This is a genomic window from Aquibacillus salsiterrae (assembly GCF_028416595.1).
Lineage (GTDB): Bacteria > Bacillota > Bacilli > Bacillales > Amphibacillaceae > Aquibacillus_A > Aquibacillus_A salsiterrae.
On the sequence record NZ_JAMQKC010000025.1, the window covers coordinates 1 to 43,637 of the forward strand.

Genomic DNA, 43,637 nt, shown 5'->3' on the forward strand with positions numbered 1-43,637 from the left:
TACAAAAAATTAGGGGTAAAGGATCCGTTGAAAAGAGAATACAGAATTGTCGGAAAAAGGTTGTAGTGACCAAATGAAAAATAGAAATCCCGGTGTGATGGGATTTCTAAGCATTTTTGCCGAAACTTGGGCTAGGTGTCAGGCACCAAAAACGGACAACTGTCCACGATTAGTGCCTGACACCCTAGGTATAATGTACCTGATTAAGAGTTATAACCACTTTTTCAAAAACGCTTTTACTTCATGTCTCATCTCTGCTGTCTCAAAATGACCAATATTATATCGTTTTAACTTCCAAGCATTAGCTGCACCTTCTTTTTGGTAAACATTACTTAAGTGTTGATCAATCTTATCAAGACCCTTTGCCGGGGTCAATCTATCATAATTTCCAGCAAGGCCTAGATGTGGACGAGGTGAAATAAGTTCATTAATCTCAGAAGTAGAAAAGTGTTTCAGGAGACCTGGAACAAAATAGTAGATACCATGGCCGTCAAGTCCCCTACTCTCAATCAAACTATCATAATCACACAAACCACATAAATCAATGCACATCTTTATACGGGGATCTAAAGCTGCAACCCACCACGACATGGTACTACCCATTGACATTCCGAGCGTACCGATGCGAGATGAATCAACATCATCTCGAGAATCTAAATAATCAATCGCTCGAAGACTATCATAAACCATCTTTCCCCAGAGAACCTGACCTTTCCAAATCATCTCTTTAAATAATTCACTTTCTGTTCTGCCTCTTCTACTACCAAATCCCCATGCATCAATTGCTAACACAGCATATCCCATATCAGTTAACTCTTCCGCATAGGAAGGGGCTTGCAAATACGTATTTCCCTTAATCAACTCATCTTTGCCTAGTTCATAATACCCACCATGTGAATGGTTGAAAAGTATAGTCGGATAAGGACCTTGCCCATGCAAAGGACGGATAAAATATGCAGGAACATTATCTTCGCCATTTAAATCTAGGGTCCACCTTTCTATTATAAAATGATTGTATTTCTCCTCTATCAACTTTTTAGCTAATATCGGTTGAGATTTTGGTGGCAGGTCGCCAAGTAATTGATATAACTCCTCACGTCTCTGTTCCTTCATTACTTTCAGCTCCCTAGTTAAATTCGAAAGGTTAGTATTTAAGTATGTTATTAAAAACGGTACCTGGTACTATTGATGGACTGTTGTCCATGTGTAGTACCAGGTACCATAAATCCAATTAGAGTAACGCTCTAATTGTTCCTTCTTTCGCGCAAAACTTCCGATTGTTCCCTAAAAGAACCGTCCCCGCGCTTCAGCTAGTTCGTAAATCCAACCACTTGATTTCTTCGTCTGTTAAAGTGATGTCGGCTGCTTTTCTACAAGATATCATTTCGTTATGGTTTTGCGGACCGATGATTGCACCGGTTGGGAAGGATTGATTTAATACATACGCTAGACTGATTTGAATGGTTTCAACGCCTTTTTCCTTAGCGAGCTGCTCTGCTCTACGATAGCGCTCCCAGTTTTCGTCATTGTAAAATACTCGAACTAGATCCTCATTAGATCGATCTTCAGGAGTAAAACGCCCCGTAAAGAAACCACGAGCTTGGGATGACCACGAGAATAGGGGCATTTTATTTCTCTCATGCCAAGCAAGAATCGAATCATCTACGGAAACACAGCCAGCCCAGTACGGTTCTTGTGCTTTTGCTAAGCTAAGGTTCGGGCTGTTGAAGGAAAAACCTACTAAACCATTCTTCTCGGCATAATCATTGGCTTCTTGTAATCTTTCTATGGACCAATTCGAACCTCCAAATGCACCAATACGCCCAGCTTCTACATGAGCATTTAGAATTTCTAATATTTCACCCACTGGGACATCAGGATCATCTCTGTGAAGTGCATACAATTCTACGTAATTAGTACGAAGTCGCTCAAGGCTAATGGAAAGCTCTCTATCAATTGCCTTTTTATTTATTTGTGGACCCTCATGATTTGGATGACCACCTTTTGTTAAAATGATAACATCATCACGGCGCTTATTTTCTTCCATCCAAATTCCGATGGCTTCTTCACTTTTCCCCCCAGAATAAACATACGCAGTATCTATCGTGTTTCCACCAATTTCTATATAGTTGTTTAATACCTCTGTTACTTTTTCCATAATATCGGGTTTGAAATAGTCAGAACCCATGACAAGATTTGAAATAGATTTTTCAATAGTATTAACCCTTATCTTTTGCATTAAGTTCACTCCATTTACTTTAAAATTAGTCTTTCCTTCTTTTCTGCAGCATCGAGTGTACCCTTTACAGCTCTCATATTATTTATAATGTCGTCATAAGAAAACTTAGTTGGTTTCCCATCAAGTACACTTTCTGCAAAACTATCTGCTTGTAAAGCGTACGGATTAATATTTTTACCCTTAACAACTTCTGTTTTTCCACCTTTAATAATTTCATAGGTTTCATCACCAAGAAAAGCGTTTTGAAGCACTATTCTTCCATCAGAGCCTAGAATTTCAAGCTTGTTTCGGAATTCCGCCCACATCGCACAGTCAAAGGTTAATGCAACGCCATTTGGGAACTCCATTAAACCAGAAGCCATCATATCGACATCACCATGCTCAGGAGAGAAAAATGCATGGGTTGTGACTGCTGTTGGCTCTTCACCTAGAATTAATCTAGCAGCACTAATCGGATAACAGCCTACATCGTAAATGGATCCACCTCCCCACTCCTTTGTATAGCGAATATTACTGTAATCGCTCGCATTATTGAAAGTGAAAACGCCATGAAGACCGCGTACTTCGCCGATTTCACCATTTTTAATTTTTTGTTTAATATCCTCATACCTTTGTTGATGACGGTACATGAAAGCTTCTGCTAATACCACACCTGCTTTCTCGCACGCTTCTACAATTTCTCTCGCCTCTGCCTCATCAAGTGCGATAGGCTTCTCACATAATACATGTTTTCCTGCCTCAGCAGCTCTGATTGCCCATACTTTATGTAAATGATTTGGAAGTGGAATGTAAACGGCATCAATTTCATTGTCGTTTAATAAATCTTCATAGCTACCATATATTTTTGGAATACCTAACTCCTCTGCAAACTTTTGGGCATTCTCCAACGATCGACTAGCAACCGCTACAACTTCATTACGCTTAGACTCTTGAATTCCCGGGATAACAGAACGCTTTCCAATATTCGCGGTACTGATGATACCCCAGCGCACCTTCTTTTCAATCATATTAATTCCTCCTTCTATATAAGCATGTAACCCAACTTTGTTAAGTTATTTAATAAAGTATCATATATATCTTATCAAAATTTTCGGATATTTATATCCTTTTATGAAAAAAAATGTACTTTATTTTTAGCCTTAGTTCGACTGCAATAAAAATAAAGAAAAATAAATGCTAATGTACTCCGCCATTCCCTTTTCATATTATTTTATTAGATATTATGGTTAGCCCCAAAAACAGGTGATTCTAAAAATATCAAAAAAGTATAATAGAGAGGTACCTGGTACTATTCACAGACAATTGTCCACAGATAGTACCAGGTACCTTAAACCAGCATTGTGGGCCAACGTCCATCCACTTTATATTTGAGATTTTACTCTATGTATTGATCCACTTTCTTACTCGTTCCCGCGTCAGTCCATTGTCTAAGATTTCCATTATTACTCTTGGCAAGCTATCGATACTAATCACCTCTTGCATTTTCGTATTTCACTAGCAATTAAAGCTATTGTTTAAACGTGAGTGAAAGAATTTTAGTTTGCATGAATAAAATATATGTTCATGAAAGAACGATTGTTCCCACAATTAATGAAAGGTGGCATACTAGAACAGTAACTACATGGCAGGTAGGAGGTGGTACAGACGACATCGAAGTACTAAGCCTAGTAGCGTAACACAATGCACTATATAGCTTGACTTTATTAGCTACTCTAACACTTATTGTCACTATTGTCGTTTACTTAAACAAAAAGAAGTAACCGCCCCAAAGATCACTGATGACGGTTACTTCTTTTGATAAACAATTAAAATTGGTTAACTGCTCTTGAGAGGAGGAAGCTACAACAAAGGTGCACAACTTCATTACTTAGCCCTTATCCCTTATCCCTTTATCGATCCAATCATGGCACCCTTAGCAAAATGCTTTTGTAAAAATGGATAGACAATTAAAATTGGTACTGTCGCAATAATGATAGAGGCCATTCGTATTGTAAATGGCGAAACGTTCATTTGTGCCGTCACCGCAGTTCCCGATCCACCCCTTATCGCCATACTTGTATTCTCAATCAGGTTCCTGAGATAAGCTTGTAATTGCCACATATCTTTGTCGTTAATATACAAAATGGTAGAAAAAAAATCGTTCCAATAAAACACGGCAATAAACAAGCCAATTGTCGCTAAAACAGGCTTTGATAGTGGAAGTACAATTCTGAAGAAAATCGTCAAATCATTTGCACCATCTATTTTTGCTGCTTCTTCCAATTCGTTCGGGATGCCACGGAAAAAGCTCATCATGACGAAGACATTAAAGGCATTTATTGCATTTGGTAAAATAAGCGCCCATAACGAATTCATCATGCCTAACTCTTTAATTAACAAATAGTTAGGCACTAATCCCCCATTAAAGAGCATCGTAAATAAAACGATGAAAGCAAAAAATACACCACCACGTAACCGGCTCTTTGAAAGTGCATAGGCAGTTGTTGCAGTAAAAAATGTCCCTATTGCAGTTCCAGCTATTGTTGTTATCAATGTCGTACCAAGACTCGAGAGGAAGGCACTGTTTTGAAGAATCGCGGTGTAGGCATCGACAGAAAAACCGACTGGAATCAGGAATAAACCTCCTCCAACTGCAAGTTTTGAATCACTTAACGAGCCCATCAAAATATACCAAAACGGATACAGCATCAAGATCAACAATAAAACCATAAAGACGTAGTTACAATAGTTGAAAATTTTCTCCCCTTTTGAAAGTCCTACCATAGCCATTCCCCTCCTACCATAATCCTTCGTTTCCTGATTTTTTCACAATTTTGTTCGCTGTGTAGATTAAAACTAATGCAATAACAGATTTAAAGACACCCGCAGCAGTTGCCAAACTATAGTTTGCTTCCTGGATTCCTCGTCGATAAACGTACGTATCAATTATATCGGCAACATCATATACAAGTGGATTATAAAGCAGATAAACCTGCAAAAAACCAGCTTCAAGGATGTTACCTAAACTTAAAATAAGCATAATCAAAATAACTGGACGAATTGCCGGAAGTGTAATATGCCACATTTGTTGGAGTTTATTTGCTCCATCAATCCGTGCTGCTTCATACATATCGGGATTGACTCCAGTCATTGCTGCTAAATAAATGATTGTCCCCCATCCCATTTCCTTGTAAACCTCTGTCGAAACTAAGATTGAACGAAAATACTCTTTGCTCGTTAAAAAATCGATTGGTGTTCCATCAAATGCTTTAATGATAAAATTAACAACACCATCAACCGGATTCAAAAATGCTGTAATAATCCCCGCAAACACAACCCAGGAAAGAAAGTGTGGCAAATAAAGAACTGATTGAGTAAAACGTTTAAAGGCCATGTTTCTTAGCTCATTTAATAGAAGTGCAATAATGATTGGGGCTGGGAATCCAAATAACAGCTTTAAAAAGCTAATTATAAAAGTATTCATGAATATTTGCATGAAATCTGGAGTTCTAAACAATCGTTGAAATTGTTCAAATCCAACCCACGGACTTTCCATGACACCCATTAAAATGTTGTAATCTTTAAATGCGATGACGACTCCGTACATTGGCAAGTATTTGAAAACAAGTAAATATAGTAATCCAGGTAATAATAAGAGATATAAATATTTGTCCCGAACGACATCTTTCATAAAGATAGAGGTTTTGCTCATTTTTGTCTTTGGTTGCAGAGAAGCATGTAATGTGAGTTTTTGCCTTCTTTGTTCCATTGGTTTCACTCCAATCACGACTAGTTTTCTAAGAATCATCGTAAAACATAATTTAGACGATAACTTCAAGGGCTTCTTCTGACAATTAATAATTTGAACCAAGCAGCTCTAGGCGACGAATTTCTGCTGACCAAAGCAGACTTTCCAAAAATAGGGTTAGATCGACAAGCATGTGATTGTGTTGCATAGCTTATTATTTAGTGAATTCCGAAAAAACATCTTACTTTCTCTTGTCGTAAAATGTTGTAAGTTCCCCTGGTTAGAGGGGAACTTATCTAATTAACATGGCGCATTCACTTATTTATATGGCTCAATATTTTCGTCGTACCACGCATTAAATTCTTCCCATTGATTTTTTTGTTCAGAATAAAGCTTGTTTGTTTCTTCATCTATTTTATCGCCACCTAAAGCCCCATATTGATCAACAAAGTCATCGTAAGCCGTAATTGGAAGATTACCAGAAATGATTCCCCAGAAAGTTTCATCTCGCAACGTATTGATGTCAGTCGCATACTCCGTCCACATTGGACGGTTTAAAGATTTGACAAAGAAAATTTTCTCCCTCATTGGCCGAGAAGATTTATCCCTAGCAGCAAATAGTTCATTGACCTCTGGTGTATTTTCTAAATTGGCTTCATCTTTACGTTGTACATACCAATTGTAATTTCCAAGACCTAACTTATTTCTTTCATCAACTGATAATTTACTGTCATAAACACCATTTTCGTCAATAGTGTAAAGTTCGCCTTCTTGTCCAAATGTAATTAATCGATACGTTTCTGGAGATGCCATGCGGTCAATTACATCGACAACTGTTTCTGGTTCTTCGGCAGCACCAGTAACAGATAAGAAGCTCCAACCAATCGCATCTGATGGAACGTCAGAGGAGAAGCCACTTGGACCTTTAATTGGATCAATTGCAATGTATTCACCATCTGGATTCTTTTCTTTAAATGCAAGGTTATACGTTGACTCTGGGTTAAAGAACGCTACCCAACGGTAAATTGAGCCAATTTTACCATTTGCCATAATATCATCTACATCTTGCTGTTCTGTATTTGTAAGAACACGCGGATCGATGACGCCTTCTTTATATAAGCCTTGTAATAGTTCTAAAACCTCACGAGTTTCCGGCATTAAAGAACCGTACTTTATTGTACCGTCATCTTGAATCATAAACTGCTCAACATCCACTCCATAAGCGTAGAAGAACGGAGCAAAGGCACGGTATAGATTTTCACCAGAGATTCCGTACGTGTCATCTTTTCCATTTCCGTCTGGATCATCAAATGTAAAGGCACGAAGTACATCCACATATTCATCAATTGTCGTTGGTACGTCCAAGCCAAGGTTATCTAACCAATCTTTCCGAATCATCGTTGTCATTGTTCCTGGCTCTGATACGTCTCCTGGAATTCGATAGATTTTCCCACTTGGATCCCAAGAGTAAAATAAGTTTTCGCGATTATAGTAATTTATAATGTTTTGCCCTTTACTCTGTAAATATGGTGTTAAATCTTGTAACACACCGGCATCAACCCATTGTTTGTATTCTTTGTTCATATCCCAGAACCAAAGAACGTCAGGCATCGAGCTTTTATCGCTCATCATTAAATTAATTTTCGTTTTAGCATCAGACCAACTTGGTAAAAATATATCCTCAACGGTAACATCTCGATCAAGGTGATCAGTTAAATCTTTTGCCAACGCTTCATTCACCCAAGCATCCGGCGTTTTTGGTCCCCCCATTAGAGTTAGGCTAACGTTAAGAGGACCTGTTCCTGCTTCTCCAGTAGCATTATTTCCTTTTTCCCCCGACGACTCTCCCCCAGACTCATTAGAACAAGCTACAGAAAAAACTAACATGAAGACGGTAACAATAAGTAATCCTAGACTCTTTTTCAATTCGTTCTCCCCTTCCGTAATGTATGCGCTTACATAATCGGCGGATATAACCTTTTTTAAGCATTTAATTCTATTTTCACACGGTAAAGATGGTATGGTATTCTATTTCACCTCCTAATCCTCCTTTCATAAAAATAACAAGATAACAATTTTATCATTCGTTATTTTTGTTATTATTATCTGTTATCTTTAATAAAATAATAACACCAAAGCCAATTATTGTAAACGCTTTATTTTATTTTTCCTTTCCTCAAATCTGCCCTAGAATCTAAATAATTCCAAAAATTGATACTTGATTCCCCTTTACAACTAAGGAGACGTACCTGACCTTTTTGGGATTGAAATGAACTAACATAGTCTTTTATTCACAAAAAGCAATAAACTTGAATGATGACTAGGTTAAATCTTTACTCAGTTATTTTTGTTTTCATGTTATTAGGAAAACCGACAGATTTCCTAATTATCATTTCACTAGAAATCAGCACTTTTTCTGGTGGAAAATCAAGATTATTGACCCTCCATAATAACATGTGTACTGTTCGTCTGCCTATCGATTCTTTTAACACTTGAACAGTTGTTAATGGAGGGTTTATTTTAGATTTGTAATCGATGTTATCAAAGCCCGTCACCGAAAAGTCCTTTGGCACGCCAAAACCACTCGCAATCAGAAGTTCCATGATTTTAGTTGCTATTTCATCGTTGGCACAAACAAAAGCAGTCGGCAACTCGCGATGCAACTCAGGTTCCAAAAAAAATGATCGGAATTGATCTTCAACTGGATTTGTGTAATCCATGTCAAGCAAATACTTTCTTTCAACATCAGTAAATAAATGATGGGCTTCTAAAGCACTCCTAAAGCCTAGCCACCGGTCATGAAAACTACGAGAATAACCATTGTCTCCAATGAAACAAAGTTTCTTATGACCTAATCCAATTAGGTGGTTGGTTAATTTGTAAACACCATCAAAGTTATCCATAAAAATGGCATCCGCTTTAATTATTGGATCTTCATGGTCTACCATAACAAATGGCACACTGTGTTCACTAAGCTTTAGAAGCATATCAGTAGAGACAAGTCCAACCGTGATAATCCCAAGCAGAGAATCAGTCTTTACGTGGTCTGATAAATTGTTTTGGCTAGATATTACCATTGCACCAATATCTAACTCCTCAAGAGAGTCGACAATCCCATTGAAAATTTTACTCCAATATGAAGAATGTTCATTCTGGTACCGATGGTTAGGCATGACAACTAGGACAAAACCATCATTAAATATGCTGTTGTTAGGTTTGTTTAAAACCTGTAATGGGGTTGTTTCTTTAAAATAACCTAGTTGCTTGGCCACCTGTAATATTTTCTGCCTAGTACTATCTTTTACACCTGGTTGGTTGTTTAACGTTTTTGAAACTACGTACTTTGAATATCCTGCAACTTCTGAAATCATTTGCATGGTAACCCTTGACATCGGTCCACTTCCCTCCAATACTTTTTGTTATTTTTGTTATTTTTTCGTTATTATGATTATAGCTATTTTTCAGATATACAACAAGAAAAAATAATATTTGGATCCAGTTTTGCTCCTGATACCTCCTATGATTCAGTTCTGTCTTTATTCAAAAACGGTACCTAAAAACGGTACCGTTTTCCTCATACTATTAGCCTAAACATACAAAAGACGAAAGAGATCTGAAAAAATAACCTGCCTTTAAATTGGCAAGTTAAATTAATTCAATTCTATTCAATTAGTTCCTTATTCTATCACAATGCTGTTATATCTACAAAGCACCAACTACTGAGTGAGGTACATATGGTTCTTCAAGGTAAGCTATTTCTTCAGGTGTTAGTCTAACAGATAGTGCATTGACTGAAGTTTCTAGATGGGATATTTTCGTAGCACCGACAATCGGAGCCGTCACGGGTTGGTTTTGTAGTAACCAAGCAAGTGCAATTTGTGCGCGAGTAACTCCGTGTTTTTCTGCAATCTCTTCAACTCGTTCCACTATCGCTCGGTCGGTATCAGCATTAGCATCATATTTTGTTTTTTGGACTTAGTCAGTTTCGGAACGGCGAGTTGTTTCAGACCAATCTCGAGTTAATCTCCCTGATGCGAGTGGACTATATGGAATCACACCAATTTTCTCCTCTTTACAAAGAGGTAGCATTTCCCTTTCTTCCTCACGATAAATAAGGTTTAAATGATTCTGCATGGAGACAAATTTCGTCCAGCCATTTTTCTCGGCAACATGTAACGCTTTTTGAAATTGCCAAGCATACATCGCAGATGCACCGATATATCTTTCCTTGCCAGCCTTTACAACATCATGCAATGCTTCCATTGTTTCTTCTATTGGTGTATTGTAATCCCAACGGTGGATCTGATAAAGATCTACATAATCTGTCCCGAGCCTTTTAAGGCTTTTATCAATTTCACTCATAATTGCTTTTCGAGAAAGACCAGAACCATTAGGCTTATCATTACCGAAATGAACCTTGGTTGCTAGTACAATCTCGTCTCGATTTGCATAATCCTTTAATGCTTTACCAACTACTTCCTCACTCGCTCCATGTGAATAAATATTTGCGGTATCAAAAAAGTTGATACCTAACCAAGGCTTCTTTAATTATAGGACGACTATTCTCCTCATTAAGTACCCATTTATGAATCCAACGCTCCGGATTACCAAAGCCCATACATCCAAGACAAATTCGCGAGACATCCATACCAGTATTTCCAAGTTTTACATATTCCATTGATTATTCCTCGCTTTCTATTATTTCTTTTTGTGAATTGAGAGTAGTACCATCTAAATCAAGTGCAACAAGTTTCATTGTGTTCTATCATAGTTGTACCGAAGTCTTAAAGGTGTTCGACAAATTCTATCAAATACAAAAATGTAATCAGTGATAGCAGGTATGAGCTGATTTTGTTTCTGTTACTAATAATTATGCAATAAATTCGATCGACAACGGTATCACATTCGTATCAAATCATTGCCTAATCCTATCAGAAGTACTTACGTAATGTGCGAACATGTATTATAATGAGCCTATTGTAGGTATAAAAAATAAGAGGTGAAACTTATGGAGGAACAGCTATATAATCAACAGCACGCGCTTGCTAAACTGATCAAGTGTTATACTGTGCAAAACAAAATGCATGAAACTGATATTCCATCTTTATTTTTCTACAATGAACCCAATACTACAGAACCAAGCTACCGAGTTTTCAAACCCTCTCTTTGTGTAATTATTCAAGGTGAAAAGGAATATACGCTGGCCCAAGAGAAATTTAGCTACAGTCCTGGTGATTACTTCGTTGCATCCGTGGATTTACCAATTACCGGACAAGTGATAAAAGCAGCCCCTGATGCACCATATTTGTCTCTTAAACTTGAATTTAGTCCTAGTGAAATATTAGAGGTTTTAAGTGATGCTGACATTAAAGTTGGGGCGAGAAAAAATGTGAAACGTGCTATTTCTGTTAACAAACTGGAGGCCTCATTGTTTGATGCGGTAGTAAGGCTAGCGAATTTACTAGACAACCCTAAAGATATTCCTGTACTTTCACCTTTATTTAAAAAGGAGATTCTCTATAGAGTGCTAAAAGGTCCACATGGGGATGCCCTTAAACAAATGGCTATAAAAGGTAACAATGCTTATCTCATTAGAGGCGTTATCGAACATATTATTCAGTACTATGATAGGTCTTTTAAAATGGCGGAACTTGCGGAAAGAGCAAATATGAGTGTTGCTTCCTTTCATAGGCACTTCAAGGAGATAACATCAATGAGTCCACTTCAATTCCAAAAACAATTAAGACTCCAGGAAGCTAGGCGCATGTTGATGTCCGAATCAACAGATGCTGCTGATGTAGCGTTTCGAGTAGGTTATGAAAGTCCATCGCAATTCAGTCGTGAATATTCTCGAATGTTTGGTTCTCCTCCTAGAGTTGATATAAAACAAATGAAAGAGAACTTCGCTAAAATGGACAAAGTGGATGAGCAATATTCATGAAGCTGAAAGCCTCTGTTAATACGGTGGAAAGAGAGGCTTTTGGGTTGGTGTGGCTTGGTTGTCTGCGGGGATTAATAAATAAGAAATACGAAAGAAATGTGGCCATAGAAAGTTCAAATCAACAAAAAACAAGGGCATATCTTCCCGTGTGGACATTTGTCCACGAGGAGGTTGAGTAGAAAGGAACCTCTCCTTATGGATTGTGTTTCTCCCCCTCTCAGAACTTATCCCGACTTCTGTATTTTACCTATAGACCATCTGATAAAAAACCTTCCTGTGACGTAAAAAATTGATAGTCAACATAAATACTATCTTCTTAACTTATAGATTTTGAGATAGACGAACCATATCCCTGCACTGAATACCGTTTTCAAAAATTTCTTCAGGATAGTGCCTAACAAAAAAATCTATATCAACACCAACCATTCTAAATCCACATTTTTGATAAAGAGCCAGTTGCCCTATGCTTGAATTACCAGTTCCAATTTCAATTGTTTTGTAACCTTTAAAAACGGTACCTGGTACTCTTCGTGGACAGTTGTCCATTTGAAGTACCAGGTACCGTTTTCCTAGTGAAGCCACAACAAAAAACAATATTATCTTAGATAATATTTCAACACTCACTGCCTAAACCCTCCACCTTTCTCATAAGTAATAGGCCAATATTATAATAATCAATATTTTCTAGTAGATTTTTCTCGAAATGTACAATAACACCTTCTTTCAAACAACCAACTTTCTTGTTAAAATAGTCTACTAAGGCAAAACTATTTTCAATTCACTATTAATTTTTCATAATTTAACAAAACAAAGATCTTGATCTTTTTGTCTGAATAAGTTATAATGAGAGAAAGAAAGGCGAAAGGATGTTCGCAAAATGGAAAGAAATAACACTCTCCGTGTCATGGAATTATTTGCTGGTGTTGGTGGTTTCCGTGTTGGCTTGGAAAAAGCTAACCCCTCTTTTTTTGAAGTTGTTTGGGCGAATCAGTGGGAGCCTTCAAGGAAAGCACAGGATGCATTTGAATGTTATGCTAGGAATTTTACTGATGGTGAACACGTGAATGAAGATATTGCAGAGATTCCTGATGAAGTGTTTCAGCAAGTTGCCCCCCAGCTTGTCGTGGGCGGATTTCCTTGCCAGGACTACAGTGTGGCACGGTCCCTGTCTGGCGAAAAAGGAATTCAAGGCAAGAAAGGCGTTCTTTTTTGGCAAATTGAAAGAGTTATTAATAGAACACACCCTAAATATGTTCTACTTGAGAACGTCGATCGATTATTGAAATCTCCTTCTAAACAAAGAGGTCGTGATTTTGCTGTTATGTTAGCAACGTTCAACAACCTAGGTTATACCGTGGAATGGCGCGTAATTAATGCAGCTGAGTACGGATTTTCTCAGCGAAGACGACGTGTGTTTATTTTCGCTTACAAAAATGGCATTGCTTTTGAAGAAGAGCAACTAAATCATGATTTGAAAGATATTGTTTTTAAGGAAGGCTTCTTCGCAAAACCATTTCCAGTCTTAGAAGAACCTTATAAAAATAGAGAAGACTACGAACAAATTGAAGTTGATCGGGTTGAGATTTCGGACAACTTTTCATTCGGATTCCACAATGCTGGCATCATGCGCAATGGAAAGATTTATACGTCACATGTACAACCTGTTGAAGTCAAACCTAAGCCACTTAGCAAAATTTTATTAGACGACATAGAAGTCGATGAGAAATTCTATCTTACTAAAGCGATGGAAGAAAAGTTCGAATATTTACGAGGCGCCAAAAAGATTGAGCGTACTTCTGCCACTGGTCACAAGTATTTCTTCTCAGAAGGCGGCATGTCTCCTACCGATAACTTGGACAAGCCCGGCAGAACAATGCTTACGAGTGAAGGCTCAGTAAACCGTAGTACACATATTGTCGAAGTCAATGGCCGAAAGAGATTTCTCACTCCTATCGAATGTGAGAGACTAAACGGATTCCCCGATAACTGGACGGCAGGGATGACAGACCGTATGCGGTATTTCTGTATGGGTAATGCACTTGTTGTTGGATTGATTGAAATCATGGGAAGACGAATTGAAGAAATTGATGCCTTGAATACTTCTTCAAGTGAAGAGGAAGAAATTCAACTTGGATTATCATTTTAAGCTGATACTTGGTGTATCAGCTTTTTTATTTGTGCTAAAATAAATGTAAATAACTACCTTTTGAGAGGTGTTACTCATGATATATCAAACAGAAGAGGAATTATTATATAAAGCCAAACAAGCTGAAGGGAGAAACTTTGGCGAAATAGATAAAAGTAATCGAATTGAAAATGGGCGTGCAAAAGGACAGCTTGGTCAAATCATTGAAGAAAGTTTCTTTGGTTATGAAGTTAACTCCAAGAATGAAGCTGATTTTTCCGACCTAGGTATTGAATTAAAAGTCACTCCTATAAAGAAAAACAAAAACGGTTCACTATCTGCCAAGGAGAGACTAGTATTAAATATCATCAATTATCAGAAGGAAGTTTACGCTACGTTTGAGACATCGAGCTTTTGGAGTAAAAATCAAAAGATGTTAATTCTCTTTTATGAATGGATTCCCAAACTAGAACGGGCAGACTACAAAGTTATAAAAGCTCATTTACACACCTATCCAGAAGAAGACCTTGAGATAATTAAACAAGATTGGAAAACAATAGTGGATAAAGTAAGAGCCGGCATGGCACATGAACTATCTGAAGCGGACACTAACTATTTAGCCGCTTGTACAAAAGGCGCTAACAAGAGCTCACTTCGGAGTCAGCCCTTCAGTGATGAAATGGCAATGCAGCGGGCTTATTCCCTTAAACAAAGTTATATGACAGCCTTGGTACGTAAGGAAATTAAGCAAGAAGATTTAACTCGATTTGCGACAACTAGTGATTTGAAAAACAAGTCGTTATTTCAACTACTTCAAGATAAGTTCCATCCGTTTAAGGGTCTGACGCTCGAACAGATTGCAGAGCAGACAGGATTAGAAACAAATGATAAATCAAAAAAATTTTTACAAGAGTTTGTTAGCGGATTACTCGGTATTCGCGGAACAAAACTAGATCAAATTGAAGAATTCGCAAAAGCAAATATTCAGTTGAAAACCATTCGCCTCGAACCGGATGGACTGCCTAAAGAACACATGTCTTTTAAAAATATTGATTTTTTCGAATGGGCAGAGGAAAACTGGGAGGACAGCTGGCTCAAAAATCATTTTGATGAAACAAAGTTTTTATTTGTCGTATTTGATTACAAAGAGACCAAACAACAAAATCCGAGCAGACAGCTTTATTTTAGTGGAATTACACTCTGGAATATGCCGTTTCATGAAATTGAAGGCACGCTTAAAAATTTTTGGAGCGATGTTAAAACCATCATTCAAAGTGGACTAGAATTAATTCCAGTTAAGCAGAAAAATAGAACAATTGTTAAAAATAATCTTCCAAAACCAGGTTACAATGGAATCTGCCATTTGCGACCAAAGGCTAGAGATGGGAGTGACAAGACAAAATTACCTGATGGTCGTTTGATTACGAAGCAAGCGTTTTGGTTAGATCGCACGTTTGTTGCCAAAATTATAAATAAACAAACGTAAAAAAACCTTGGAAATTCACCAAGGTTTTGTTTCTCAGGTATTTGCCATCGCAGCTGAAGACTCTGTTTCTTGCTCTTTCTTACCTTCGTCTTTTGGATCTTTCTTGTCATCACCAGCGTCATCGCCATCATCTTCTGAATTGACAGCATTGTCTTGACTAGTGGCATCTTCTTGGCTTGTTGTACCTTCTGCATCGTGTTTAGAGCCGTCAGATTGATTTGATTCTTCTGTACTGTTGTCTGGTTTTTCGATTTCAGTCATTGGTTTGTTAAAATAATCCTCAGGGTTGACAGGCACTCCCGCTTTACGCACTTCAAAATGTACGTGGACACCGCTTGCTTGGCCGTAAATATTTCGACCTGCAGAACCAATTGTGTCACCTTGTTTTACTTCTGCACCAGTTTCAACTAACACATTTTCTAAGCTTGCGTAATAAGTAGTAAGATCGTTATCATGTGTCATTTGAATTACATTACCTAATAACGGATCCTTTTTCACTTCTGTTACTGTACCACTTAGTGACGCTGTGACATCAAATGTTTCATCTTCCGCAGACGCAATATCTACCCCTTTAGATTGATAGTATTTATTGTTGTATAGAACAAGTGCTTTTTCTTGATCTTCACTGTCTGCGTCATAGTCGTAAAATTTTGTTACAATTTTTGCTTGATTTTCGTCTGCAACCGGCATTAACATGGACTCTGTTTGCTCCATTACTGGTTCGGTATCACGTTCGCTATCAAAGTCTACGTTGCCACTGCCAGCTTGACTTTGGTCTGCACGAGAAATTTCATTGTTACTTGTTTCTGTGTCATTCGAATCTGATGCTAACGGACTTCCGCTATCCAGATTTTGATACCATAACACTCCTGTCAACAACAATGCCGCAATCGTTAAATACGCTGCAGGGAAAAACCACTTTTTACGAAAGATACTATTGCTATTTTCCTCTTTCATGATTTCATCACCTCTTGATACAAGAATGGTCAAAGGTGATGAAGTTTATACATTTAATAAAAATTATTTGTATAAATTTTCTGAATTAGGAAAAAAGTAGTAGGGTCAGTCCATTACGTCATCGACTTCATAAATCGATTATACTATCTCAAATTCAACTTTTTCTCTACTCTCATCATACTTATAAGTAACTAAACTAATGTCGTTCCATTCTTCCGAAACACTTTCCCCACGTAATCCAGTGGTATATTTCCTTGACCCTACGTTTTTAGCATGAATTTTTGCTTCTTCTGAAAAGTTGGAAGCTATTAACAACGACTTAATCATTGAATAGTCCCCAAAAGAATACTCATTATTTATCCAATCAACATATTTTAATAATTGATCGACATCTGAGACTAACGCTTCTTCCCTCTTAAGTTCCATAACTAGATATTTTGAAATAGTATCGTAGCCCTTAATATACCTATATCCAAAAATATCCATCTTATCCATCCAATTAACGGGTTTAAATGGCGAGGCAACAACCTGACGCGATAGGTAATCCCAATTACCAAAAACCATTGAAGTTTCCTTATCATTAGACGCTAACTGATACAAGACAGATATTTCTACAGTGGTTTCTCTACGAAACAACCCGTTTTTCATTGCGGAATTATTATAAAAATCTATTGGATTAAAAGTATAATTATTGTTACCCTCCACTTTCTCCTGTATCTTATTATGATAGGTAGTGTTAAATGGAATTAACTGCTCCGTTAACTGTCCATCTAAATTAAGTTCATTTCGTTTTAAGATGATATCCATCAAAGCTTTATCTTCCTGATGGTCAACTTTTATGAAAGATAGTCCTTGAAAGGCTCTTAGCATTTTAAATGCTTTAGGATTAGACATAAGAACAGTATCCATATCCACACCGTTCTTAAAAAAATATGGCGATGGTTTGAAAGTACATATCCACCTTAATTCTTTTCCATCTTCTCCCCAAACATTATCTCCTATTAGCGTTTCACTCCGTATATCATCATACGTATAGGGATTTGGCTTATTGGCTTCCGGAAAATTCTTAAACTTACAGTCATTTCCTATATTAATCAACTTCCCTATACCATATATTTTTCTTTTACTAAATAAATATATGTTGTCTCCTTCCTTCATTGTTGTGTAATCAGCAAATGTTTGTTCATTAATTATCGACCAAAGATTATTTTTAGGTATTTTTACTCTAGTTGAATATACTCCTCTAGTTGCACATTCGAATAATGAATCAAAATCACTAAAAGTAATAACATATCCTGCCATGCTAAATCCCCTAATTTATTAATTTTATTTTGGTCTTAACTTGTTCCTATAATCACTCTTGCTCAAAGGTTGAACCTGTAAACAACGTTCTCAGTAATTCAAGTTAAAGTGCTTCAATGTCTTGTTTAATCTTTTTATAGATTCCTTGTTTAAGCATAATTATCACCGCCTTTTAAGTTCAAATCGAAATCCCTTCTTCCCTAATTTTATTAATAATAGGTACATCAGCAGGTGCAAACTCATAGGCTGACAAATCTTCGATATCTACCCACTTGTATTCTGCATGTTCTCTAAGTTCAATCTGTCCACCTATCAGTACTGCCAGATAAGACATCAGTTCAACATCACCGAACTCATAATGATGGGTGTTGGTAAGAAAATGGCTATGGACTTTAATAGTAATTCCAAGCTCCTCATCAATCTCTCTAATGACACAATCTTCAGGAGCTTCATTTTCTTCTAACTTTCCACCCGGGAACTCCCATAGGTTTGGTAGCTTCATTGTTGTTCTTCTTTTGGTTATTAGGATTTTATCTTTATTTAGTATGATTGCTGCTGTTACTTTAATCATTGCTAGCCTCCCTAAATACACTTGGCAACGGTCTAACTTATTTTTCATACTACTCTATGTGTCAGTGATATAGACTTTATTTTTCTATATTTTAACATTTCTTATAGAGGTTGTTCAAAAAGTCACCAAGCTACGCATCTCTTCGTTGGCTTGTTCTTCCGGTCCTCATGTAGGGAAAGCCTACATTCCGGTCCTCAGAACTGCACCGCCTCGACCTGCTTGCTTCTAATTCGTCGACTTTTGGAACACGCACTTATAGATTTAAAGAATAATAAACAGCATTTCTCAGATTATTGAGTCCTGCACGATCGGTGCTTGCCCCCTGCTCATCCTATTTTTTATAAAAGTTACAGAAATAATAAAGTTATTTATAGAACAAATGTTCTTTTTTGTGGTATAATGGATTTAACAAAAGATAAAGGGTGTGATAAAATAATGGCAATAAATATCGTGTTGGAGAAGCCCGCTGAGTATGGTGGCACAGATTATGATGGTCTATGGAAGAAGATGATTCACGAATTATTTGAAGAATTTATCCTGTTTTTTATTCCAAGCCTATCAGAGGAAATTGATTTCTCGGTGAAACCTGAGTTTTTACAACAGGAGCTTTTTCGCGAAGTGATTGACGATAGGAGAGGAAAGAGCATTGCAGACCAAATTGTGAAAGTGTACTTAAAAGATGGAAAGGAGAAATGGATCCTTGTTCACATTGAAGTACAGGGCAACGAGGATCCTGATTTTGCTAAACGAATGTTTCGTTATTATTACCGGATCTATGATAAGTTCAACAAAGACATTGTAACGATAGCATTAATAACCGACACTTCAACCAGCTATAGGCCAGACACTTACCACTACTCGTTTCACGGAACATCACTTACGTACACATACAACATGTTCAAGTTTACTGATTTCAAAGAAAGTGAATTAATGGAGTCAGCTAATCCCTTTGCCATTGCGATATTGGCTGCGCAATATGCGAATCAAACAAGAAATAACGATGAGAAGCGCTATCGATTTAAATACAAGCTTTTCAAAATGATTTTACAAAAGGCACACTATCCTTCCAACGAACAGCGCATGTACATCGCTTCACTACTATACTTCATTGATTATTTACTACAAATTCCGGTAGAACTATCAAAAAAATTAAGAGACGAAATTATGCAAACAAAGGAGGGAAAACAAATGGTTTATATTGACAAGGAAAACCTACCGTTGTCTTGGGCGGAATTGGAAGTTATTTTTCGAAAAGAAGGGGAAGAAAAAGGAGAGAAGAAAGGAATAAAAAAAGGAAGAGAACAAGAAAGAAAATCTGTAGCCCAAACTATGCTTGAAGAAGGCATGTCTGTCGAGCTTGTGGCCAAATGTGTTACCTTATCAATTGATGAGGTTAAGAAAATCGCAGAAGAGATGTAAACCAAAAATTAGTTTTGGGTGTCAGCCCCTGTCTAAAGACAAAATTGGATGTATTTCCATGTGTAGAGACAGGGTTCATCTTGCATCCGGTTAACAAAAAAAAGGCTTTATTTGCTATGCATTGCAAAATGAGACTTACTATATTTGAATAAGGATCAGGCACTGCTTGTGGAGTTTTGTCCGTCAATGGTGTCTGACCCTTTTTCCAGGAGATAACTATCGATATGCACCTAACCGTTCCCTCTAGTCCTGACTTCCTTAGGACCTTTTTTCATTGCCTCACCACAAATCGGGCACTCTTTCGTTTCCACCAGCGTTTCCTCATAACTTGCGATTCTCACCCATCCATTACACTTCTTACTAGTACAATCCCATACCAATATCGTTTCGGTCTTATAAGTTACATGGTTCGTTTTAATCTTCTGTTTATCCATAGAAGTTGTTTTAGCTACTGGCTTTGGTTTAAATGGCTGTGCAAAAACTTGACGGATAAATCGTGATATGGCTATTTTTTTGTCGCGATAAATGGCGGGTGAGCTAATGTAAAGTTCTTGTTCAGCTCTTGTTACTGCTACGTAAAGAAGGCGGCGTTCTCCCTCAATTGCCGTTTGGTTCTTATCGCGCTTCATTATTACTAGATCTTTTCGATTTTCAGCATCCAAGACAGAGCTATGAGGTAGGATGTTCTCAGATGCACCAATTAGGTAGACAACAGGAAATTCTAACCCCTTAGACATATGGATTGTCATCAAATTTACCGCATCTGCTTGTGGGTTTTTACGAAGTTCTTCCATCTGGTTATTTTTCTCAATAATATCTTCAACAAACTCGATAAATTCAGCAATTGTTGAAAACCGTGTGGCTGCTGCTTCTAGTTCTGATAAAGTTTCTTGGACGATTTCCTTATGAAGGGTAATATTTTTCCGTTCATTGGCCAAAAGAAATTTACTGTAAACGGCGTGAATTCTCTTAACTGCTTTAACCGGTTTCATTGGTTTCATTTGGCGTATTAAATTTATTCTTTGCGAAATTTGCTCCTTTTGAAAATCCTTTAGTCCAGGGTAGTCAATCAGATGAGTCAAAAGAGACTTTTTAGGATTAATTGCTTCCTGTCTCAACATAAAATCAGTTGCTTTTTCCCGGTTCATATAAAGCGTTGGAGTTACCCCTCTGGCAGCCTTCGTGTCTTTTTCATTTATGGTAAGACGCAAATGGTCGAGTACAGGTTTTACTATACCTTGCTCATAAAAAGTAGATGAATTTCCAAATGTGATATAAGGAATATCATTTAACAAGCATTGGTCTAGTATTGCACGACTATTGCTGTTTGTCCGATATAGCACCGCAAAATCCTGATATTTTCTTTTTCCTTGTTTCACTTCAGAAATAATGTTATCAAGGATCAGTTCTGCTTCCTCATCCGTATTATTCGGGCGTAAGAAAAGAGGAAAATCATCACTTTCCCTTGTTGCTTTTAACGTTTTCTTGTATCTATGTTTATTAAAGGAAATGACTTTATTGGCTAAGCCGACAATACTTGTGGTTGATCGGTAATTAGTATCAAGAGTGTACGTTCTTGCATGGGGAAATTCTTTATTGAAATTCAGAATAATGGATGCATCCGCACCATTAAACTCATAAATAGTTTGATCATCATCCCCGACGACAAACAAGTTGTTTTGAGGCATGGCCAACATCTTGATAAGTTCATATTGTACTGGATTGGTATCCTGCCATTCATCACACAAAATGAATGAAAATCGTTTTTGAAGGCTTTGTAGTAACGTTTTGTTGTTCTTAAGCAAAAAATACGAATCAAGTAAAATATCATCATAATCCATGTAGTTGTTTATTCTTTTCATATCCTCGTATTTCTTGAGGATTACTTTTATTTCTTTTTCAACAGGGGTTTGTTCTGGGAAGTCTACCACAGTCACCATGTTGCTTTTTTGATAGGATAATAGTGCTAACAGAACTTCTGGTTCGTAATCATCCGATAAGCTCATGTCTTTCATTATCATCTTCAAATAAGTACGTTTCTGTTTTTCACTACTAATAATTTCACGTCCGTCACCTTGCCATTTTAAAATTTTCAAGAAAATGGAATGTAACGTACCACTCGTTACATCACGAACGACACTTTTGGATAATCCTGGTAGACTAGCAATTCGCCCCTCCATTTCTTTGGCCGCTTTTCTTGTAAAAGTTAGTAACAATATATTTTTTGGATTAACATTATAAACAGACATAAGGTAGCCTGCTCGCGAAGATAAGACGCGTGTTTTACCACTCCCTGCACCAGCCAATACTAATGCAGGACCCTTCAAATGTCGGGTTGCTAGTAGTTGGGACTGATTTAATTTGATTCCTTTTCCTTCTAGCTCTCGAAAATAAAAACTATCTGAATCTGCTTCGTTTACTAATTCTACTGTTGTTTGATTCGTAGCTAATTCGGCTTGTTCTACAACCTTCTTCGTTGCTCCTTGAGGGTAATACTCCCCTTGCCTATTTCTTGAAGTAGGGGCTTGATCAACCTCCAACTTAACAAGTCTTTTTTGTAAATAACATAGTACCGCTTGGGCTATTTTTTGATTATATTCTTTTTCATCATGAATTGCGATTTGTTCTATAAGCTGTTGATCACTGCTTGAGAGGGTTACTTCTTCTTGAACGCTAATTAACACATTAATCGCCTTTAACGCGTACTGTCTGAGTTGAGGTTTGGTTGACGTTACATTATTCAGAAGATATGGTAGCGATTTGATGCATTCATTCGGATGAGCTTTTGACAATTTATTTATTGCCGAGGCAGCGAGTCTTTTTTCGTTATCATCCCCCTCTTTTAAATAGTTGATCAGATAATCTATCGCACCTACATCATTTGTCTCTCCTAATTCATAGGGTGATAATTTTGATAAAGACATCCTACTTACCTCCTGAATCGTTAAGATAATATCTTCTATTTCCTGCGAATTAACATACAAAATTTTGGTCTGTAAATGGAAACGTACTTTTTTCTATTATTCTTATTTGTACCTCATATATTATATCAGAATATAATTATTGGGCAGAGCCTCTTATTGGTTGTTTAAAGTTAAGCTGAGATGGTTATAGGATAATAAAGTGAAACTTCAATAAGCGGGGGGGGGGTTTGCTTTTCCCCATTGATTGTTAGCACCACACGGGTATGACCTAGAGTTTACATTCTTCTTCAAATCCTATAATCTTGCACACAAGAAAAGCATAAGCGCCTTGCTAGACTTATGACCCGAGGGGCTAGGGGCTAGGCGCTAGACAGCTCTTGGATTTAATTCTTAAAATCACACCTACCTATGACGGACATCATTTATCAGAACTGCACGGATGGTGCGTACTCCAAGCTCATTCTATAGTCTATAAAAGTTATACAAATAATAAAGTTAGCGCTAGAACAAATGTTCTATTTTGTGGTATAATGGATTTAACAAAAGATAAAGGGTGTGATAAAATAATGGCAATAAATATCGTGTTGGAGAGGCCCGCTGAATATGGTGGAACAGATTATGATGGTCTATGGAAGAAGATGATTCACGAATTATTTGAGGAATTTATCCTGTTTTTTGTTCCAAGCCTATCGGAAGACATCGATTTCTCGGTGAAACCTGAGTTTTTACAACAGGAGCTTTTTCGTGAGGTGATTGATGATAGAAGAGGAAAGAGCATTGCAGACCAAATTGTGAAGGTGTACTTAAAGGATGGAAAAGAGAAATGGATCCTTGTTCATATTGAAGTACAGGGCAACGCGGATCCTGATTTTGCTAAACGAATGTTTCGTTATTATTACCGGATCTATGATAAGTTCAACAAAGACATTGTAACGATAGCATTAATAACCGACACTTCAAACAGCTATAGGCCAGACACTTACCACTACTCGTTTCACGGAACATCACTTACGTACACATACAATATGTTCAAGTTTACTGATTTCAAAGAAAGTGAATTAATGGAGTCAGCTAATCCCTTTGCCATTGCGATACTGGCTGCCCAATATGCGAATCAAACAAGAAATAACGATGAGAAGCGGTATCGATTTAAATACAAGCTTTTCAAAATGATTTTACAAAAGGCACACTATCCTTCCAACGAACAGCGCATGTATATCGCTTCACTACTATACTTCATTGATTATTTACTACAAATTCCGGTAGAACTATCAAAAAAATTGAGAGACGAAATTTTGCAAACAAAGGAGGGAAAACAAATGGTTTATATTGACAAGGAAAACCTACCGTTGTCTTGGGCAGAATTGGAAGTGATTTTTCGAAAAGAAGGGGAAGAAAAAGGAAAAAAATCTGTAGCCCGAAATATGCTTGAAGAAGGAATGTCTGTCGAGCTTGTGGCAAAATACGTCACCTTATCAATCAATGAGGTGAAGAAAATAGCAGAAGAAATGTAAAAGAATTGACAAAATAACTGTGTGGATAACCATTTCTACACAGTTATTTCAAAGAATGATTTATCGCCTGATTACTATCCTTCCAACGAACAGCACATGTATGTCGCTTCACTACTATACTCCATTGACTATTTAAAATTCCGGTAGAACTATCAAAAAATTAAGAGCCGAAATTTTGCAAATAATGAGGAAAAACAAATGGTTTATATTCCATAAAATTAGTTCAAGGTCGTATTTTGTCTTAATAAGACTATCAATAGATGATCCATCTGACACGTAAAGCATGTTATTCTATTCATGCAAATACTTACAAATAGCGAGTGACGTGAATTACGACTTATACGCGTTCTTATTGGAGGGAAACAAAATTGAATAAACCTGGAAAACGTTTGCTCATCTTATTGTTGTCATTTGCGTCAGTGCTCTCTTTTAGTACCATCATTTCAGCAAAGGAGGAACCTGCTTTGAAAAACAAATATCGAACAGTTATTGAGATAAAAGATTGGGGAGCAGTTATTACGAAGGTGATCATTGAGCTAGATAAGCCTGTTCCTGTCAATTCGATTAGCAAAGATACGTTTGAAGTTTTTGTAAGCAAAAGTGATAAAAGGTTGGCAGATCCATTTTTGCAAGCTGGATATAGGACCGTAACCAAGGCTTTCGTTTCTGATCAAGATGGTAACCGCAAGAAAAATGGATCAGGAAAATATGCTGTTCTAGAGATGGGGATTGGACCAAAGCCTGACAATTCATTAGGAAATGCACTCAATTACCAAATTAGTACGGGCTATAATGACTGGGTTGACTACCAGTACACAATTACCCAAGTAAAAGATATCCAAACCCATGCGTGTACCTTATCCGGAATAGTCATCAATCAGCTTGCTGGAGAAATTAAAGAACTCGTCGATGATTTTTCAACTGGAACCTTCACATATCAGGATCAAACGTTAACCTACGCCGATTTTGCACCAAAAAAAGACAAAGCAGACCACCCACTCATCGTATGGCTGCATGGAGCGGGTGAAGGTGGAACAGATCCAACTTTACCACTATCAGCAAACAAGGCAGTGAGCTTTGCAACGGATGAAACACAAGCCTATTTTGATGAAGCATATGTTTTAGTCCCACAAACACCTACTTTTTGGATGGACGGTGAAGTAGGCTTTGCAGATGGCACTTCCATTTACGAGGAATCTCTAATGGCACTAATCCGAGATTACGTAGCTAAGCATCCGGACATTGACCCAAATCGAATTTATGTCGGCGGTGCTTCAAACGGAGGATACATGACCATGCTCTTGATCCGCGACTACCCAAGATATTTCGCCGCAGCATTCCCAGTTTGTGAAGGGCTAAATGATGATCTTATTTCGGATGACGATATTTTCAATATGATTAAAACCCCAACCTGGTTTGTCGCTGCTGCAAATGATCCAATCCTACCACCAGCAGAAAACGTAATCCCAACCTATGAAAGAATGATTCAAGCGGGTGGCCAAAATATTCAACTATCGTTATTTGACAATGTTGTCGATACCTCTGGGTTATATAACAATCCAGACGGAATCCCTTGTGAATATAATGGACATTTTTCCTGGACCTATCTGTTCAACAATGTCCCTAAAACAACAATCACAGGAAAAGCAACCACCATCATGGAATGGCTAGCCAACCAATAAGCCAGCGTCCGATGGTAGTAAGGCGATTGACTAAGCAAAAAGATCAGGCACACTAATAGAACTTGTCCATGGATATACCAATTCCCTTAACTAACTCTTTTTCAGTTATTATTTATTGAACTCTACCATCTTGTCCATAAGATACCATACAGAAAACACTATCTTTATTACTTTACCCTAAGATTTAATGCACCATATGGGCTCGGTGGAATATTATATAATGATTGAATTTTTAGTAAGGGATTGGTATGCATGCAAATTAGAGGATATCATCTTGTTCAACCTGGAGAATCTCTTACCACAATTGCTAATACTTATGGTGTTCCAGTTGAACAGCTCATTAAAATAAACAGGATGGAAAACAGACCTCCTGTTATTGGTCAACAATTGATAGTTCCTATTGCTAGTGATTTACGTCAATTGGAATATAAACCGGTAACTGCCTATACCGTTGACCGACCTATTTTGGTTAATGGGGAAGATATTAATACGGGACTATATCCTGTGTTAAATTTTAAACCGGAGAATGCACAGTATCCTTATGTTTATGTTCCAATCGCAGAGTTTCGAAGAGTTGGTGCTACAGTTAGATGGAATGATCAGCAACAACTACTAACAGTAGAATCTAATTATCAAGAGCTTCAAAGTGAAGTTCAACAACTACAAGCTGAAAATGAGCGGTTAAAAGAATTGATCACGATAAATCAGCCAATCGTTTCCCGTGGTAACAGCTCCGGTAATATTGCAAACTGGGGGATTGCAGCCCTTCAAGGGGATTGGGTTTACTTTAGCAATATTAGTCAAGGATATAAGTTATATAAAATGAGACTTGATGGAACGGGTAAGCAATTATTGGCTAGTGATCGTTCGTTGTACATTAACGTTGTAGGTGATTGGATCTACTATATTAATCAATCAGACCAGGCTAAAATGTACAAAGTCCGTACAGATGGTACACAAAAAACAAGAATTGATGATCAGCATTCTGCAACAGTAATATCAGTTGTTGGCGATTGGATTTATTATGTGACTCAGAGTGAGCAGTATAAATTATTTAAAATCAAAACCGATGGAACTGGAAAGACGCAACTAGGCAATGATGCCCTTGTTGAAGAGATGTATGCAACAGAGGATTGGATTTTCTACACATTGCAAAATCAAAACTTAAAAATATTTAAAATTAAACCTGACGGAACACAACGAATACAAGTGACAGAATATGGCGCAAGACAGCTTATTATTGAGGGGGATTGGTTGTATTTTGTTAATCAAACGATGCCCGGAATTTGGCGGGTGAAGTGGGACGGTACGGATCCAACTTCTTTTGAGGCAGAGTACAGTAATCCCAATTCCTTAAATGTGGATAATAATATGATTTACTATGGCTATAGTGATCTCTATAAAACGCCAACAGACTCGCCTGAGCAGATAAAATTAACGCCTGTTTATGGTTATGGAGGTCTTATCAACATTGTTGGTGACTGGTTGTATTTCAGAATAAATTATAACGGTGAAAAGCTGTATCGAATGCGAGTTGATGGGACGGCAGGGGAATTTGTGTATTAAATTAAGAGGGTTACAGATTGCTGAACGAGAAAGCCCACGCAGGTTGAATAACGTCTTTGGACGTGGAATAGAAGGGATGTCAAGTATCACTGATAAATTGAAGATTTGTGGTGCCTCAAGCTCAAAAATTTGAATATGTAAAGGAGCTTCTAGTTACAGTGCCTAGCCCATCAGGGCATAGTAGAAACGCTTTCTGTATAAGAGATAAGGGGTACCATTGAAAAGCGTGCCAGTACACTCGGAACCCACCGCTGCGGGAGTTGAGCTTATATGGACGAATATCCACAATGGTTCCTCCCCCCTTATCTTACTACCTTTCCGTTACGATATTTTGAACTCTGCCAACTTGTCCATCCTTTAGGCGGACTTTAATTCCGTGGGGATGTGTTGGAGAATTAGTTAAGATATCTTTCACTTCTCCTCTAGTAAGATTTCCTGATCTCTGATCTTTCTTTAAGACGATATCTACTGTGCATCCAATTTGTATATTCTTTCTATTTTTTCCATCCATGCTATTCATCCTTTTTTGTGTCTTATATATATTCTAGTTATAACTGATATTTCAGTCCACTAGTGTTTGGAACATGAGGGTACCTCAAGTGGACATGTGTCAGTTAATGGTACCCCCATGCCCAAGTGGGTAATCTTGTTTATGAATATATTTTAATCCAAAAACTGTATTTCATCACCCACATGAATGTCACCAGTTTTTATTACTGAAGCATAAATGCCGAAGTTATTGTTATTTTCTTTAATAACTGTTTTATGTAGACTTGAATCTCGTTCAGCGTTATCAGGATTAACAGTTATAATCATGCATCTTTTACAATGCCCTACAAACTCCATTTCTACTTCACTACCTATTTTAATCCGGCGGCCAATCCATTCGTCCTCAATAAAAGGTTTCTTTTCGATTAATGAAATCATTAAATTAGGGCGAAAACGTCGTGCATCCACTTCCTCTTGTCCCCACAACTCTTCTATTTTAGCTAATGATGCATCTGTTGCAAGTAGAACGTGCTCCACTGCAATAGGTCCAATTGGTACATAGGAAGGTTTATACTTAATCGTAGTTATTTGCCGTTTTGATTTAGTTTCCAGTTCTTTAATTAATTGTTCATTATCCCAATCAAAAACCTCACCATCAGGTGTAATTACCTCCGTTTTGGGATATTCATGCATCGAATCTTCCCCTACAAATCTTGCTTGGTAGCGGACCATTTCTTGAAATTGTGTAATTGTTAAAAAGTCACCTTTTTTTGTTTCATCTAAATAAGCATGACTACGATCTCCGTATAAACCATAGTCCATAATTTTAGTTTGTTGTACACTTTCACCACGGAAAGACTTTACTGGATGACGAACAATTTCTTTTATATGACCGATTAACATTTCATCCACCTCAATATGAATTTCATCATACAATAAGTTTAACAAAAAGCATTAGTTAACTCTACTATATGGAGTCTCGATTCTCCAGACTAGAATTGACACACCTCACTTCGGTACATAGCCCTAAAACCCTAAAACAATTTAGAGATTAAGTTAATAATATCTAGATGATCATGTTCACACGGAATAAAGCCTTATCTATTTTTCTAAATTCTTTCATATACCAAACCACTTTTACCCTTCACGTCATCAAGTCACTTTTACCTAAGTAGACATTTTATCTAAATAATATTATTGATTTTGTACAATTAAACCAATGACATCTTTTGCGCGTTCCTTTAGTATATACAAAAATCTTTCTATACTTGTTAGAAAGATTGACGAGTTAACTTACCGTAGAAGATTAATCTGTTGATAAGGATGTGATTAGGACATGGATTTGCACCAAGTAAATAGACACATTATGAAGGTTGCTTTAGGAGCAATAAAGGCAGATCTAGTAGTAAAGCATGGTACGATAGTAAATGTGCTGACTGGTGAATTAATAAAGGACCAAGATATAGCGATTAGCAAAGGTTGGATAGCTTATATTGGTAATGCTGAACACACAATAGGTCCTTCTACAGAAATAATTAATGCAGAAGGAAAGTATATCTCACCCGGGTTGATTGATGGCCACATGCACGTGGAGAGCACGATGCTTTCCGTTACTGAATTTTCAAAAGTAGCACTAATTAAAGGAATAACTAGTATTATGATGGATCCACACGAAATTGCTAATGTATTTGGTGTAGAAGGTGTTCGGTTAATGCATGAAGAAGGGCAAAGATTACCTCTTAAAGTTTTTACCACTTTCCCCTCTTGTGTTCCAGCGACTGACGATTTAGAAGATGCAGGAGCATCTTTAGATGTAGCACAGATCCAAGAAGGCTTAACATGGGAAAACGTAATTGGACTTGGTGAGGTTATGAATTTTCCAGGTGTCATTAATGGCGATGCCAAAATGCTAGGTGAAATTGAAGCTACATTAAAAGCCAAGAAAACGATCACAGGTCACTTTCCAGATGGAACAGATCAAATGCTTCAAGCTTATATAGCTTCAGGAGTTACTTCCTGTCATGAAACAGTTACCCGTGAACAAGGGTTGGAAAAATTACGTTTAGGGGTGTACGTGATGATACGTGAAGGCTCTACCTGGTGTGACGTTAAGGAAGTCATAAAAATCGTTACAGAAGATAAGGTTAGGATTGATAACATATTATTAGTAACGGATGACGTGTATCCAAATACTTTGGTAGATAAGGGGCATGTCAATCATGTGGTGCGTCGAGCCATCGAGGAAGGTGTCAGACCTATTGACGCTATTCAAATGGCCACTATTAATGTAGCAAGATACTTCAATCTCGATCATGATATTGGAAGTATTGCTCTTGGAAGAAAAGCAGATTTAATTATAATGAAAGATTTATCCAAGGTAGAACCTGAAACGGTGATTTCAGATGGTAAAGTTGTTGTTAAGAAAAATAAAATTATAATTGATTACCCTACCTTCACATATCCTCCACACATTCTTGACTCTGTAAAAGTAGGCAAAACACTTAATCGAGATCATTTTTTATTAAAGTCACGAGCAAATATTGGATCTACGAAAGTAAATGTAATTAAAGTAATCGAAAATAGCGCACGGACAGAAAAGATACAGGTTGAATTACAAGTAAACGATGGTATTATCCAACCAGACATCGCCAATGACATTATCACACTTGCATGTATTGATCGCCACCATCAAAGTGGACAAATTTCTCTCGGTTTTGCTAAAGGATTTCAGTTAAAAGGCGGAGCAGTAGCATCTACAGTCGCTCACGATAGCCACAACTTGCTTGTGATGGGAACTAATGAAACAGATATGGCTTTTGCAGCTAACAAGTTAGTTGAAACTGGCGGGGGAATGATTGTGGTGAAGGACGGTGACGTATTAGGCTTTGTAAGAATGCCAATTGCAGGTCTGATGTCTGATCAACCATTAGAAAAAGTAGTCAAAGAGGTTAAAAGACTTGATGAGAGATGGAATGAATTAGGTTGTACTATGAATGCTCCTTTTATGACGTTTTCATTGATTGCTTTAACCGTAATTCCCGATATAAGAATCTCTAATCGAGGAATTGTGGATGTTGTTGAATTTAAATTAATTTAGTTAGGGTGGCACCATCCATGGATGGATGGCGCCTAGTACCCCATACGTTCTACTTTATCGTTAAGCAATTTTAGAATAGGTTACAAAACCAATTAGATGATGTTCAAAACAGCTTGCACTATATCAAAATATGTACCTATTGTTGAAATTATTATCAGGTACCACTTGTGGACAATAGTCCATGAATGGTGCCTGACCTCTTCTTCCTTATCCAATAAATATGCCGAGGATAAACACTACAGTAAAACCAACTAGACCAATCAAAGTTTCCATAACCGTCCATGTTTTTAATGTATCTTTAACACTTAAACCAAAGTATCGTCCAACTAACCAAAAGCCTGAATCGTTAACGTGTGATAGAACGGTTGCACCGGAAGCAATGGCAATTACGATCAGCCCCAGTACTGGACCATCTAATGCTAAGATTGAAATCAGTGGTGCCATTAATCCTGCTGCAGTTACCATCGAAACGGTTGCAGACCCTTGTGCAACTCGAACGACAGTGGCAATCAAAAACGCCAGTACAATTGGAGGTAATGGAGATCCTGCCATCATATCTCCTAACACTTGACCAACTCCAGAATCAATTAAAACTTGTTTAAATACCCCACCTGCTCCTGTGACAAGGATGATGATACCAGCTGGTTCCAATGCTTTCGTAGCAATATCTTGTACTTCTTGACGTGAGTATCCACGTTTTGTACCAAGGAAAACAAAAGTTAAAATTGTCGCAATTGTTAACGCTACAAATGGGTGCCCTAAGAAAGTTAGAATTTGTCGAGCCATATTTCCTTCTTCTAACAAAACACCAGAAAGCGTATTTAATAAAATCAGGATTAACGGAATAGAGATTAACGAAGCAATAAGACCGAAGCTTGGCAATTCTTTATCGTATTCAATTTCTTCTAAATTCATATACTCAGGTACAAGAACATGCAATTTTTTAGAGATATATTTTGCAAATAGTGGACCAGCGATTATCATCGCAGGCAACCCAGCAATTGCACCAAACAAAATGACCCAACCTAAATCCGCACCAATCAAATCCGCTACTGCAATTGGTCCAGGAGTAGGAGGAATAAAACTATGCGTTACTGCCAATCCCGCCAACAACGGAATTCCATAAAAAAGCAATGATTTGCCTGTCTTTTTAGCTAATCCATAAACAATCGGTACTAAAATGATAAATCCAACATCGAAAAATACCGGAATGGCTACTAAGAAACCGGTTACTCCTAGAGCCCACTGTGCTTTATCTTCACCAAACTTTTTAATAAGTGTTTGCGCTAAACGTTCAGCCCCACCAGATACTTCTAGCATTTGGCCAAACATTGCACCAAGTCCTACAACAACCGCTACAAACCCTAACGTTCCACCCATCCCACTTTGCATCGAAGCAACAACGTCATTTAAAGGCATTCCTGCAAGAATCCCAACAATTAAACTAACTAATAACAACGAAACAAATGCATGTAATTTTGTACGAATAACTAAAAATAAAAGAAGAAAAATACCTGCTAATGCAACAAGAATTAACATTTGATCTGACATATTGTTTCACTACCTTTCTAGTTGTGAAAATTTTATCCATTTTGTAAGTTGTTCAAATAGCCCGGAAAATGACCTACTGATTTTTTTGTTAGCTTTTGTACTTCTTGGTCTTTTCATCCCCCTATACATTAACGCCCGATTGAGCCCTGTTAGCGGCCAAACGGTAGTCAAAGCCCGCCATTAACGCCCGATTGAGCCCTGTTAAGTGCCAAACGGTAGTCAAAGCCCGCCATTAACGCCCGATTGAGCCCTGTTATTAACAGGGTCGTAAAAGATAGATTCATTTTTTGACCAACCACCATGGCACAAGCAACTGATCTTATTTTGCTTCATTGTATGAAATAAATTTTCTTACTTTTTAATTATAAGAAAAAAATTTCTTTTTGCAACCGTTTACGGAAAAATATTTTTTCTTAGATGATATTTTTGTATAATAAAAGAAAGTCCAATCAGGAGAGATTACTATGAAAAAAGATGATCAACCTTGTCTAGTAAAGGTTCGCAGACTTTATCCTAGATTTAGTGTAACCGAGAGAAAAATAGCCGATTATATTCTTCAACACCCATCGAAAATTATTCATTCTTCCATTAATCAATTAGCAGAGGATTTAAATGTTGCAGATTCATCCGTTTTTCGATTCTGTAAACGCATTGGGTATAAAGGCTACCAAGCAATGAAAATCGCACTTGCTTCTGAAATAGTGACTCCGCTTCAGGATGTTCACGAAAATGTTGATAAAGATGATACACTGGATACAATAACAACCAAGGTCTTTAACACCCATATCAAAACGTTGGAAGATACATTAGCTGTTTTTGATGAAGAACAATTACAACAAGCTGTAAACACTATAATTTCGGCAGATTCTGTACATTTTTTTGGTAGTGGGGGATCAAATATTATTGCGTTAGATGCCTATCACAAATTAATACGAACAGGTTTAAGGGTCCATGCGGTGAGTGACACACACATGCAATTAATGGTAGCATCTCAAATGAGTGAAAAAGATTGCGCAATTTTCATATCTCACTCTGGCTCTTCAAAGGATATACTTCACCTGTTAAATATTATTAAATCAACCGGGGCAAAGACAGTAGCTATTACCAACTTTGCAAAAACACCTCTTAGTGCTGCAGTGAATATTCCATTATTTACTGTATCAAGTGAAACTGAGTTTCGTTCGGAAGCAATTTCATCAAGAATTGCTCAAATGACACTTATTGATGTTCTATACGTGAATATTTTGTTAAAACTTGGAGATAAGGGTCAAGAAGCTCTAAAAAAGATGCGAGAAGCTATCTCAGTTAAGCGAATTTGACAAATCAAAGAAGTAAGTTAAAGGGGAAAGTTATAGAGGGCTGCCCACTATGGGGGAAGCAAAAGGGACATGTCCCCCGCTTCCTTTTAGATTTTTTTAAAATCTCTCCCAGAAGGACTCTGGAATAATTGAAGACCAAATTCCGGTGCAATTGCAAGGAGATGGTCAAATATATCTGATTGGATGGATTCATACACAGCCCATCTAATGTCATTGGTGAAGGCATATATTTCAATTGGCAAACCATTTTCACTTGGTGCTAGCTGTCTAACCATCAGAATCATGTCCTGACGAATTCCAGGATGTTGTTGGAGATAATGGCTAATATAAGCTCTAAAAACACCGACATTCGTTAACGCACGTCCATTTACTCGATTTTCCTTATTAACATTTCTCTCCGTATTGTATGCAGCAATTTCATTTTCCTTATTGGTTATATAGTCGTGAAGGTAGTGGATTTTTTTATAATTTTCAATCATTTCCTCTGAGCAAAACGTGATACTATTTGTATCAATAAGTAAAGACCGCATAATCCGACGTCCGCCAGCAGTCTGCATCCCTCTCCAGTTTTTAAAAGAATCTGAAATAAGGGCATAACTCGGTATCATCGTAATTGTCATATCCCAATTTTGGACCTTTACTGTATGTAAAGAAATATCAATCACGTCTCCATCTGCCCCGTATTTTGGCATTTCAATCCAGTCACCCACACGAACCATATCGTTGGCAGTTAATTGAACCCCCGCTACAAGGCCTAGTATAGAATCTTTAAAGATTAACATGAGCACAGCTGACAATGCACCGACACCACTGAGAAGTATAAAAGGACTTTCTCCCAGTAGATTCCCAATTATAATAACCCCACCGAGGATGAACACTATAATCTTTACCACCTGGATATATCCCTTTATCGGCTTAACCTTGGATATATCAAACGTTTGATAAATATCATTTATCGCATTTAGTAAACTATTCATGACCATTAAGCCTACAATGATGAGATAAGCTATCGCTCCCTTCCCTATTAGGTATTGATAGGTTGGAAAGGTGGAAGCAAACAAATAGATAATAATGGCAGGAACAATATGCGATAGCTTTTGAAAAACCTTTCTTTCCAAAAGCATGTCATCCCACTTGAACTTATTATTAATAATGATGTGAGTGAGAAGCCTCATCACTATCTTTTTCGTAATAATATTTGCTATGATAGAAATAAGCACGATAAATAGGATGATCAAAAATATAGCAAGATACTTAGAAACGACAGGATCCATCCCATATTCTACAAGTTGATTCCGAATAAATTCCATTTTCCCACTCCCGTTCAGATCTCCTCCCCATACAAGGGACCCTTTCACCCTAACACGACGTTCCCTTTAGGTATATACCCATTACCCATTTTACATTTTTAATTAAGAAGCAAAAGGGACTTATCCACGCCTCGTTTTACTGTTGGAGGCCAAGAACCATCCCTGCGCTTATCTTAACTATTTTTTCAGTCTTCTTGGTTTAACTGTTGCTCTAGTGCCTCGACTCGCCTTTCAAGCGTCTTCATTTGTTCGTGTAAGTCTGTATATTCTTGGTGTGTAAGCGGTACATACTGAACTTTGGTTTCACTTGATACAAATTCTATCTCAAAAGTCTGTCCAGATACTTCTCGAAGAGCCTCAAATATAACAGATTTATATCTATGCTCTAACCATTCTTTACTAAAAGTATTTTTTGCTTTAACAGTGATGACATCATTTTTTATGTCAGCAGTTGTCTCGAAAAACCATGTCTCGAACGAAGGTTTGTTTAATTTTCCTTTTAACTTATCTAGAACTTCTGACCACAATTCACTACTCACGATTCATCATCCTTTTGATTTCAAACCTATTGTTTTTTTGGAAGACTAAAATGAAATGATTTTCAAAGAAGAGTGTTTAATAAAACATTGATTTTAGTCGCCAAGTCCCAATTCCTATACTACTACAAAGCAAATTGCCTTTTAATCATTTTTGCCACTTCACCCTGATTACAAGTCTGCACCATTTATTTTAACACATTCTAATTACAATCACTTTTCAAACCAGGCTTCTTTAAATAACAAAATCCCTTCACCTGTTTTAATATTGCCACTTTGTATCTCTTCTTTAAGAAACGAATAAAGTTGTATATATAATGGATCTCCCTTTTCTTCAAAGGTAGGTGTTATTTCCAACATAAAAATCCTCCTACATTTCAAACTGGCATTATAAATTATATCAGAACTGGCACTTACAACAATGTCAGTTACCATTTATAATCAGGATAATCATTATTTTTGGGAGGAAAAAGAGATGTATCATACGAAAAATGTCACATATAAGCACAATGCACCGGTAAATGAAAAAGAACTATCCATTTTATTTAAGAGTTCGGGGATAAACAGACCTTCAGAAGACTTAAACCGATTAAAAAAAATGATAGATAATGCTGATATTACCCTTACAGCTTGGGCTAATGATAAATTAATTGGGATTGCCCGTGCTATTACTGATTATTGCTATTGTTGCTATTTATCTGATTTAGCTATTCATCGTGATTATCAACAGCAAGGAATCGGGGAAACACTTGTTGATATGCTTCGGGAGAACATCGGGGAAGAAGTTGCTCTGATCTTATTAGCCTCACCCACCGCAATGGAGTATTACCCGAAAATTGGGTTTGAGAAAATAGACAACGGCTTTAAAATAGCAAGAACCCGATAAGGGAAGCATGGGGGCGGTTCTTTCGCTTCCTTGCTTTGATTTACAAAGTAAGAGAACGTCTCCTCGTTATACCGACTTGAGCTCCCTACATCTGATTCAGCACCGTCGTTAACATTATGTCAATCTTTTTTATGTTTTTTCACAAAAAAGTCATACCATTGTTACTTGTTTGTGAATGAGTGCACAAACATATTTTGGATACTTCTTTATCGTGTTATTATACACCCATAGACAACAAACAACGCTTAGTCACAAAACATCATGTGAAATGATGAACAATAAAAAAGGAGATGTTGAACATGTTAGAATTATTAAGAAGAAACAATGTCGTTGCTGGTGTATTAGCTGTTATTCGAATTTATCTTGGTTATTCTTGGATTACTGGTGGTTGGGGGAAAATTACTGGGGGCGGTTTTGATGCAAGTGGCTTCCTAAACGGAGCAATTGCTCAATCAACTGGTGAGAACCCTGCTGTCCAAGGCTGGTGGGCTACATTTTTAGAAAACGTTGCTCTTCCAAATGCAGGTCTTTTCTCTTTCCTAGTTATGTGGGGCGAAGTACTAGTCGGGATGGCGTTAATCTTAGGTCTTTTCACTAATTTCGCCGTACTAATGGGCATGACAATGAACTTCGCGTTCCTGTTTAGTGGTACAGTCAGCACAAACGGTCAAATGATTTTACTTGGCATCTTCGTTCTAGTAGCTGGCGCAAACGCTGGTAAATTTGGTTTAGATCGTTATGCAATGCCATACCTTAAAGTACAATACAAGAAAATCACTCACAAAGAAACAACTAAAAAAACTGTAGAGGCCTAAATGTAAAAATATAGATAATCAAGGCACCATCAATAAGACAACGGTCTTTTGATGGTGCCTTGATTTTAGTATTTGACTGTTTCAATAGTCAAGAGATTTTCTTATCTTTCGAAGAACCCTCTCTTTTTGTCACGAGCTCGAACAACCCTGTAGCTGCTAACCCCGCAACTCCGCCTGCCCATATTCTCGGGACGAGTGCTAGGTCTGCAAATGGATAGGCAAGGATACCAAGCACAATTCCAATCAGAAAACTACCTAGAGGGAGATAATTTTTCTTCACGGTCACTGTTTTTTTCACTAACTGTACAAGCGCAGAAACAATTGGCGTTAAAACAGTTGCAAAAGATAACACCTGTTCCATGATTATCACCTCACAAAAGTGTACGATTTTATAAGGTGTGTAATGACAATTTTTTAAGATTACTTAGCATCTCCTGTATGCCATCACCCTAACTCGAGGATTTGAGGGATTGTTTTTAACTTTACCAATATTAGTTTGTCGCGCCGTTAGTCAGGCTACTTTGTTATGTATGAGGAAGCACAGAAATCATCCCCGCGCTTCCACTAACTCAATAATTCTCGGATATCTTCTTCAGTTAGTATCTCTATTTGGTTATCATTTGGATCAATAATTTCTTCAATTAAATGACGTTTTTTCTCTTGCAATACATTCATTTTTTCCTCAATTGTCCCTTTGGCCACAAGTTTAATCACTTGAACAGCGCGTTTCTGACCAATCCGGTGGGCGCGGTCTGCCGCTTGCTCTTCAACGGCAGGATTCCACCAGCTATCATAAAAAATAACGGTATCTGCACCAGTTAGATTTAGTCCTGTTCCACCTGCTTTTAAAGAAATAAGAAAAATATCGCGCTCCCCTTGATTATATCGCTCGCATAGTTCTACTCTTTCTTCTGCTCCGGTTTGTCCATCTAAATAAAAATATGGTAGTCCTTGGTAAGCTAATTCTTGCCCAATCAGCTGTAACATCTTTGTGAATTGGGAAAAAACCAACACACGTCTACCAGCCAGCCTTGATTGTTCGATGATGCTCTTCAGTTGTTCAAATTTGGCGGAGCTTCCTTGATAACCGTCAACAAACAAGGCTGGGTGACAGCATAATTGACGAAGACGAGTTAAACCAGCAAGTATTTTGATTTTATTTTTCCTAATTGTCTCCTGGTCTAAATGTTTAAACGTATCATGGCGCAGCTTGGCCAAATAGCTACTGTACAGCTTCTTTTGGTCAGGAAGTAGCTCCGCATAATCGATTGTTTCCCTTTTCTCAGGCAACTGACCTAGTACATCTTCCTTAACCCTTCTTAACATAAATGGGCGAATTCTTCGAGCAATTTGTTTATTCGTTAATTCACTAAATTCCTGTAACCCAAGGAACAATTCAGGAAAAACAACATGAAAGATTGCCCAAAGCTCCTCGAGTGCATTTTCCATTGGTGTACCTGTTAGAGCAAACCGATGATTCGCCTCGATTTTTTTTACGACACGAGCTGTTTGCGTTAATGGATTTTTAAATACTTGTGCTTCATCAAAAAATACAACATGAAATTTCATGCCCTCGTAGCTTTTGATATCACTCCGTAATAGTGGATAGCTCGTGATGATCACGTCAAAATCTGTCCATGTTTGCACAAGTTTCAGTCGCTCTGCCTTCGTACCGTCCACAATTAGTGTCTCTAGCTCTGGTGCAAATTTCGTCATTTCCTTTTGCCAATTATAGGTTACGGACGACGGACAGACTATCAGAGCCGGTTGCTTATCCGGACGAATGGTAGACAGTTCCGATAGAATAAACGCAATACTTTGAATCGTCTTCCCGAGCCCCATGTCATCAGCTAGAATCCCACCAAAGCCATAGCTAGCAAGAGACTTCAACCATTTAAATCCATCTTTCTGATAAGGATGCAACGTGTCTTTTAACCGCTCTGGAACGCTAAACTCTAATTGTTCCGGCTGCTGAATGGTAGACAAAAACGTGCGAAAGGATTTTTCAAGTGTTATTACATCACTATCCCCCATCTGATTAAGGATCCGCAGCCCTTCTACGACCTTGACTTCCAACTGTTTCTCCCATTCATTGCTAGGAATAGCCTGCAAAAATCTCTTAATCTCGTCCATTTCCTTCGTCTCCAAGGACAACAGTGCACCATCCTTCAAGCGGTAATATTTCCGTTTTTCTTCTAATGCAGCTAACACTTCCTTGATTTCTTGTTCCTTTACCCCATCCATCTCGAAGGTAAAATCAAGCCAATTCGTGCGCTCCTTTTTATGCTTTACTTTTATTTTAGGAAACTTACTTTTAGGTGCTATTCGTATTCTAACTGCAGTTGTTGCATATACATTTGTAAGCTTCTGCAATTTCGGTAACTGATGGTATAAAAAGTTATATTCTAACGCTTCATTTTGGAGAATATAACCACTATCAGTTTGGCTAAACTCACTTTCTTTCATTAATAGCAGAATTTTTTCTTCCTTCTCTATATCCCTAATAATCAACGAGCCTACCTGAATGCTGCGCTGGTCGAGTGGATTAATGACCACATTTTCATAATGAAATTCGAGCCCTGCAAGTAAGCGATTGTGCACTCGGTCCACGTACAGTTTTGCCTGAAGCGGTGTTTTTTGTAACTCATTGGTCATTTCTCCTGCTAAATGAACCTCGCCCATTTTTCTTAGAGAAGGTACCAGCTTTTCCATGAAATACTTTAATTGGTGTGTGGCGATTGGAATTTCGTTTGAGCCTGAATGATCCATCATCCGCTTTAATTCAAAGAGACGTTCTACTTCTCCTCTGTTTATCCCAACCATTTTCCCATCATATAAAACAGTGTCATACTCTTTTAATACCACCATGTCATTTAGGCCGTTAATGAATAGGCTATATCCAGTTTGTTTGTTCCCTGTAAACTCGAATGTTAATGGTAATGGTTCATCCACTAACTGAAAAGGAAAAAGCTGCTGATCCGGTTGCAACCATCCTTCGGGCGCACGTGCCAACAATGGTTCTAACCTCTTCCAGGCAGAAGCAGGAATAAGTAGAACCTGTTTATTTTCACCCTTATTACTTGTGGGCATTGCCCGTTGATACATTTTTTCATCAAGCATAATTAGAAGTAGCTCTTTGATAATGACATTCGTTTCTTCGTTAAAACAATGGTGCGTTGGATCATATACCAAGTCCTGATCGATGACATGCGCGTTAGCCTCTCTTACATTTTCAAGAAATTCACGAATAACTACTGTTTGACGGGAAGGCAATCGGATTTCCATGCCTAACATCATCTTTTCTTTACCGATTCCAATCACTTTACAAACAAAAGTGATTGCAAGGACTTGTCTATTTTCAAAATGAACTTGCTGACCGCTATTAGTAGTAGGCTTCTGAAATAGTTGAAGTAATCCATCAGAAAGTTCCCCACCTGTCGTATAATCAGGCTCGACAATCAACTGGTGATTGTTCTCCTCTTCATGTTTCTGCCAAGCAATGAATACGGCTGCAATATGCTGGCAATCCTTTTGAAAAGAAGCTAGCGATGGACAACTACAAGTCGCTGTGTATCCATTATTACTTTTCTCGATTTTGACATGAAAGTCTTCCATCCCTTTAACGGTAGCTCGCAAGGAATCATTAGTTACTTTTTCCACCACCACTTTACCTTTCCGATAAAAAGCATCCCCTTTTTTATAAGAGACAACCCCACACCGCTCTTGGATAACTTTCTTATTCAAATTCATATGCAAGATTGCCTCCTTTTGCTCCAACTCATTAACGTGTTACTCTATTACCTAGCCATAGAAAGCAAGAATATTTTCATCGGATTAATGTGAAATGATGAACAATTAAGAAAAGCGCAAATCGCGCCTTGCTAAACTAAGGCAGGCATAAGACCAGCCCTGACGTGGCTGTCGCTGATGTTACGCTTGGATTTTTTTATACTTTTGTATCTTTTTAAGAAGAAAGCGAGGCACAGTTCTGTCGCTCTGCTTTGGAAGCACGAAAACTTGTCACCATGCCTCACCTCATCTGCCACAGCATTTTTTATATTTTTCCCGCTACCACATGTGCAGGAATCGTTCCTACCTATAATTTTAATAGTCTAACATTATTTTTAAATTTAAGGAAGCAAAGGGCAAGTTAACATCTCTAAATCATATAAATGAAGATCCAAACGATTCCCGCAGTACCATGCTTCCCTCCACCTCTAAAATAGACCCCTATGTTAACAACATTCCGAATGGAGCAGAATTATTAAAGGAATAAAAAAATCAGACACCAATCATGGACAAGTGTCTACAGCCGGTGCCTGACTTATTTTTTATTCCTCTGTTTTACTATGATGCAATGGTGGAGGGATTAGCCAACCTTTTTCTTTATTTAGACGTAATACTTTCCCGCCTAATGTTGCCTTTTCCACATGAAACTGCCCAAACAGCATTGCGATATCTTCTCTAATGGATTGTCCGATTATTTGACTACAAGTAACTAAACCGGCTGCAATGTTCATGGATAAGGATGCGGCTATTTCTTGATCCTGAAATCTTGCGCCTACAGGTATGTCTTCCACGTTCGCCTTAGGACGCTCTGGGGGTGTTGGAGGTAAACCTACTCCATTTTCTTTTAGCACAGTTTCAACTTGCTTGATCTCTTGTTGGCATTGACTAATTGATTCTTCTAATACCTTATGCAAATCATGATCACCTGCATGATTTAACTGTGTTTGATACGCTGCTACATAGCCTTTCGATGTTTGCAAGAAGGACCAAAGAGAAAATACTTCTCCATAATGTAATGGTTCATTTTGCGGATTACCACTTAAGATTCCCATAACTACACTCCTTAGTGTTGTATTGAATTTCATATATTCTCCTTTTAGAACTTTTGTGGGAGAGCTAAGGTAAGTATTCGCCAAAAAATAATTTTTAATCTTAAGCGGCAATGTTTTTATCAGTTTTATTGTAATGGTTAGGAAGCGAAAAATCCGTCCCCCTGCTTCTATTTTTCTTCCGCTAGTGCTTCTCGGTCATTGAACATTGGTGGTTTTTCAAGCCAGCCGTTTTTGATCATCAGGCTTGCACCATCCTCGACGTACAATCCAATTTCTCCAATTAACTTCGTGTATCTTAAGGCGAGGTCACGGCGTTGGGCGACGGACAACGCCGCACCATAGTATCCAATCGCAACTGAAATTAATGTTACAACGTGAAATAACATGAGCTTGTCAGAAAAAGGTGCAATGGTAGAATCAGTAATTTCTGATTGCCAATTTTTCGGTGCAGGAAGATGGTCGTCAGATAGGAATTCCTTCATCTCTTTAATTTGTCTTTCGCATATTTTTGCCCCGCGTTGAAAATAAGATCTTAATGCCTTAGATTCCGCAACTTGACTAAAAGCGAGTTCTAGGACAACCTTTACTGTAGTTTTGACAATATTATAATGAAGCCCACTAACTTCAACCGCGTTCAGTGGCCTTTTTTTGCCAAACCAACCCGCTAAATATTGTTGGTCATCGACAAACTCAACGCCATCCGGTGGGTTTAGGTGCGGTGGTTTACTTATAATTCCTTTTTTCAACATTAAGCCGATAATACGATCATAAAGGGTTGATGCCTCGTTAATACATGCACTAAAGTAGTCTCTTTGATCTTTACGAACGGAGGTCGTCATACATAACGAATAACTATTCATCCCATGAAGCCCCATTACCTGCATATACACTAAAATAAGGTTATCCGAAAAAAGCTGTGGTGCATGCTTGTTTACATCCTTCTTCGTGAACCCTTTTGGTATGGGGTAATTTTCCTTTTTCAACATTGGTTTAATCTTTTTTATATGAGAATTAGATAGATCAAGCGAATGCTCTAGCAGTTTAATTGTATCTTTATCCTTGCAGTGCTCCAACATATGGGAAATTACACAAATAGACATTGAATCATTCATATATTGCGCCCAAAGATTGGCTATTTCGACGGAGGTCAATCGATTGTCATTATTCTTTGTCATCAAAACACTCCTAATATGTAAATATAACCGATGTTATTTTATCCTGAATTTCGAGCCTGTGGATAAATAAACTTATCAACAGGCTTGTTTTTAAGATTTTTGGTTATTATGTACATTTATGGGAATCTTAAATCAACCTTACTTGATTATTTTACGCAAAAGCCC

At 37.6% G+C, this 43,637-nt stretch carries 33 protein-coding genes and 2 pseudogenes; 12 read left to right on the top strand and 23 right to left on the bottom strand.

Translation table 11 applies throughout. From position 1 onward, the window contains the following. Positions 1-210: 210 nt before the first annotated feature. From NC799_RS15810 to NC799_RS15820, 3 genes are all read right to left on the bottom strand, one after another. Complete coding sequence (locus NC799_RS15810) at positions 211-1,113, bottom strand: dienelactone hydrolase family protein (RefSeq protein ID WP_272447409.1); 903 nt, start codon at positions 1,111-1,113, stop codon at positions 211-213. A gap of 193 nt (positions 1,114-1,306) precedes the next feature. Next, positions 1,307-2,239: an aldo/keto reductase gene (locus tag NC799_RS15815; RefSeq protein ID WP_272447410.1), complete on the bottom strand. Its 933-nt coding sequence runs from the start codon at positions 2,237-2,239 to the stop codon at positions 1,307-1,309. 14 nt (positions 2,240-2,253) lie between these two features. Further along, complete coding sequence (locus tag NC799_RS15820) at positions 2,254-3,246, bottom strand: Gfo/Idh/MocA family protein (RefSeq protein ID WP_272447411.1); 993 nt, start codon at positions 3,244-3,246, stop codon at positions 2,254-2,256. A gap of 537 nt (positions 3,247-3,783) precedes the next feature. Between NC799_RS15820 and NC799_RS15825 the strand changes: the two genes are divergently transcribed. After that, positions 3,784-3,915 (top strand): hypothetical protein, encoded by a 132-nt coding sequence (locus NC799_RS15825; RefSeq protein WP_272447412.1) that lies wholly within the window; start codon positions 3,784-3,786, stop codon positions 3,913-3,915. A 205-nt stretch (positions 3,916-4,120) separates the two neighbouring features. On the opposite strand, the gene NC799_RS15830 is transcribed toward NC799_RS15825, so the two are convergent. The 5 genes and pseudogenes from NC799_RS15830 to NC799_RS15850 form a co-directional block, all read right to left on the bottom strand. Further along, the gene (locus NC799_RS15830) at positions 4,121-5,002 is read right to left on the bottom strand and encodes a carbohydrate ABC transporter permease (protein ID WP_272447413.1); all 882 of its coding nucleotides are present in this window, start codon (positions 5,000-5,002) and stop codon (positions 4,121-4,123) included. A 13-nt stretch (positions 5,003-5,015) separates the two neighbouring features. Further along, positions 5,016-5,987, bottom strand: coding sequence for an ABC transporter permease (locus NC799_RS15835; protein WP_272447414.1), 972 nt, complete (start codon positions 5,985-5,987; stop codon positions 5,016-5,018). 297 nt (positions 5,988-6,284) lie between these two features. Beyond that, on the bottom strand, positions 6,285-7,892 hold the full coding sequence (locus tag NC799_RS15840; protein ID WP_272447415.1) for an extracellular solute-binding protein: 1,608 nt from the start codon (positions 7,890-7,892) through the stop codon (positions 6,285-6,287). 407 nt (positions 7,893-8,299) lie between these two features. After that, a complete protein-coding gene (locus NC799_RS15845) occupies positions 8,300-9,358 on the bottom strand; it encodes a LacI family DNA-binding transcriptional regulator (RefSeq protein WP_272447416.1) in 1,059 nt (352 codons plus the stop codon). A gap of 310 nt (positions 9,359-9,668) precedes the next feature. Continuing rightward, positions 9,669-10,644: pseudogene (locus NC799_RS15850) on the bottom strand (aldo/keto reductase). A 330-nt stretch (positions 10,645-10,974) separates the two neighbouring features. Between NC799_RS15850 and NC799_RS15855 the strand changes: the two are divergent. After that, a complete protein-coding gene (locus NC799_RS15855; RefSeq protein ID WP_272447417.1) occupies positions 10,975-11,907 on the top strand; it encodes an AraC family transcriptional regulator in 933 nt (310 codons plus the stop codon). Between the two features lie 321 nt (positions 11,908-12,228). On the opposite strand, the pseudogene NC799_RS15860 reads toward NC799_RS15855, so the two are convergent. After that, positions 12,229-12,414 (bottom strand): annotated as a pseudogene (locus NC799_RS15860) (GNAT family N-acetyltransferase); the annotation flags it as partial. A gap of 370 nt (positions 12,415-12,784) precedes the next feature. On the opposite strand from NC799_RS15860, the gene dcm reads away from it, so the two are divergent. Together dcm and NC799_RS15870 are read left to right on the top strand one after the other, a co-directional pair. Further along, entirely contained in the window at positions 12,785-14,053 is a 1,269-nt protein-coding gene (gene dcm / locus NC799_RS15865) for a DNA (cytosine-5-)-methyltransferase (RefSeq protein WP_272447418.1), read from the top strand. A gap of 76 nt (positions 14,054-14,129) precedes the next feature. After that, entirely contained in the window at positions 14,130-15,518 is a 1,389-nt protein-coding gene (locus tag NC799_RS15870; RefSeq protein ID WP_272447419.1) for a Sau3AI family type II restriction endonuclease, read from the top strand. A gap of 33 nt (positions 15,519-15,551) precedes the next feature. Here NC799_RS15870 and NC799_RS15875 read toward each other — a convergent pair whose 3' ends face one another. The 3 genes from NC799_RS15875 to NC799_RS15885 all read right to left on the bottom strand — a co-directional run bounded on the left by NC799_RS15875 (position 15,552) and on the right by NC799_RS15885 (position 18,348). Then, entirely contained in the window at positions 15,552-16,475 is a 924-nt protein-coding gene (locus tag NC799_RS15875) for a M23 family metallopeptidase (RefSeq protein ID WP_272447420.1), read from the bottom strand. Positions 16,476-16,613: 138 nt separating this feature from the next. Then, positions 16,614-17,777, bottom strand: a complete 1,164-nt coding sequence (locus tag NC799_RS15880; protein WP_272447421.1) for an endonuclease NucS domain-containing protein — start codon at positions 17,775-17,777, stop codon at positions 16,614-16,616. Between the two features lie 178 nt (positions 17,778-17,955). Next, positions 17,956-18,348: a (deoxy)nucleoside triphosphate pyrophosphohydrolase gene (locus NC799_RS15885; RefSeq protein WP_272447422.1), complete on the bottom strand. Its 393-nt coding sequence runs from the start codon at positions 18,346-18,348 to the stop codon at positions 17,956-17,958. A 435-nt stretch (positions 18,349-18,783) separates the two neighbouring features. Between NC799_RS15885 and NC799_RS15890 the strand changes: the two genes are divergently transcribed. Continuing rightward, positions 18,784-19,767: an Rpn family recombination-promoting nuclease/putative transposase gene (locus tag NC799_RS15890; RefSeq protein ID WP_272447423.1), complete on the top strand. Its 984-nt coding sequence runs from the start codon at positions 18,784-18,786 to the stop codon at positions 19,765-19,767. A gap of 230 nt (positions 19,768-19,997) precedes the next feature. Here NC799_RS15890 and NC799_RS15895 read toward each other — a convergent pair whose 3' ends face one another. After that, a complete protein-coding gene (locus tag NC799_RS15895; protein ID WP_272447424.1) occupies positions 19,998-22,691 on the bottom strand; it encodes a UvrD-helicase domain-containing protein in 2,694 nt (897 codons plus the stop codon). Positions 22,692-23,257: 566 nt separating this feature from the next. Here NC799_RS15895 and NC799_RS15900 point away from each other — a divergent pair. The 3 genes from NC799_RS15900 (at position 23,258) to NC799_RS15910 (ending at position 27,453) form a co-directional block, all read left to right on the top strand. Beyond that, on the top strand, positions 23,258-24,205 hold the full coding sequence (locus tag NC799_RS15900) for an Rpn family recombination-promoting nuclease/putative transposase (RefSeq protein ID WP_272447425.1): 948 nt from the start codon (positions 23,258-23,260) through the stop codon (positions 24,203-24,205). Positions 24,206-24,573: 368 nt separating this feature from the next. Further along, positions 24,574-25,887: a prolyl oligopeptidase family serine peptidase gene (locus NC799_RS15905; protein WP_417006695.1), complete on the top strand. Its 1,314-nt coding sequence runs from the start codon at positions 24,574-24,576 to the stop codon at positions 25,885-25,887. 252 nt (positions 25,888-26,139) lie between these two features. Further along, complete coding sequence (locus NC799_RS15910; RefSeq protein WP_272447427.1) at positions 26,140-27,453, top strand: DUF5050 domain-containing protein; 1,314 nt, start codon at positions 26,140-26,142, stop codon at positions 27,451-27,453. A gap of 310 nt (positions 27,454-27,763) precedes the next feature. Here the strand turns inward: NC799_RS15910 and NC799_RS15915 are convergent, their stop codons facing one another. Both NC799_RS15915 and NC799_RS15920 read right to left on the bottom strand, forming a co-directional pair. Further along, positions 27,764-27,964, bottom strand: a complete 201-nt coding sequence (locus NC799_RS15915; RefSeq protein WP_272447428.1) for a YwbE family protein — start codon at positions 27,962-27,964, stop codon at positions 27,764-27,766. A gap of 152 nt (positions 27,965-28,116) precedes the next feature. Continuing rightward, a complete protein-coding gene (locus NC799_RS15920) occupies positions 28,117-28,845 on the bottom strand; it encodes an MOSC domain-containing protein (protein ID WP_272447429.1) in 729 nt (242 codons plus the stop codon). Between the two features lie 433 nt (positions 28,846-29,278). Here NC799_RS15920 and ade point away from each other — a divergent pair, with 433 nt between their 5' ends. Then, positions 29,279-31,039: an adenine deaminase gene (ade, locus tag NC799_RS15925; RefSeq protein WP_272447430.1), complete on the top strand. Its 1,761-nt coding sequence runs from the start codon at positions 29,279-29,281 to the stop codon at positions 31,037-31,039. 207 nt (positions 31,040-31,246) lie between these two features. Here ade and NC799_RS15930 read toward each other — a convergent pair whose 3' ends face one another. Further along, on the bottom strand, positions 31,247-32,590 hold the full coding sequence (locus NC799_RS15930; RefSeq protein WP_272447431.1) for a GntP family permease: 1,344 nt from the start codon (positions 32,588-32,590) through the stop codon (positions 31,247-31,249). A gap of 464 nt (positions 32,591-33,054) precedes the next feature. On the opposite strand from NC799_RS15930, the gene NC799_RS15935 reads away from it, so the two are divergent. After that, positions 33,055-33,909, top strand: a complete 855-nt coding sequence (locus NC799_RS15935; protein WP_272447432.1) for a MurR/RpiR family transcriptional regulator — start codon at positions 33,055-33,057, stop codon at positions 33,907-33,909. Positions 33,910-33,995: 86 nt separating this feature from the next. Here NC799_RS15935 and NC799_RS15940 read toward each other — a convergent pair whose 3' ends face one another. The 3 genes from NC799_RS15940 to NC799_RS15950 form a co-directional block, all read right to left on the bottom strand. Continuing rightward, complete coding sequence (locus NC799_RS15940) at positions 33,996-35,219, bottom strand: mechanosensitive ion channel family protein (RefSeq protein ID WP_272447433.1); 1,224 nt, start codon at positions 35,217-35,219, stop codon at positions 33,996-33,998. A 185-nt stretch (positions 35,220-35,404) separates the two neighbouring features. Further along, on the bottom strand, positions 35,405-35,758 hold the full coding sequence (locus NC799_RS15945) for a DnaA N-terminal domain-containing protein (protein WP_272447434.1): 354 nt from the start codon (positions 35,756-35,758) through the stop codon (positions 35,405-35,407). 210 nt (positions 35,759-35,968) lie between these two features. Next, positions 35,969-36,115 (bottom strand): hypothetical protein, encoded by a 147-nt coding sequence (locus tag NC799_RS15950; RefSeq protein ID WP_272447435.1) that lies wholly within the window; start codon positions 36,113-36,115, stop codon positions 35,969-35,971. Between the two features lie 115 nt (positions 36,116-36,230). Between NC799_RS15950 and NC799_RS15955 the strand changes: the two genes are divergently transcribed. Next, positions 36,231-36,641, top strand: coding sequence for a GNAT family N-acetyltransferase (locus NC799_RS15955; RefSeq protein ID WP_272447436.1), 411 nt, complete (start codon positions 36,231-36,233; stop codon positions 36,639-36,641). A gap of 299 nt (positions 36,642-36,940) precedes the next feature. Continuing rightward, positions 36,941-37,456, top strand: a complete 516-nt coding sequence (locus NC799_RS15960; protein ID WP_272447437.1) for a DoxX family protein — start codon at positions 36,941-36,943, stop codon at positions 37,454-37,456. A gap of 88 nt (positions 37,457-37,544) precedes the next feature. On the opposite strand, the gene NC799_RS15965 is transcribed toward NC799_RS15960, so the two are convergent. The 4 genes from NC799_RS15965 to NC799_RS15980 all read right to left on the bottom strand — a co-directional run bounded on the left by NC799_RS15965 (position 37,545) and on the right by NC799_RS15980 (position 43,472). Then, positions 37,545-37,817: a holin gene (locus NC799_RS15965; protein ID WP_272447438.1), complete on the bottom strand. Its 273-nt coding sequence runs from the start codon at positions 37,815-37,817 to the stop codon at positions 37,545-37,547. Between the two features lie 203 nt (positions 37,818-38,020). Continuing rightward, a complete protein-coding gene (locus NC799_RS15970) occupies positions 38,021-41,206 on the bottom strand; it encodes an SNF2 helicase associated domain-containing protein (protein ID WP_417006696.1) in 3,186 nt (1,061 codons plus the stop codon). Positions 41,207-41,787: 581 nt separating this feature from the next. Continuing rightward, the gene (locus tag NC799_RS15975; protein ID WP_272447440.1) at positions 41,788-42,297 is read right to left on the bottom strand and encodes a DUF3231 family protein; all 510 of its coding nucleotides are present in this window, start codon (positions 42,295-42,297) and stop codon (positions 41,788-41,790) included. 167 nt (positions 42,298-42,464) lie between these two features. After that, a complete protein-coding gene (locus tag NC799_RS15980; RefSeq protein ID WP_272447441.1) occupies positions 42,465-43,472 on the bottom strand; it encodes a DUF3231 family protein in 1,008 nt (335 codons plus the stop codon). Between the last annotated feature and the right edge of the window lie 165 nt (positions 43,473-43,637).

Bases quoted from the DNA above. Each gene is read 5' to 3' on its own strand.
- NC799_RS15810 (WP_272447409.1), bottom strand. From the start codon at position 1,113: ATGAAGGAACAGAGACGTGAGGAGTTATATCAATTACTTGGCGACCTG.
- NC799_RS15815 (WP_272447410.1), bottom strand. From the start codon at position 2,239: ATGCAAAAGATAAGGGTTAATACTATTGAAAAATCTATTTCAAATCTT.
- NC799_RS15820 (WP_272447411.1), bottom strand. From the start codon at position 3,246: ATGATTGAAAAGAAGGTGCGCTGGGGTATCATCAGTACCGCGAATATT.
- NC799_RS15825 (WP_272447412.1), top strand. From the start codon at position 3,784: ATGAATAAAATATATGTTCATGAAAGAACGATTGTTCCCACAATTAAT.
- NC799_RS15830 (WP_272447413.1), bottom strand. From the start codon at position 5,002: ATGGTAGGACTTTCAAAAGGGGAGAAAATTTTCAACTATTGTAACTAC.
- NC799_RS15835 (WP_272447414.1), bottom strand. From the start codon at position 5,987: ATGGAACAAAGAAGGCAAAAACTCACATTACATGCTTCTCTGCAACCA.
- NC799_RS15845 (WP_272447416.1), bottom strand. From the start codon at position 9,358: ATGTCAAGGGTTACCATGCAAATGATTTCAGAAGTTGCAGGATATTCA.
- NC799_RS15855 (WP_272447417.1), top strand. From the start codon at position 10,975: ATGGAGGAACAGCTATATAATCAACAGCACGCGCTTGCTAAACTGATC.
- dcm (WP_272447418.1), top strand. From the start codon at position 12,785: ATGGAAAGAAATAACACTCTCCGTGTCATGGAATTATTTGCTGGTGTT.
- NC799_RS15870 (WP_272447419.1), top strand. From the start codon at position 14,130: ATGATATATCAAACAGAAGAGGAATTATTATATAAAGCCAAACAAGCT.
- NC799_RS15875 (WP_272447420.1), bottom strand. From the start codon at position 16,475: ATGAAAGAGGAAAATAGCAATAGTATCTTTCGTAAAAAGTGGTTTTTC.
- NC799_RS15880 (WP_272447421.1), bottom strand. From the start codon at position 17,777: ATGGCAGGATATGTTATTACTTTTAGTGATTTTGATTCATTATTCGAA.
- NC799_RS15885 (WP_272447422.1), bottom strand. From the start codon at position 18,348: ATGATTAAAGTAACAGCAGCAATCATACTAAATAAAGATAAAATCCTA.
- NC799_RS15890 (WP_272447423.1), top strand. From the start codon at position 18,784: ATGGCAATAAATATCGTGTTGGAGAAGCCCGCTGAGTATGGTGGCACA.
- NC799_RS15895 (WP_272447424.1), bottom strand. From the start codon at position 22,691: ATGTCTTTATCAAAATTATCACCCTATGAATTAGGAGAGACAAATGAT.
- NC799_RS15900 (WP_272447425.1), top strand. From the start codon at position 23,258: ATGGCAATAAATATCGTGTTGGAGAGGCCCGCTGAATATGGTGGAACA.
- NC799_RS15910 (WP_272447427.1), top strand. From the start codon at position 26,140: ATGCAAATTAGAGGATATCATCTTGTTCAACCTGGAGAATCTCTTACC.
- NC799_RS15915 (WP_272447428.1), bottom strand. From the start codon at position 27,964: ATGGATGGAAAAAATAGAAAGAATATACAAATTGGATGCACAGTAGAT.
- NC799_RS15920 (WP_272447429.1), bottom strand. From the start codon at position 28,845: ATGTTAATCGGTCATATAAAAGAAATTGTTCGTCATCCAGTAAAGTCT.
- ade (WP_272447430.1), top strand. From the start codon at position 29,279: ATGGATTTGCACCAAGTAAATAGACACATTATGAAGGTTGCTTTAGGA.
- NC799_RS15930 (WP_272447431.1), bottom strand. From the start codon at position 32,590: ATGTCAGATCAAATGTTAATTCTTGTTGCATTAGCAGGTATTTTTCTT.
- NC799_RS15935 (WP_272447432.1), top strand. From the start codon at position 33,055: ATGAAAAAAGATGATCAACCTTGTCTAGTAAAGGTTCGCAGACTTTAT.
- NC799_RS15940 (WP_272447433.1), bottom strand. From the start codon at position 35,219: ATGGAATTTATTCGGAATCAACTTGTAGAATATGGGATGGATCCTGTC.
- NC799_RS15950 (WP_272447435.1), bottom strand. From the start codon at position 36,115: ATGTTGGAAATAACACCTACCTTTGAAGAAAAGGGAGATCCATTATAT.
- NC799_RS15955 (WP_272447436.1), top strand. From the start codon at position 36,231: ATGTATCATACGAAAAATGTCACATATAAGCACAATGCACCGGTAAAT.
- NC799_RS15960 (WP_272447437.1), top strand. From the start codon at position 36,941: ATGTTAGAATTATTAAGAAGAAACAATGTCGTTGCTGGTGTATTAGCT.
- NC799_RS15965 (WP_272447438.1), bottom strand. From the start codon at position 37,817: ATGGAACAGGTGTTATCTTTTGCAACTGTTTTAACGCCAATTGTTTCT.
- NC799_RS15970 (WP_417006696.1), bottom strand. From the start codon at position 41,206: ATGAATTTGAATAAGAAAGTTATCCAAGAGCGGTGTGGGGTTGTCTCT.
- NC799_RS15975 (WP_272447440.1), bottom strand. From the start codon at position 42,297: ATGGGAATCTTAAGTGGTAATCCGCAAAATGAACCATTACATTATGGA.
- NC799_RS15980 (WP_272447441.1), bottom strand. From the start codon at position 43,472: ATGACAAAGAATAATGACAATCGATTGACCTCCGTCGAAATAGCCAAT.